We start from the raw sequence: 45341 nt of genomic DNA, 5'->3' as shown, positions 1-45341 counted from the left end.
GGGGCACCACGACGGATGTCGTGGTGCCCCGCTTCGGATTCCGTGGGCCGCACGGCCCGGGACCCGGTCCTGCCTAGACGTCGCCGCCGAGGTAGGCGGCCTTGACGGCCGGGTCGTCGGCGAGGTCCTTGCCCGTGCCCTCCCGGACGATCTCGCCCGTCTCGAGGATGTAGGCGCGGTGCGACCGCTTGAGCGCCTGGGCGGCGTTCTGCTCGACGAGCAGGACCGTGGTGCCCTGGCTGTTGATCTCCGTGACGATGTCGAAGATCTGCTGGATCAGCTTGGGCGCGAGACCCATCGACGGCTCGTCGAGGAGCAGCAGCTTCGGCTTGGCCATGAGGGCACGCCCCATCGCCAGCATCTGCTGCTCACCGCCCGACATCGAGCCGGCCGCCTGGTTGCTGCGCTCCTTGAGCCGGGGGAAGAGCTCGAAGACCCGCTCGAGGTCGTCCTTGACGGCCTTGCTCTTGCGGTCCGGGCGCGCGTACGTGCCCATGTCGAGGTTCTCCATGACCGTCATGCCGACGAAGCACCCGCGGCCCTCGGGCGACTGCGAGATGCCGAGGACCGGCCGCTCGTGCGACGGCAGGTGCGTGATGTCCTGACCGTTGAAGACGACCGACCCGGCCCGCACCGGGCGCAGGCCCGAGACGGTCTTCATCGTCGTCGTCTTGCCCGCGCCGTTGGCGCCGATGAGGGTGACGATCTCACCCTCCTCGACGGTGAAGCTGATGTCGCGGATGGCCTCGATGCGCCCGTAGTTGACGCACAGGCCCTTGACCTCAAGAAGCATCTTCCTCATCAACTCCCAGATAGGCGGCGATGACCGCCGGGTTGTCGCGGATCTCCGCGGGTGAGCCCTCGGCGATCTTGCGGCCGAACTCGAGCACGACGATCCGGTCGGTCACGCCCATGACGAGCTTCATGTCGTGCTCGATGAGCAGGACCGTGTAGCCCTGGTCGCGGATGGTGCGGATCAGCTCCATGAGCTTGACCTTCTCGGCCGGGTTGAAGCCGGCCGCCGGCTCGTCGAGACAGAGCAGCTGGGGGCTCGTGGCCAGGGCCCGCGCGATCTCCAGACGACGCTGGTCGCCGTACGGGAGGTTGCGGGCGAGCTCGTTCGCCTTGCCGTCGAGACCCATGAACGTCAACAGCTCCATGGCCCGGGCGAAACCCTGGGCCTCCTCCCGGCGGTGCTTCGGGAGCCGGAACATCGCCGAGACGACCCCGGTCGAGTGGTGCGCGTCCACCCCGACGAGGACGTTCTCGAGGGCGGTCATGTTGGCGAAGAGGCGGATGTTCTGGAACGTGCGCGCGATGCCCAGCTTGGTGATCTGGAACTTCTTGCGCTTGCCGAGGGGCTTGCCGAGGTAGCGCACGGCTCCCGACGTGGGCTGGTAGACGCCGGTCATGACGTTGAAGCACGTCGTCTTGCCCGCGCCGTTCGGGCCGATGAGACCGAGGATCTCCCCCTTGTTGATGTGGAAGCTCACCTCGTTGAGGGCCACGACACCACCGAAGCGGAGGGTGACCTCGTCGACCTCGAGCAGCTTCTCGCCCTCGGCGACGTCGGGCACGCCGATGTCGACGGGAGCGATGTCGGCGTCCGGGTTGATCTCGGTGACCTCGTCGCCGGTGGTGGGCTGAGTCGGCTCAGGCACTGGCTTCTCCTTCCTCGAGAACGGCCTGTCTGTCGTCGGCCCGCTTGGCCCGGACGGTGCGTCGCGGCGGCAGCAGGCCCTGGGGACGGAAGATCGCGAGCAGCATCAGCGCGAGCCCGAAGACGAGCACGCGGAAGTCCGCGAAGTCGCGGAAGCGCTCCGGGAAGTAGCCGACGACGATCGCACCGACGATGACGCCCCAGCGGTTGCCGGCGCCACCGACGACGACGGCCGCGAGGAACAGGATCGAGAGCAGCAGCTGGAAGCTATCGGGCGAGATGAAGCCCGCCTTGGTCGCGAAGAGCGCGCCGGAGAGACCGCCGATGGCGGCGCCGAGCGCGAAGGCGAGGAGCTTGAACCGGAAGGTCGGCACACCCATGAGCTCGGCGGCGTCCTCGTCCTCGCGCGTGGCCTCCCAGGCGCGACCGACGCGGCTGCTCTTGACGAGGATGTCGAAGAGCAGGACGAGACCGATGATGCCGAGGGCGAGCCAGTAGTACGGGACGAAGTCGTTGATCCCGAACTTGAGGAACGTCGACGTCGTGCTGAGGTCGACGACGGGCACCCCGGCGCTCCAGTCGAGGCTGGGCACCTTGAACAGCTCGACGCCGGGAGGCTTCGGGATGTCGCTGATGCCCTGGGCGCCACCGAGCCACTGCGAGTTGACCAGCGTCAGGCGCACGATCTCGCCGAACCCGAGGGTCACGATGGCGAGGTAGTCACCGCGCACGCGCAGCGTCGGGGCGCCGAGGATGACACCGGAGACCATGGCGACGACGATCGCGATCGGCACGACGAGGACCCACGAGAGGTGGGCGTGCTCGGAGGTCAGGACACCCACGGTGTAGGCGCCCACGGCATAGAACCCGACGTAGCCGAGGTCGAGCAGACCGGCGTAGCCGACGACGATGTTGAGGCCGAGGGCGACGAGCACGTAGGTGGCGACCGTGAAGAGGACGCCGCCGAAGTCCGAGCCCTCCGTCGTGATGAACGGGATGTTGAGCAGGGGCAGCAGGAACAGGAAGACGGCGAACACGACCCAGAGGACGATCTTGACCGCCCGGGGCATGGTGTCGACGCGTTCCTTGAAGCTGCGCGACGACGGCTTGCGACCCGCGGGGGCCGACGTGGTGGTGCTCATGCGCGCGCCTTTCCGAGGGACTCACCGAGCAGGCCGGTGGGTCGGAAGAGCAGGATGAGGACGAGGAGCACGAAGGCCACGACGTCCTTCCACTGCGAGCCGACGACCGCGGAGCCGTAGTTCTCGGCGAGGCCGAGGACGAAGCCGCCGAGGAGCGCGCCGCGCAGGTTGCCGATGCCGCCGAGGACGGCTGCCGTGAAGGCCTTGACGCCGAGGATGAAGCCGGCGTCGTAGCGGGTGATGCCGATCTTGAGCATGTAGAAGACCGCTGCCGCACCGGCCATGACGCCGCCGACGAGGAAGGTCACCTGGATGACCCGGTCGCGGTTGACGCCCATGAGGGCCGCCGCCTCCGGGTCCATCGCGACGGCGCGGATGCCACGGCCGAGGCGCGAGCGCTTCACGAACTGGTCGAGGATCACCATGATGACGATCGCCCCGACGATGACGAAGATGTCGACGTTCGTGACGTGGTAGCCGCCGATGGTGAAGATCGGCTGGGGCTGGATGATCGTCGGCAGGCCGGCGTTGTTGCGGGAGTTGCGCACGTAGTCGCGCAGGGTGTCGTCGAGACCCACCCAGCCGACGATGCGGCTGCGCAGGCCCATGATCTCCGCGAGGACGAACGAGGCGCCGATGGCGGAGATGAGCGCGATGAGCGGTGGGGCGTTGCGCTTGCGCAACGGCCGGTACGCGACCCGCTCGAGCAGCACCGCGATGAGGCCCGACATGGCCATGGCCGCCACGAACATCATGGCGACCCAGAAGATGACCTGCCCGACACCGGCACCGGGGTGCCCGCCGAGGATCATGACGACCCACAGCGCCGCGAAGGTGCCGTACATGAACACCTCGGAGTGGGCGAAGTTGATGAGGCGCAGCACGCCGTAGACGAGCGTGTAACCGAGCGCGATGAGCGCGTAGACCGCGCCGATCGTCAGGCCGGTGATGGTGTACGAGAAGAAGTTGTCGATCAGGTTCTGCATCCAAGACCTCCTGGGCCGGGTGCGATGGGCTGGATCAGAAGTCGGACGTCAACCGAACGAGGGCGGTCGGAGCGTACTGCCCCGACCGCCCCCCTTCGTTGACGTTCGCGTTACTTGATCTCGCCGACGGAGACGATCTTGCCGTTCTCGACCTTGTAGGCGAAGACCTTGATGTCGGCCGACTCGCCCTTGGCGTCGAACTTCAGCTGCTTCGTGACGCCCTTCTTGTCGTAGGCCTTGACGAAGTCGACCATGCTCGCGCGGTCCTTGCCGGCGGCGATGCCGTCGAGCAGGATCGTGGCGGAGTCGTAGCCCTCACCGGAGTAGGTGTTGGGGTCCTCGTTGTACTTCGCCTTGTAGGCCGCCTGGAAGGCCGGGGCCACGTCCGGCGGGACGCACGGGCAGGTGATGATGGTGCCCTCGGCGGCTTCCTTGGCGTTGTCGATGAAGGACTGGTCCTTCACGCCGTCGGCCACGACGAACGTGCCCTTCCAGCCGGCGTCGCGCAGCTGCTTGATCATCGGGGCCGCCTCGGGCGAGTAGCCACCGAAGAAGAGCGCGTCGGCACCCGAGCTCGTCACCTTGGTGACGGAGGCGCTGAAGTCGGTCTGCTTCTGCTGGATGGTGTCGTTACCGACGACCTGGGAGCCGAGGTCCTGACGGACGATGTCGGCCAGGCCCTTGCCGTACTCGGACGCGTCGTCGATGACGAAGGTCTTCGTCGACTTGAGGGTGTCCTTGATGTACTTGGCGGCCGCGGGGCCCTGTGTCGCGTCGTTGCCGAGGGCGCGGAAGAAGGTCTTCCAGCCGTTGTCGGCGAGCTTCGGGTTGGTCGCGGAGGGCGTGATGGTGACGAGGCCGGCCTCGTTGAACGCCGGGTCGGCGGCCTTGGACTCACCGGAGAACGCGGGGCCGACGATGCCGACGACCTTCTTGTCGTCGATGGCCTTCTTGGCCAGGGCCGGCGCCTGCGTCGGGTCGCCCTGCGAGTCGTAGTTCTCGAGGGTGACCTTGCAGTCGGCGTGCTTCTTGTTGTAGTCGTCCAGGGCCAGGTTGACACCGTTCTGGATGTAGATGCCCAGGTTGGCGTTGGGCCCGGTCAGGGCACCGAACATGCCGATCTTGTAGTTGCCGCAGGCCGCGGCGCCACCGCTGGCGGCCGGGGTCGTGGTGTCGCCGCCCTTGGTGCCACACGCACCGAGGGCAAGCGCCGCAACCGCGAGCGGCACGGCGAACTTGAGGGTGGAACGCACGGGTGTCCTCCTGATGTCACACGTCCCTCAGTCGAGGGCTGTGACGGGAGACTAAGCCGTAACTCCCACTGCGGTCATCAGAAACCGGTGATCGGTGACCGTGTCGTGACCTGCGCGGGTGGTGGTCGCCGCAGGATCTGCGGCGACTCCCGCGTCAGGCCGCGGGGAAGCCGTTGATGACGGCCTCGGCGACCTCTTTCATCCCGAGGCGGCGGTCCATCGCGGTCTTCTGGATCCAGCGGAACGCGTCGGACTCGCTCAGCTTCAGCTGCGTCATGAGCACGCCCTTGGCGCGGTCGACGAGCTTGCGGGTCTCGAGGCGCTCACCGAGGTCGGCGATCTCGGCCTCGAGGGCCTTGAGCTCCTGCCAGCGGGAGGTGGCGATGTCGATGGCGGGGCGCAGGTCGTCGGCCGTGAAGGGCTTGACGATGTAGGCCATGACGCCGGCGTCGCGGGCCCGCTCGACGAGCTCGGTCTGCGAGAACGCCGTCAGCATGATGACGGGGCAGAGCTTCGCCTCGTGCAGCTGCTCCGCGGCTGACAGCCCGTCGAGGATCGGCATCTTGACGTCCATGATGACGAGGTCGGGCTTGACCTCCTTGGCGAGCTCGACGGCCTGCTCACCGTTGCTCGCCTGGCCGACGACGTCGTAGCCCTGCTCGCCGAGCATCTCGACGAGGTCGAGGCGGATGAGCGCCTCGTCCTCGGCGACGAGGATCCGGGTCGCGCCCTGGGCCGCGCCGCTGTCGGACGCCGGGGCCGAGCCGGACAGCTCCGTCGGCGTGGCCGCCTCGGTGGCCGCAACGCCGTCGGCGCCCTCGGTGGGGGCGGTGCCGGTCGCAGGGGTCGGCTTGGGCGTCGTGCTCTCGTCGGTGCTCACGGGCAAATCCTATCGGGGGCCAGGTTTCGGGCGCGTTTCGGGACCGTCACGCCATTCCCCCCAGCGCGACGTCGCTCGAGGCGTCGCCGGGACGGCGCGGCGTCGTCGGTGCCGAGGGCGGGACTCGAACCCGCACGGCCTTGCGGCCAGAGCATTTTGAGTGCCCCGTGTCTGCCATTCCACCACCCCGGCCGGAGTGCCGCGCCAGCATACCCGTGACGGCAGGGCGGCCGCGGCCCGCGCCGTCCGGGGCTCCCCACCCTGCACGCCCCGTCGTGGACGTCGTGAGCCGCGTCCGCCCCGAGACGCACGTATGCCGCCGGGTGGGCCCGACGGCATACGTGGTCACTTCAGGGGTGCCGGGGACACCTCGGAGCGTGCGGTCAGCTGGTGACCTCTTCGGGCCGGTAGGCCGGGGCTGCCCGGTTGACGGCGTCGCCGACCCGGTGGACGCGCAGCGCGTTGGTCGAGCCGGGGATGCCGGGAGGCGAGCCGGCGACGATGACGACCCGGTCACCCTCGGCCACCCGGCCCTCGGGGATGAGCTTGAGGTCGACCTGCATCGCGAACTGGTCGGTGTGGTGCATGCGCGGCACGAGGTAGGTCTCGATGCCCCAGACGAGGGCCAGCCGTGACCGGACGCGCGGCTCGGAGGTGAAGGCGAGCATGGGCTGACGGGGCCGGAGGCGGGCCATCCGGGTCGCGGAGCCGCCGGTCTCGGTGAAGACGATGAGGAACTTTGACCCGACGACCTCGCCGATCTCGACGGCGGCCTTGGTCACCGCGCCGCCGACCGTCTTGGGGTTGGTCGGCATGCGGACGATCTTGTCGAAGCCGTTCTCCTCGGTCGACTCGATGATGCGGGCCATGGTGCGCACCGAGTCGATGGGCCACGCGCCGACCGAGGTCTCACCGGAGAGCATGAGCGCGTCGGCGCCGTCGAGCACCGCGTTGGCGGCGTCGGAGGCCTCGGCGCGGGTCGGGCGGGGGTTCTCGATCATCGACTCGAGCACCTGCGTCGCGACGATGACGGGCTTGGCCTCGCGGCGGGCCAGCTCGATGGCGCGCTTCTGCACGAGCGGCACGTCCTCGAGGGGCATCTCGACGCCGAGGTCACCGCGGGCGACCATGATGCCGTCGAACGCCGCGACGATGCCCTCGAGGTTCTCGACGGCCTGCGGCTTCTCGATCTTGGCGATGACGGGGATGCGGTCGCCGAACTCGTCCATGATGGCGTGGACGTCGACGATGTCCTCGGCCGAGCGCACGAACGACAGGGCGATCATGTCGGCACCGAGGCGCATGGCGAACCGGAGGTCCTCGCGGTCCTTGTCGGACAGGGCGGGCACGCTGACCGCGACGCCGGGCAGGTTGATGCCCTTGTTGTTGCTGACCTGGCCGCCGATGACGGTCTCGGTGAGCACGTCGGTGTCGGTGACCTCCACGGCACGCAGCATGACCTTGCCGTCGTCGATGAGCAGCACGTCGCCGGGCCGCACGTCGCCCGGGAGCCCGGCGTAGGTCGTGCCGACGATGGAGTCGTCACCGTCGACCTCGCGGGTGGTGATGGTGAAGCGCTGGCCGGGGCTCAGCGTCACCGGGCCGCCGGAGAACCGGCCGGTGCGGATCTTCGGGCCCTGCAGGTCCACGAGGACCGCGACGGCGCGGCCGGAGGAGTCACCCGCGGCGCGGACGTCCCGGTAGACCTGCTCGTGCACGGAGTGGTCGCCGTGGGAGAGGTTGAGCCGGGCGACGTCCATGCCGGCGTCGACGAGGGCGCGCAGCTGGGAGGGCGATGAGGTCTTGGGGCCGATGGTGCAGACGATCTTGGCGCGACGCATGCTTCAACCTTAGGGGTGCTGTGACGTGGGTCACCGGGCGGGTTCGATCCGTGGGACGAACGCGGCCGGTGCGGGGCGTGAGCTGCCCTGCCACACCTGACGATCGTGGTCGTATGCCGTGTCGCCGAGGTGGCGACACGGCATACGTCGGGGTGTCCCCGGGTGACGAGCGGGCCCTCAGGCCGTGAGCGGCCGGTCGGTCGGCGCGATGGGTCGGGGCAGCGAGCTCGACCCGGTGAGCCAGGCGTCGACGCCGGCTGCGGCGGCACGGCCCTCGGCGATGGCCCACACGATGAGCGACTGCCCGCGACCGGCGTCGCCGGCCACGAACACGCCCGGGACCGAGCTCATGAAGTTCTTGTCCCGGCGGACGTTGCTGCGCTCGTCGAGCTCGACACCGAGCTGCTCGAGCACCCCGCTGCCCTGCGGCCCGAGGAAGCCCATGGCGAACAGGACGAGCTGCGCGGGGATCTCGCGCTCCGTGCCCGGCTTGGACGTGGGACGACCGTCGACGAACTCCACCTCGGTCAGGCGCAGCGCCGCGACGTTGCCCTCGTCGTCGCCGACGAACTCGGTCGTGCTGACGGCGTAGATGCGGTCGCCACCCTCCTCGTGCGCGCTGGCGACGCGGTAGAGCATCGGGTAGGTGGGCCAGGGCTGGCTGCCCGGACGGTCCTCCCCCGGCTGCGGCATGATCTCGAGGCTCGTCACCGAGGCCGCCCCTTGGCGGTGCGAGGTGCCGATGCAGTCGGCGCCGGTGTCACCGCCGCCGATGACGACGACGTGCTTGCCCGTGGCGAGGATCTGGCCCTCGACGTGCTCTCCGAGAGCCGCGCGGTTGCCCTGCGGGAGGAACTCCATGGCCTGGTGGATGCCACCGAGCTGACGCCCGGGGGCGTCGAGGTCGCGTGGCACCGTGGCACCGAGCGCGAGCACGACGGCGTCGTAGCGGTCGCGCAGCTGACGCCCGGTGATGTCGACCCCGACGTCCATGCCGTTGCGGAAGCGGGTGCCCTCGGCGGTCATCTGGTCGAGCCGGCGGTCGAGCACCGACTTCTCCATCTTGAACTCCGGGATGCCGTAGCGCAGCAGGCCGCCCGGCTTGTCGGCCCGCTCGAAGACCGCCACCGTGTGGCCCGCCCGCGTCAGCTGCTGGGCCGCGGCCAGCCCGGCAGGCCCCGAGCCGACGACGGCCACGGTCTTGCCCGACAGCCGCTCCGGCGGGAGCGGTGTCACGAGGCCCTCGTCGAAGGCCCGCTCGATCGTGGTGACCTCGACCTGCTTGATCGTCACGGCCGGCTGGTTGATGCCGAGCACGCAGGCGGTCTCGCACGGCGCCGGGCAGAGGCGACCGGTGAACTCCGGGAAGTTGTTCGTCGCGTGGAGGCGCTCGATGGCGTCGGCCCAGTCGCCCTTCCAGGCGAAGTTGTTCCACTCCGGGATGAGGTTGCCCAGCGGGCAGCCGGAGTGGCAGAACGGGATGCCGCAGTCCATGCAGCGGCCGGCCTGTCGCTGGAGCTGCCCGAGCTCCTGCTCCTCGTAGACCTCCTTCCAGTCCCGGATGCGCACCGGGACGGGACGGCGGGCCGGGAGCTCACGCTCGCGGGTGGTGAGAAAGCCTTGGGGGTCAGCCACGGGAAGCCTCCATGATCCGGTTCCACACTTCGGGTCCGTCAAGGTCGAGGCCCTGTTGCTCGGCCTCGGCGCGCACGTCGAGGACCCGCTGGTAGTCGCGCGGCAGGACGAGGGTGAAGCGCTCGCGCGCCGCCACCCAGTCGTCGAGCAGCGCTTGTGCGACGGGCGACTCGGTCCACCTCACGTGGGCCTCGAGCAGCTCGCGCAGCGGTGCGTCGTCCTCGTCGCGCAGCGGCAGCAGGTCGACCATCTCGCGGTTGACGAGGTCGGCGTCGAGGTCGAGGACGTAGGCGACGCCGCCCGACATGCCGGCCGCGAAGTTGCGGCCCGTCTGCCCGAGCACGACAGCAGCACCACCGGTCATGTACTCACAGCCGTGGTCGCCGACGCCCTCGACGACGGCGTGGGCGCCGGAGTTGCGGACGCAGAAGCGTTCACCGACGATGCCGCGCAGGAAGAGCTGCCCGGTCGTGGCGCCGTAGCCGATGACGTTGCCACCGATGACGTTCTCCTCGGCGACGAGCGCCGCGTCGCGGTGGGGTCGCACGACGACCCGTCCGCCCGAGAGCCCCTTGCCGACGTAGTCGTTGGCGTCGCCGAAGAGCTGCATCGTGACACCGGCCGGGAGGAAGGCTCCGAAGGACTGGCCGCCCGAGCCGGTCATCGTCAGCTCGATGGTGTTGTCGGCGAGGCCGTGCGGGTGCGCCTTGGTCACGTGGTGACCGAGCATGGTGCCGACGGTCCGGTTGACGTTGCGCACGGCGATCTCGGTGCGCACCGGCTCGCCCGACTCGATGGCCGACAGGGCCCGGCTCAGCAGCTCGTTGTCGAGCGCCTTGTCGAGTCCGTGGTCCTGGGGTGCCGACTGGTGGAGCGTGCCGCCGGTGGGGTTGTCGGCGACCGCGAGGATCGGGCTGAGGTCGAGTCCCGAGGCCTTCCAGTGCGCGATGGCCTTGTCGAGGTCGAGGCTGCCGACCTGCCCGACGGCCTCCTGGATCGAGCGGAAGCCCAGCGACGCCAGGTGCTCGCGCACCTGCTCGGCGATGTATTCGAAGAAGGTCTCGACGAACTCGGGCTTGCCGGAGAAGCGCGAGCGGAGCTCGGGGTTCTGCGTCGCGATGCCGACGGGGCACGTGTCGAGGTGGCAGACGCGCATCATGACGCACCCCGACACGACGAGCGGCGCCGTCGCGAAGCCGAACTCCTCGGCACCGAGCAGGGCCGCCACGACGACGTCCCGACCGGTCTTGAGCTGGCCGTCGACCTGGACGACGATGCGGTCGCGCAGGCCGTTGAGCACCAGGGTCTGCTGGGCCTCGGCCAGGCCGAGCTCCCACGGCGCACCGGCGTGCTTGAGGGAGGTCAGCGGCGACGCGCCCGTGCCACCGTCGTGGCCCGAGATGAGCACGACGTCGGCGTGCGCCTTGGAGACGCCCGCGGCCACCGTGCCGACGCCGATCTCGGAGACGAGCTTGACGTGGATGCGGGCGGTCGGGTTGGCGTTCTTGAGGTCGTGGATCAGCTGGGCCAGGTCCTCGATGGAGTAGATGTCGTGGTGCGGCGGCGGGGAGATGAGGCCCACGCCCGGCGTCGAGTGACGGGTCTTGGCCACCCACGGGTAGACCTTGTGGCCGGGCAGCTGACCGCCCTCACCGGGCTTGGCGCCCTGGGCCATCTTGATCTGGATGTCGTCGGCGTGTGTGAGGTAGAGGCTCGTCACGCCGAACCGGCCCGAGGCGACCTGCTTGACGGCAGAACGGCGCTCGGGGTCGAGCAGGCGGTCCACGTCCTCGCCGCCCTCGCCGGTGTTGGAGCGACCACCGAGGTGGTTCATCGCGACGGCGAGGGTCTCGTGCGCCTCCTTGGAGATCGAGCCGTAGCTCATGGCGCCGGTGTTGAAGCGCTTGACGATCTCGCTCACCGGCTCGACCTCGTCGATCGGCACCGGCAGGCGGCCGGTCACCCCGGTCGGCCGGAAGCCCATGAGCCCGCGCAGCGTCATGAGGCGCGAGGTCTGGTCGTCGACGCGGTCGGTGTACTGCTTGAAGACGTCGTAGCGGCGCTGGCGCGTCGAGTGCTGGAGGCGGAAGACCGTCTCGGGGTCGAAGAGGTGCGGCTCGCCCTCGCGCCGCCACTGGTACTCGCCGCCGACCTCGAGGGTGCGGTGCGGCTGGTGGACGCCGTCCGGGGGGTAGGCGCGGGCGTGGCGCTCGGCGGTCTCGCGGGCGATGACGTCGAGGCCGACGCCACCGAGCTGGCTGACGGTGCCGGTGAAGTAGCGCTCGACGAGGGCCTGCGACAGGCCGATGGCCTCGAAGACCTGCGCGCCCCGGTAGGACGCAACGGTCGAGATGCCCATCTTCGACATGACCTTGAGGACACCCTTGCCCAGCGCCTTGATGAGGTTCGCGACGGCCTTCTCGGGGGTGACGCCCTCGATCTCGCCGGCGCGCACGAGGTCCTCGACGGTCTCCATCGCGAGGTAGGGGTTGACCGCCGCGGCGCCGAAGCCGATGAGCAGGGCCACGTGGTGGACCTCGCGCACGTCACCGGCCTCGACGAGCAGGCCCACCTGGGTGCGGGTCTTCTCGCGGATGAGGTGGTGGTGCACGGCAGCGGTGAGCAGCAGCGACGGGATGGGCGCGAGGTCGCGCCCGGAGTCGCGGTCCGAGAGGACGACGAAGCGCGCTCCGCGCGTGATCGCCTGGGACACCTCGGCGAAGATCTCCTCGAGGCGGTCGCGCATGGCGGCCGCTCCCCCGGTGACGTCGTAGAGACCACGCACCACGTGGGTCGCGTAGCCCGGCAGGTCGCCGTCGGCGTTGATGTGCACGATCTTGGCGAGCTCGTCGTTGTCGATGACCGGGAAGTCGAGGACGAGCTGGCGGGCGTGCGACGGAGACGCGGACAGGGCGTTGCCCTCGGGCCCCATGTAGGTGCCGAGCGAGGTGACGAGCTCCTCGCGGATCGCGTCGAGCGGCGGGTTGGTCACCTGGGCGAACAGCTGGGTGAAGTAGTCGAAGAGCAGGCGCGGCCGCGACGACAGGACGGCGATGGGCGTGTCGGTGCCCATCGACCCGAGCGCCTCGCCGCCGGTGCGGGCCATCGGCGTCAGGAGGATGCGCAGCTCCTCGGCGGTGTAGCCGAACGTCTGCTGGCGCCGGGCCACGGACGCCGCCGTGTGGACGATGTGCTCGCGCTCCGGCAGGTCCTCGAGACGGATGAGACCGGCGTGCAGCCACTCGGCGTACGGCTTGGCGGCGGCGAGCTGGGACTTGATCTCCTCGTCACCGACGATCCGGCCGTGCTCGGTGTCGACGAGGAACATCTTGCCGGGCTGGAGGCGCCCACGCTGGACGATGCTCGCGGGGTCGAGCTCGAGCACACCCGACTCGGAGGCCAGCACGACGAGACCGTCGTCGGTGACGGTGTAGCGCCCCGGTCGCAGGCCGTTGCGATCGAGGACCGCGCCGACGAGCGTGCCGTCGCTGAAGCAGACGTTGGCGGGGCCGTCCCACGGCTCCATGAACGTCGAGTGAAACTCGTAGAACGCCTTGCGCGCCGGGTCCATGGTGGCGTGGTTCTCCCACGCCTCGGGGATCATCATGAGCACCGCGTGGGGCAGCGAGCGGCCGCCGAGGTGGAGCAGCTCGAGCACCTCGTCGAAGCTCGCCGAGTCCGACGCGTCCGGCGTGCAGATCGGGAAGACCCGCTCGAGGTCGCCGGGGATGATGTCGGAGGTCAGCAGGCTCTCGCGGGCGTGCATCCAGTTGCGGTTGCCCTTGACGGTGTTGATCTCACCGTTGTGCGCGATGAAGCGGTAGGGGTGCGCGAGCGGCCACGACGGGAACGTGTTGGTCGAGAAGCGCGAGTGCACGAGGGCCAGCTCGCTGGCGAAGCGCGGGTCGGACAGGTCGGGGAAGAACGGCTCGAGCTGGCCGGTGGTCAGCATGCCCTTGTAGACGATGGTGCGCGAGCTGAGCGAGGCGAAGTAGACGTCGACCTCGTGCTCGGCGCGCTTGCGCAGGCAGAACGCGAGGCGGTCCAGGCCCAGCGCGACCTGTCGTCCGATCGAGCTGCTGACGAAGAGCTGCTCGAAGAACGGCATGCAGTCGCGTGCCACGGTGCCGACGAGGTCGGCCTCGACGGGCACCTCGCGCCAGCCGAGCACCTTGAGGTTCTCGGCGACCGCGATCTCCTCGATGCGGGCCTTGGCGGCGGCGCGCTCTATGGGGTTGCGCGGCAGGAAGGCGATGCCCGCGGCATACGCCCCGGTGTTCGGGAGCGTGAACGGCACGCTCGCGCGGAAGAACTCGTCGGGGATCTGCGTCAGGATGCCCGCCCCGTCGCCGACGAGCGGGTCGGCGCCCGTGGCGCCGCGGTGGTCGAGGTTGCGCAGCGCCGTGAGGGCGTGGTCGACGATGTCGTGGCCCGCCGTCCCCCGCATCGTCGCGATGAGGGCGACACCGCAGGCGTCGTGCTCGTGCTCGCGTCGGTAGAGACCGGAGTTCTCCGGATGTGCGCTGAACAGGGCACGGGTGGGGGTGTGCGGCGGCATCTTCACCGTCCTTCTGCTGGGTCCCGGGCGACGATCGCGCCGGGCCACGCGACATGACTGAGGGCATGTGGACGGCACTGGCCACAGGCGTTGCTGACGACGATATCGGAGGGACCGCTCGTCCTACCTGTTGATACGGCGGATTCCGCATCCTGAGACGCCGTGCTCACGCCCGTGACCGGGACGGGACCGCAGGGGATCAGGACGGGGTGGGACGGTCCGCCTCCGTCGCGCTGCCGGAGGCGGCGTTCGGCCGGTCGGAGGGGGCCTCCGCCGAAGGATCTTCAGGGGCCGTGACCTCGCCCACGTCGCCGTCCGGTGACGGCTCGACCCCGTCGGGTCCGAGGGATCCGTTCAGGCCGTCGGCACCCTCGGCGGGAGCATCGGCGCGAGCATCGGCGGGGGCTGGGGCCGTCGGCTGCTCCAGGCGCGCGAAGCGGCGCCACAGCACGATGCCGAGGACGAAGACGAGGATCGAGACCCACGTGTTGACCCGCTGGCCGAGGATGAGGTTGGCCGAGTCGCTGCGCATGTTCTCGATGACGATGCGCCCCACGGGGTAGCCCATGACGTACGCGGCGAAGACCTGGCCGGCCTTGAGCGGGCGGCGGCGACCGAGCCAGATGAGGAAGGCCGCGAGCAGCAGGCACCAGATGGCCTCGTAGAGGAAGGTCGGCTGGAAGTAGCCCTTGATGATCGGGTTGCCCTGCGCGTCGACGACCGCGCGGCCGGCAGAGGTGTCCCACTCGTAGATGCGCAGCCGCCACGGCAGGTCGGTCGGAGCGCCGTAGATCTCGTTGTTGAACCAGTTGCCGAAGCGGCCCATCGCCTGGGCGATGGCGAGGCCCGGAGCCGCGGCGTCGACGAAGTCGCGGAACGCGACGCCGTTCTTGCGGCAGCCGATCCAGGCCCCGACGGCGCCGAGCGCGACGGCACCCCAGATGCCCAGCCCACCCTCGTAGATGGCGAAGGCCTTCCACGGGTGGCCGTTCTCCCCGAAGTACGGCTGCGGCGTCGTGATGAGGTGGTAGAGGCGTCCGCCGACGATGCCGAACGGCACGGCCCACGCGGAGATGTCGATGGCGACGCCCTTGCGGTGACCGCGGGCCTCGAGGCGCTTCTGGGTCAGCCACACCGCGACGACGATGCCGGCGAGGATGCACATGGCATACCCCCGGATCGGCAGCGGACCGAGGTGCCAGACCCCGACGCTCGGCGACGGGATCTCGGCCGGCAGGGCGGCACCGAGCACGGCCGGGACGCCAGCGAGCAGGCTCATGACCGGCTCCGTCGGACGCCGTCGGCGAGCTCGCGGGCCAGGGCGCCGAGCGCCTCGAGTCCCTGCGCCTCGGACTGCGCCTCGGTGAGGCAGCGCACCAGCGCCGAGCCGACGATGACGCCGTCGGCGTAGCGACCGACCTCGGCCGCCTGGTCGCCGGTGGAGACCCCGACCCCGACGCACACGGGCAGGTCGGTGTGCTCCCGGGTGCGCGACACGAGCGCGTCGGCAGCCTCACCGACGGTGGCCCGCGCCCCGGTGACGCCCATGACGGCGGTGGCGTAGACGAAGCCGCGGCACTGGGCCGTCACGGCCTCGAGGCGCTCCGGCGTCGAGCTGGGTGCGACGAGGAAGACCTTGTCGAGGTCGTGGGCGTCGGCGGCCGCGATCCAGTCGCGGCCCTCGTCGGGGATGAGGTCGGGCGTGATGAGCCCGGAACCGCCTGCGGCGGCGAGGTCGGCGGCGAACCGCTCGACGCCGTAGCGCAGGACGGGGTTCCAGTACGTCATGACGAGAGCGCCCGCACCGGCCGCGGAGACCTCGCGGGCCGCCGTGAAGATGTCGGTGAGGTGCACGCCGGCGGCGAGGGCGCGCACGGCGGCGTCCTGGATGACGGGCCCGTCCATGACGGGGTCGCTGTAGGGCACGCCGATCTCGACGATGTCGACGCCGGACTCGACGAGGACCTTCATCGCGGCGATCGAGCCCTCGACCGACGGGAAGCCGACCGGGAGGTAGCCGATGAGGGCGGCGCGGTTGTCGGCGCGGCACTTCTCGATGATCGTGGCGACGCTCACTGCTGCTCCCCCATGCCCTTGGCGCCGTCGTCGTCGGGCAGGCGGGGCGACCCGTCGTCGCCGATGAGCCCGAACCACTCGGCCGCCGTGTGGACGTCCTTGTCGCCGCGACCCGAGAGGTTGACGAGCAGGACCGCGTCGCGACCGAGCTCGCGGCCGACCTTCATCGCGCCGGCCAGGGCGTGCGCGCTCTCGATGGCCGGCAGGATGCCCTCGGTGCGGGACAGGAGCGAGAAGGCCTCCATCGCCTCGTCGTCGGTGACCGGGCGGTACTCCGCCCGCCCGGACTCGAGCAGGTGGGCGTGCTCGGGGCCGACACTCGGGTAGTCGAGACCCGCCGAGACGCTGTGCGACTCGACGGTCTGACCGTCGTCGTCCTGCATGACGTAGGTGAAGGCGCCGTGCAGCACGCCGGGGATGCCGGCCGAGAAGCGTGCGGCGTGCTTGCCGGAGGCCACGCCCTCACCGCCGGCCTCGAAGCCGATGAGCCGCACCGACCGGTCGTCGATGAACCGGTGGAAGATGCCGATGGCGTTCGAGCCACCACCGACGCACGCGAGCACGGCGTCGGGCAGACGGCCGACGAGGTCGAGCACCTGCTGGCGCGCCTCGACCCCGATGATGCGGTGGAAGTCGCGGACCATCTCGGGGAACGGGTGCGGCCCCGTGACGGTGCCGAGGACGTAGTGGGTCGTCGCGACGTTGGCCACCCAGTCGCGGAACGCCTCGTTGACGGCGTCCTTGAGGGTCTTGCTGCCGTTGTCGACGGGGACGACGGTGGCGCCGAGCAGGCGCATGCGCGCCACGTTCAGGGCCTGCCGCTCGGTGTCCTTCCGGCCCATGTAGACGACGCACTCGAGCCCGAGCAGGGCGGCCGCGGTGGCCGTCGCGACGCCGTGCTGGCCGGCGCCGGTCTCGGCGATGACGCGGGTCTTGCCCATGCGCTTGGTCAGCAGGGCCTGCCCGAGGACGTTGTTGATCTTGTGCGAGCCGGTGTGGTTGAGGTCCTCGCGCTTGAGGATGACGCGCGCGCCACCGCAGTGCTCGGCGAAGCGCGGCACCTCGGTGATGATGCTGGGCCGACCGGTGTAGGTCCGGTGCAGCCGGTCGAGCTCGCCGACGAACTCGGGGTCGACGACCGCCTTGCGCCAGACCTCCTCGAGCTGCTCGAGCGCGGGGATGAGGGCTTCGGGGACGTAACGCCCACCGAACCCGCCGAAACGGCCGTATGCCGGCACGCTGGATGTCGTGGTCATGCTCACTCTCCTGCCGCGCCGGCCCGGAGCGTGGCCCGGGCGGCGTTCGCGGCGTCGATGAAGCCGCGGATCGCGGCCTCGGGGGCGCCGTCCTTGACGAGGGCCTCCCCGACGAGGACCGCGCCGGCTCCGGCGCGGACGTAGTCGGCCACGTCGGCCGGCCCGCTGACGCCGGACTCGGCGACGCCCACGACGCCGGCAGGGACGCGTGGCAGCAGGGCGGTGACGGTACCGGGGTCGACCTCGAGGGTCTTGAGGTTGCGGGCGTTGACGCCGACGAGGACGGGGTCGAGCGCGAGGGCCCGGTCGAGCTCGGCCGCGTCGTGCACCTCGATGAGCGCCGTCATGCCGAGGTCGCGCGCCTGGTCGTGCAGGTCGCGCAGCAGGACGTCGTCCAGGGCTGCGACGATGAGCAGGATGAGGTCCGCGCCGTGCGCGCGGGCCTCGGTGACCTGGTAGGCGTCGACCATGAAGTCCTTGCGCAGCAAGGGAGTCCGGACGGCTGCACGCACCTCGTCGAGGTCAGCGAGGCTGCCTGAGAAGCGACGCTCCTCGGTGAGGACGCTGATGACGCTCGCGCCGCCGGCGGCATACGACCTCGCCAGCAGCCCGGGCTCGGGGATGTCGGCGAGCGCGCCCTTGCTCGGGCTCGACCGCTTGACCTCCGCGATGACGGCGACGCCGTCGGCGGATCGGATGCCCGGCATCGGGTCCAGGGCGGCCGCCACGGAGCCGAGCCGGTCCTCGAGCTCGGCCGGCGGCAGGGCGGCACGACGGCGTCCGAGATCCTCGCGGACGCCGCTGATGATCCCGTCGAGAACCGTCGCCACCGCGCTCAGCTCTTGCCGATGGTCTCGACGCCCAGCTCGTCGGGGGCGTCGACGATGGAGCCACCCTGCGCGTGGTGCCCGTCGCTGCCGTAGCCGGCCATCGACAGGAGCTTGCCCGCGACGATGCCCGCGACGATGACGACGGCGCCGATGATGCCGAGCACCAGGCTGGGGACGACGACCGCGACCGATGCGATGGCGGTGCCGAGCAGGATGATCCCGACCCCGGTCCAGGCCGCGGTGCTGTGACCGTGGTCCTCGTGCTGCTCTTCCATGGCGTCCTCTCTCGTCCGATCGGCACCACGCCCGTGCGGGCCGACGGCGTCCATTCTGTCAGGTCTCCTCGGGGGCGTCGCGCAGGGTCGGGTCCCGCCCCTCGGACAGCTCGTCCCACGGGGTGCGCACCTGTCCCCGGGGTCCGCCCGCCGGCTTGTCCCCGCGTTCGTAGCGTCCGGAGAGACCGGCCCAGGAGCGGCTCGAGACGGCCGTCAGCACCGCACCGACGGCGAGGAGCGCGGCGGCGACCACCGCCAGCCACACCCACACGGTGCTCGAGCCGGTGGCCGCGGGTGCGGTGGTGCGGGCCAGCTGCCGGGCCACGGCCTCGGCCACGGTGGCGACCGGCCGCAGCGCGACGAGCAGCGTCATGGCCAGCGCGCCGAGCGAGGCCAGCACGATGACGGCGGCCGAGACGGCGCGGATGACCCGTCCACCGGTCATGAGCCCGAGCAGTGCGACGGCGCAGACGGCGAGGAGCCCGACCACTCCCGGCGCCGCAGCGCCACCGGTCACCTCGGTGAACGCCTGGCTGAGGACGTCGCGGGACTCCCCGCTCGCCCACGGGCGCGTCGTGAGGCCGAGCAGCAGGGCGGCCGGCACGAGGACGACGAGGGCCGCGCGCTTCTTGTCGAGGACGCGGGAGGGACGGGTCGGCACGGTCGACGTCATGCGCGGTGCTCCCCCAGCGGTCGCAGGCCGGCGGCCGCGGCGACGGCCCGCAGGGCGGCTGCGGCCTTGTTGACCGTCTCCTCGTACTCCAGGTGCGGCACGGAGTCGGCGACGATGCCGGCGCCCGCCTGGACGTGGGCCAGGCCGTCCTTGAGCAGGGCCGTGCGGATCGCGATGGCCATGTCGAGGTCGCCCGCGAAGTCGAGGTAGCCGACGACGCCGCCGTAGAGGCCGCGGCGCAGGCCCTCGTAGCCGTCGATGAGCGCCATGGCGCGCGGCTTGGGGGCGCCGCTCAGCGTGCCGGCGGGAAAGGTCGCGACGAGGGCGTCGTAGGCGCTCCGGTCGTCGCGGAGGTCACCGACGACCGTCGACTCGATGTGCATGATGTGGCTGTAGCGCCGGATCGACATGAAGTCGACGGTGTCGACGGTGCCGGCGCGGCAGATGCGCTGGAGGTCGTTGCGCGCCAGGTCGACGAGCATGAGGTGCTCGGCCCGCTCCTTGGCGTCGCCCAGCAGCTCCTCGGCGAGGTGGGCGTCGTGGTCGGGGCTCTTGCCGCGCGGTCGCGATCCGGCGATCGGGTGGGTGATGGCCTGGCGCCCCGTCACCTTGATGAGGGCCTCGGGGCTCGACCCGACGATGTCGTAGGCGGTGCCGTCGGGGTGCGGCAGGCGCAGGAGGTACATGTAGGGGCTCGGGTTGCTGACCCGGAGTGCGCGGTAGACGTCGAGGGCGTCGGCCCGGCAGGGCACCGTGAAGCGCTGGCTGACGACGATCTGGAAGGCCTCGCCGGCCCGGATCGCCTCCTTGGCCTCCTCGACCATCTCCTCGAACTCCGGCTGGGTGTGGCTGCTCGTCGGTTGGCTCTCGATCGGCTCGATCGTGGCGACGGTGCTCGGGGCCGGGGCCGCGAGCTCGTCGGTCATCCGGTCGAGCCGGCTCACGGCATCGGCCCAGGCGTCCTCGATGCGCTCGTCGGTGGCGTCGTGGTTGACGGCGTTGGCGATGAGCAGCAGGGAGCCGTCGCTGTGGTCGAAGACGGCGAGGTCGGTGGCGAGCATCATCGCCACCTCGGGGAGGTCGAGCTCGTCGCGCCCGCTGTCGGGCACGCTCTCCCAGCGGCGCACGGCGTCGTAGGTGATGGCCCCGACGAGGCCGCCGGTCAGGGGCGGGAGTCCGGGTGTGCGGGGCGTCGCGAGGGCGGCGACGGTGTCACGCACGGCGACCGTCGGGTCGCCGCCGGTCGGCAGCCCCACCGGGGGGTCGCCGATCCAGTGGGCGTGGCCGTCCTTCTCCGTCAGCGTCGCCGCGCTGCGGGCGCCGACGATCGAGTAGCGCGACCACACTCCCCCGTGCTCGGCGGACTCGAGCAGGAAGGTGCCGGGCGCGTCCTTGGCGAGCTTTCGGTAGACGCCCACGGGGGTCTCCGCGTCGGCCAGCACGCGGCGTACGACCGGGATGACGCGACGGTGCTCGAGCGCGAGCTCGGTGAAGACCTCGAGGCTCGGCCACGTGCGGCCCCACGCGAGGTCGGCGTGTGGCGCGGGCGCGGCGGCGAGCGAGGTGTTCGAGTCGGGCACCGGCCCATTCTGGCGCACGCGTCGCAGCCGCTGTCCTGCACCTCACCCACCGGACGCCGCCGGGACGGTGTCCCGACGGCGTCCGGTGGGTCGACGAGGGTCGTCAGTGGTGGTGTCCACCCGTGTGGGTGGCGGATGCCGTGCTCGAGCCGCAGCCTTCGGTGGGGGCGAGCTCGTGCACGGCGGCACGGGGGGCCCACCCCGTGGTCTCCCCGCCGACGACCTGCACCCGGACCTGCCGCGCCTTGACGTCCAGGACGACGGCCTGCTGTCCGGCCGGGAGGGAGTGGCCGTCCAGCGCCGACCGGCAACCGGGCGGGGCACCGACCAGGTGGATCTCCCTCCGAAGGTAGAAGTCGTCCACCCACCCCTGCACGGGCGGGCCCTCCAGGGTCCTGACCTGCAGCCACGTGCCCTGGATCGCCACCACGCGCGCCAGCGTGCCGTCCGGGACGTCCCCGGTCACGGTCGCGCTGCCGGCCTCGGGGTGCACGGCGACGACGGCCGAGGCCAGCTCGCCGTGGTCGTCCCGCCCGCTGACGAGCACGACCGGCCCCGGTGCCGGTGGCCGGACGACGGCGACCGGTCGCGGCGGGGCGGGGGTGCCTGCCGCGTCGCTGCCTGGGGCGGGAACGGCGCCCACGCCGCCGGACGCCGAGGCGGTCGTCACGGCGAGGCCGCCGCCCACCACGAGCAGCACCCCGGCGAGGCCCGTGGCCAGTCGGCGCCTCATGGGCACGTGGCGGGGTTGGCGGTGCCCTTGGTGACGTTCGCCGAGATCGTGGAGCACCAGGCCCCGCCGTCGGACGTCCGGTGGAAGACCTTGTCGTACTGCGTCGACCCGAGCGAGTAGGTGTACGAGTCGTACACGGTCTCGACGCCACCGGCGATCTTGAGGAACCGCACCGACTCCGAGCCGGTGTTGTTGAGGTAGCCCGTACCGACGTCCATCACCCACCGACCACCCGCGGGGATCGTGGTCCCGGCAGGGACCGCCTTGGGTGCGCCGCCACCACCGGCGACGTCGTCGACGTAGTAGCCGCCGATGTCGACGGGGCTCGTCGTGGGGTTGTAGAGCTCGACCCATTCCGTCCCCGTGCCCGAGGGGGCCATGAGGAACTCGTTGACCTCGACCTTGGAGGGGTCGCCGGTCGAGCCGCCGCCGCTGCCGGCGGTTCTCGTGGCGTACGTCTTCGTCCCGCCGTCGTAGTCGACGGTGAAGCCTGCACCGGCCCCGGTCGTCGCGAGGTGGACCGTGCCGTTGTGGTTGAAGGTGCCCGTGTAGTCGATGGGTGCGCCGCTCGGGTCGGTCGTGTCGCACGGGTCGTTGGCCAGGAAGATGTCGGCCCCGACGGCGCGGAAGGCGTTGAGCGTGCGGTTGCCCGGGTGGCCGAAGGAGTTGGCCCCGCAGGAGATGAACCCGACCTGCGGCCTCGTGGCGTTGAGGTAGGCGTCGGACGAGGAGTGGCCCGAGCCGTGGTGGTTGGCCCGGAGGGCGTTGAGGGCGCCCATCTTCGTGCTGAGCAGGGCCTCGATGTTGTTGTACGTGTAGCTGTTGGCACTCGTCGCGTACTCGCCGTCGCTGTCGCCGGCCGTGCCGTAGACGAAGGGGCCGAAGGTGGTGCGCAGCCCGATGGAGTAGTCGTTCTCGCTGGGCGGGAGCGCGTCGGCGCTGTGGTCACCACTGACCGGCGTGACCCCGTCGGCCTCCTTGACGTCCTTGCCGTTGGCCTCCACGACCGCCGACGTGACCCCGGTGCCGAGGTCCAGCGTGGGCCAGGCCGCCGTGTTGGTCACCCGCAGCACCTTGCCGTCGATGTCGGCCCGGTCGGCCTGGCCGCTCGGACCGTAGAGCCAGCAGATCCACCGCTTGGACGTCTGGGAGGTCGTGCCGACGTTGTGCCAGGCGGTCTCGGTGCTGGGGGCGGCCGTCGTGCCCACGTCGCAGTCCTTGTCGCCGTTGCTGTCGGTCCAGATGCCGCCGTCGTGGTCGAGGACCTGTCCGACGGTGAAGCCCAGCCCTCCGACCGCGGGTGGGGTCAGCAGCTGGTAGAGGCCGTTGCCGTATGCCGTCGGCGCGTCGTTGGGATTGCCGGGGTAGCCGATGTGGTCGAGGTGGTGGTGGGAGGCCATGACGTAGTCGAGGTGGACAGGTCCCGAGGCGACACCGCAGATGCTGCGGATCTGGGCGGCCACGGACGTGGCCTCGGTGCTCGATCCCGTCGAGTTCCAGGCGGTCTCGCCGAGGTCGATGAGCAGCGTCTTGCCGGTCGGGCCGACGACGAGCTGGGAGTCGCCCTGCTCGACGTCGAACCAGTAGACGTTGAGCTCGCCCTGGCGCCACGTGCCGGACGTCGAGCAGTGCGGCGCGTCGGCCACGGCGGCGACCGCGGGGGTGGGGGTGATGAGGGTGGCGGGCGCCGCGAGGGCGGCGCCGATGAGCAGTAGCGCGGCAAGACGGGGTCGGTGCACGAGCGGTCCTCCGGGGTGCGTCATCCATCGCGCGGGGATCCGCGCGGGGAGGAACGTAGCGCCGGTGACGTGTCCGACAGGGAATAGGAAATGTCCGATTTGGGTGGGTTCAGGTAAAGGTCGGGTGCCGGTGTCCCGGCGGGACGCCGACCGCGGTTGTGCCTTCCTCCAATTCCGCATTCCCGTCCGTCGTGCCCCGCCGTCGTCGGGCCCGGGCGCTCAGTCCGCGGAGACGGGCTCGCCGACCGTGGCGGGCAGCACGCGGGCGTCGAAGCAGGTGCGGTCCCCCGTGTGGCAGGCGGCCCCGACCTGGTCGACGCTCACGAGCAGGGCGTCGCCGTCGCAGTCGAGACGCACGGCCTTGACCCACTGCGCGTGCCCGCTCGTGTCGCCCTTGCGCCAGTACTCCTGGCGGCTGCGCGACCAGAACGTGACCCGCCCCTCGGTCAGGGTGCGGCGCAGCGCCTCGTCGTCCATCCACCCGACCATGAGGACGTCACCGCTGTCGTGCTGCTGCACGACGGCCGCGACGAGGCCCTGGTCGTCGCGCTTGAGCAGCGCGGCGATCTGCGGGTCGAGGGTCGTCGGGTCGGGCACCTGGTCGTTGGCGTCGGTCACCCGGACATTCTGCCGGGCGGCGACCCGGGATCACACCGGCCCGGCTCGGCCGCCGCGGCCGCCGGCCGCCGGGGCCGGGGCCGGGGCGACCGAGTCGGACGTCAGACGGCCTGCTGCTGGGCGACCCACGACTCGTGCAGCTTCGAGTAGACGCCGCCGAGACGGACGAGCTCGGAGTGGTGGCCTCGCTCGACGATGCGGCCCGCGTCGACGACGATCACCTCGTCGGCCGCCTGCGCCGTGGACAGCCGGTGCGCGATGGCGATGGACGTGCGGCCCCGGGTGAGCGAGTCGAGCGCCCGCTGCAGGCGCACCTCGGTGCTGGGGTCGACGGCCGAGGTGGCCTCGTCGAGGACGAGCAGGTCGGGGTCGGCCAGGTAGGCGCGGGCCAGGGCGACGAGCTGCCGCTCCCCCGCGGAGAGCGACTCGCCGCGCTGGCCGACGTCGGTGCCGAGCCCGAGCGGCAGCGTGGCGACCCACGCGTCGAGGCCCAGCTCGGTGAGGGTGAGACGGACGTCGTCATCGCTCGCCTCGGGCCGTCCGAAGCGGATGTTGTCGAGCAGCGTGCCGTCGAAGAGGAAGCCCTCCTGCGGCACGAGCACGACGCGCGAGCGGAGCGAGGAGAACCGGATGGTGCGCAGGTCGACGCCGTCGAGCAGCACCTGCCCGCTGCTCGAGTCCATGAGCCTGGTGAGCAGCTTCGCCAGGGTCGACTTGCCGGACCCGGTCTCGCCGACGATGGCCACGCGGCTGCGGGGCGCGATCGTCAGGTCGATGTCGTGGAGCACCGGCGCGCCTCCGGGATAGGCGAACCCGACCCCGTCGAACTGCACGGTGATCGGGCCACGCGGCAGCGTCACACCGGACTCGCCCGGGTCGGACACGTCGGCCGGGGTGTCGATGATGCCGATGACGCGACGCCAGCCGGCGACGGCGTTCTGCATCTCGTTGAGGATCTCCGTGGCCTGCTGCACCGGCTGCGTGAAGAGGTTGACGAGGAAGAGGAACGCGAGCAGCTCGCCGAGGGTCAGGCTCCCGCGGGCGGCGAGGATCGTGCCGACGACGAGGACCACCGCGGTGGTGAGCCCCGAGACGAGCTGGCCCGACGTGAAGGCGACGACCGAGCGCGCCTGGGCCCCGTTGGCCGCCTTGCGATGGGCCTCCACGGCGGCGTCGATGCGCTCGGCCGTGCGGTCCTCGACCCCGTAGGCCCGGATCGCCTGGGCCCCGACGACGGCCTCGGAGATGGCGCCCAGCATGTCGCCGACGCGCTCGCGCACCTGCGTGTAGGCGCGACCGACGATGCCCTGGAACTTGCGGATGATGACGAAGAGCGGCACGAAGCAGAGCCACACGACGAGCGCGAGCAGCGGGCTGTAGACGACCATGAGCACCGTCGCGAGCGAGATCTGCGCGATGTTGATGAGCAGCATGAGCCCGCCGAACTGCACGAACATCGAGATCGTGTCGACGTCGGAGGTCACGCGCGAGACCAGCGACCCACGACGCTCGGTGTTCTGCGTCAGCATGGCGAGGTCGTGGATGTGGCGGAAAGCCTTGAGACGCAGGGTCGCCAGGCCGTTCTCCGACGAGCGGAAGAGCCGGATGTTGACGAAGTAGGCCGAGAACGCCGTGACGACGACGCCGACGAGGGCGATCCCGATGTAGCGGGCCACGACCGCCGTGTCGGGACCGCCTGCGGCAAGGATCCCGTCGTCGGTGATCCGCTGCACGACGAACGGCACGAGCACCCGCCCGAGCGTCGAGAGCACGGCGAGGAGCACCGTGACCCAGATGCCCTTGCGCAGCTCGGGTGAGAGCTCGACACCACGACGCAGCGTCTGCCACGTCGTCATCTCCCTGCCCGTCGCGACACCGTGGTGCTCGACGAGGACCTGGGACCGCATGCTCATCGGGAGACCTCCTCGTCGGCGGCGATCGCCTCTCGCTCGGCGGCTTCGCGGGCGTATGCCGTGACGAGCCGTTCGTAGCCCACGCACCGGCCGAGGAGCTGCTCGTGGGAGCCGTGGTCCACGACGTGGCCGGCCTCCATGTAGACGACCTCGTCGGCGAGCAGGATCGTGGCCATGCGGTAGGCGACGACGAGGACCGTGGTCCCCGAGCTCGCCTCGCGCAGCCGCGCGAGGATGGCCTGCTCGACGCTCGGGTCGACGGCCGAGGTGGCGTCGTCGAGGATGAGCAGCTGCGGCTGGCGGATCACCGCGCGGGCCAGGGCGATCCGTTGCCGTTGCCCACCGGAGAGGCTGGCTCCGCGTTCGCCGACGTGGGTGTCGAGGCCGTCAGGCAGCTTCTCGACGAAGGTCGTGGCCTGCGCCACGTGCAGCGCCTGCCAGACGCTGTCGTCGTCGTGCGCGGCACCGAGCGTGATGTTGCCCCGGACGCTGTCGTCGAACATGAACGTCTGCTGCGCGACGAGGGCCGCCACCTCGCTGATGCCGCCGCGGCGCACCTCGCGCAGGTCGATGCCGTCGACGAGGACGGCACCGCTGTCGGGGTCCACGAGACGCATGACGAGGTTGGTCAGGGTCGACTTGCCGCTGCCGGTGGGTCCGACGAGCGCGACCGTGGCACCGGGGGCGACGTCGAGGCTGACGTCGACGACCGCGGGGTTGCGGTCGGCCTCACCGGCCTCGGACTGGATCCCGTAGGCGTACGCGAGGCGCTCGGTCTGCAGGTGGCTGGCCCGGCCCGACGGCAGGGCGCGCTCGCCGTAGGTCATGCTGCCCGTCGCGTCGAGCACGGCCGACACGCGGCTCCAGCCCACGACGGCGCGTGGCAGCTCGGCGAGGACCCAGCCGAGGGCGCGGACCGGGAAGGCGAGGATGGAGAAGAGGTAGGCGATCTGGACGACCTCGGCAGCGGTGAGCAGCCCGCTGCTCACGCGCAGGGTCCCGACGAAGAGGACCGCCAGCGTCCCGACCGTCGGGATGGCCTCGATGGCGGGGTCGAACCGTCCGCGGGTGCGGCCGACCTCGATGTTGGCGTCGCGCAGCTCGTGCGTGACCGCACGGAAGCGGTCGGCCTCGTGGTCCTCACGGCCGAGCGACTTGACGATGAGGGCGGCTTCGAAGCTCTCGTGCGCGACCTCGGAGACGTCGGCGCGCAGCTGCTGGGCGCGCGTGACGCGCGGGGACATGGCGCGCTGGAAGGCGACGTTGGCGAGGAAGAGCATCGGGAAGACCGTGAGGCCGACGAGCGCGAGCCAGGGGTCGACGACGACCATCTGGATGATGCCGAAGACGAGCATGACGACGACGCCGAGAGCCATCGGCAGCGGCGCGAAGATGTTCCACGTCGCCTCGACGTCGGCGTTGGCGTTGGAGAGCAGCTGGCCGGACGGGTGGCGGTGGTGCCAGCTGAGCGGCAGGCGGAGGTACTGCCGGGTGACCCGCCGGCGGTACATCGCAACGAGGTTGTACATCGCGACGCCACCGGCGACGCGGCGTCCGATGACCCCGACGATGGTCGTCAGGACGACGGCGGCCATGACGCCGCCGATGAACCACAGCTGAGCCGCGGTGACGTGACGGGCCGCGATCGCCGGGGCGACCGCCTGCTTGACGACGTAGCCGATGGCCGCGGCGGTCAGGCTCGTCATGACGCCGTAGACGACGCTGCCGAGCACGGCGAGGGCGAACCAACGGGGTTGGCCCTTGATGCCCCGGCCGATGACGGCGAGACCCTCCCGAAGGGTCGAGGTGGGCGGGACGTTCACGGTGTGCTGCTCCCCTGGTGGTCTGCGTGCTGGCGTGCTCTCCGGACGACCCCCCAGCCTCTCACGGCTCGCCGACACCGTCGGCAGCAGCACCACTGGCCCAGAACCACTCGGCACGGGCGTCCGCTCCGGGCTCCTCGACCCGCCGGAAGCCGAGGCGCGCCAGGACCCGGTGGCTCGCGAGGTTGTCGGGCTCGGTGTGGGCCACGACGCGGAGCCCGGACGCCTCGAGCGAGCGCACCATCGCCGACAGCACGTCGGTCATGAGGCCGCCGCCCCGAGCGGCCGGCACGAGGCCGTAACCGACCTCGACGACGCCGTCCTGAGGCGGCCCGAAGCAGCCGATCGACCCGACGGCGAGCCCGTCGGAGCGGCGGACGACGTGTCGCGGCGACCAGGCGTCCGGCGCGGAGGTCATCATCCCGATCGCGTCGAGGTCGTCCTCGCGGGGGTAGCCCTCGGCCCAGCCGGGTCGGGACTCCCCGGCCCTCATCGCCGCGGCCTCCTCCGCCGTGATGGGGACGAGCCGGGCCTCGCGGCCCTCGACGGGTCCCGGGCCGATCGGCTCCGCCGGTGCGCCGGTCCGGATCCAGTGGCGCAGCACCCCGTCCCGCTCGTCCTCGAGCACGCCGCCGCACGACGTGATCGTCCTCGCGGACGCGGTGTTGTCCACGTCGCACGTGACGAGGACGGGATCGATGCCGCGAGCCGCCGCAAGGCGCAGCGCCTGGCCGAGCGCCGCGCGGGCGACCCCCTGGCGGCGCGCACCCGGCGCGACGGCATACCCGATGTGACCGCCCTCGGCGAGGAGGGACGGGGTGAGGGCGTGACGCACCGCGACCGTGCCGACGACACGGCCGTCGCGGACGATCCACCGGTTCGAGGACGGCACCCGCCCGACGGGGAGGGCCTCGTCGGACCGCTCCATCCGGCCGAGCCAGTCGACCCACTCCTCGAAGGCCGCCGGGTCCCGCAGGACGTCGCGGTCGCTCGGTCGGTAGCCGGAACCGTGGATGGTCGCGCCGGCGAAGTCGTCGACCATCTCCCACCACGAGCCGGACAGGTCGACGGTGGGGCGCACGAGCTCGATCACGCCCTGACCCTAGGTGTATCCGGTCAGGACGTTGGTGACAGCCGGCTGGCTGGCGGGTGCCCGTCGAGTGCGGTGTGGCGTCGTCGAGTGTTGTAGTGCTCAAGCCAGGGTGCAAGGGCTGTGGTGCGTTCGTTGTTGCTGGTGAACACCTGCCGGTAGGCCCACTCGCTGGCCAGGGTGCGGTTGAACCGTTCGACCTTCCCGTTCTGCCAAGGGCAGTGGGGCTTGATGAACTTCTGCCGGCCGCCGGTCGCGGCCACGACCTCACGGAAGGCTCGTCCGTGGCGGTAGGCGAACGCGTTGTCGGTCATGACCCGCTCGATGCGGGTGATGCCGTGCTCGGCGAAGTAGGCGATGGCTCGGGTCAGGAACGCGGCGCAGGTCGTGGCGGTCTCGTCCGGGTGGATCTCGCTGTAGGCGAGGCGGCTGTGATCATCGACCATCGAGTGGACGAAGTCGTAGCCGATCCGGGGTCGTTTGCGTTTCGCGGCCTGGGTCGCGGCGCGGCCGCGGGCCTTCCACCCGCCGCCGTCCGGGATCCGTCCGATCTTCTTGACGTCGACGTGGACCAGCTCCCCGGGACGGTCGCGTTCGTAGCGGACCGCGGTGGCCTTGCTCGAGCGGATCACCTCGCCGGTGAGCGGGTCACAGTCGCGCAGGTAGGGCGTCCGGTGTCGGCGCAGGACCCGCCCCGCGGTCCGCGGCGCCAGGCCGAGCTCGGGCCCGAGCCAGTCCTGCCCGCGGCGATGCCTGACCCGGGCCGCGATGAGCGCGGCCTCGACCGAGGCCGGCGTGCGGGCGGGGCTGGTGTGCGGCCGTGAGGACCGGTCGGCCAGCCCGGCCTCGCCCTCGGCGTCGAACCGGGCCACCCACCGGTGCGCGCACTGCCGGGAGATGCCCATCGCCTTCGCGGCGTGCGCGACCGGCCACCCTTGGCGGCGGACCCGGTCCACGAGCAGTCGGCGGCCATGGATGTTCAGACGGGCGTTAGCGTGGGACACGAGAACCTCCGGGCGGTGCGGGACGTAGACACTCCTCACCTCACCCGGAGGTTCTCCTCGTCGTCAACGCCTACGTGTCACCAACGTCCTGACCGAGTACACCTAGGCAGCGCAGGGCCGTCAGGGCCACTGGATTCGGACGGTCGCCCGTGCTGAGAGGATGGGGCCATGACCCGCCACGCCCAGTCCGAACGCCTCCAGCTCTGCGACGAGCTCGACCGGCTCGGGCCCGACCAGCCGACCCTGTGCGAGGGCTGGGACACCCGCGACCTCGCGGCTCACCTCGTCATCCGCGAGGGGCGCCCCGACCTCGCCGTCGGGGCCGTCCTGCCCTTCCTCGCCGGCCGACTCGAGCGCGAGCGGCGGCGCATGGCGCTCGGCGACTACGCCGCGCTCGTCGCGCGGGTGCGGCAGGGCGCCCCCGCGTGGAACCCCATGTCGCACCCCAGGGTCGACGAGCTGACCAACCTCGTCGAGTACTTCGTGCACCTCGAGGACGTGCGTCGGGCGCAGCTGCACTGGGAGCCGCGCGACCTCGCCCCGGCGCTGCAGGGCAAGCTCTGGTCGGCGCTCAAGCGCTCGTCGCGGCTGATGTTCCGCAAGTCCGCCACCGGTATCGTGCTCATCGGCGAGGGCCAGGGCCGGCACGCCGCCAAGCTGCCGGACGAGCACGGCGCGGTCGTGCTCCGTGGCACCCCGGCCGAGCTCGTGCTCTATGCCTACGGCCGCAAGGACGTCGCACGGGTCGAGCTCGAGGGCGACGCCGACGACATCGCGGCGCTGCAGCAGGCCGAGCTCGGGATCAGCTGAGCCGGCCCGGAGGGCTCAGCGGACCGTGACGCCTGCCGCGCGCAGGGCGTCCTTGACCTGTCCGACCGTGAGCTCGCGGAAGTGGAAGACGCTCGCCGCGAGCACCGCGTCGGCGCCCGCCTCGACGGCCGGGGCGAAGTGCTCGACCCGACCCGCTCCCCCGCTCGCGATGACCGGGACCGACACGGCGGCCCGCACCCGGCGGATGAGCTCGAGGTCGAACCCGTCCTTCGTGCCGTCGGCGTCCATCGAGTTGAGGAGGATCTCGCCGGCGCCGAGCTCGGCGGCGCGGGCGCACCACTCGATCGCATCGAGGTCGACCGGGGTGCGACCGCCGTGCGTCGTCATGACGAAGTCGTCGGTCGGCCGCCCGTCGTCGCCGAGGCGGCGGCGGACGTCGGCCGACAGGACGAGCACCTGCGCCCCGAAGCGACTCGCGATCTCGGCGATGAGCTCCGGCCGGGCGATCGCCGCGGTGTTGACGCCGACCTTGTCGGCCCCTGCGCGCAGCAGACGGTCGACGTCGTCGACGGTGCGCACCCCGCCACCGACCGTGAGCGGGATGAAGACCTGCTCGGCGGTGCGGCGCACGACGTCGTAGGTGGTCTCCCGGTCGCCGCTGCTCGCCGTCACGTCGAGGAAGGTCAGCTCGTCGACGCCCTGCGCGTCGTAGAGCTCGGCGAGCTCGACGGGGTCACCGGCGTCGCGGAGGTTCTCGAAGTTGACGCCCTTGACGACCCGGCCCGCGTCGACGTCCAGGCAGGCGATGACTCTCGTGGCGACCGGCATACGACAAATCTAGGGCAGGCCGCACGAGGGCCCCGGGTGGGTAGTGTCGCGCCCATGTGGGACGAGGTGACGCGGGCGCCGCGCGAGGAGCACGTCCGCGCCGTCGTGTCGCTCGCCCTGTCGGCGGTGCCCCGGTGCGGCGACGTCGTCGTCGTGGCCCTCGACGGCCCGAGCGGTGCCGGCAAGACGACGCTCGCGAGCGGCGTGCAGCTCGCCCTGTCCGCGACGGCTGCGACCGCTGTCGTGCACATGGACCACCTCTACCCGGGCTGGGACGGCCTGGCCGAGGCGCCGGGCCTGCTCACGACGGAGGTGCTCGAGCCGCTCGCGCGGGGAGATCGCGCGGCCTACCGCGTCTGGAGCTGGGTGCGGGAGGAGTGGGCCGGCACGCGCGAGGTGCCGGCCTGCCGCTTCCTCGTCGTGGAGGGGTGCGGTTCCAGCGTGCAGCCGGCCGGGGCGTATGCCGCGGTGTCCGTGTTCGTCGACGCGGACGTCGCGCTGCGGATGCGCCGCGGCATCGAGCGCGACGGGGAGGCCTACCGGCCGCAGTGGCTGCGGTGGGCCGACCAGGAGGCGACCCTCTTCACGGCCGATGCCACGAGGGAGCGCGCGGACCTCGTGCTCGACACATCTAGTCTCTGACGGTGCGCACCCGTTCCCGAGCGATCCGTCCCCTCCCGGCCGTGTGGGTCATGGCCGTCGCCCTCGTGGCCGTCGCCGCCAACCTGCGGATCGCCATCACGAGCATCCCTCCGTTGCTCGACACGATCTCCGGTGACCTCGGCCTGAGCCACGCTGCGGCCGGCGCCCTGACGACGCTGCCGGTGCTCTGCATGGGCGTCTTCGCGCCGGTCGCCAGCCGCATCGCCCACCGAACCGGGGCTGCGGGCGCGGTACTCGGGGCGGTCCTCGCCATCCTCGCCGGCACCGCCAGCCGCTTCGCGGGCGACCACGTCGTGGTGCTCTACGCGGGAACGTTCCTCTGCGGGGTCGGCATCGCCGTCGCCGGCACGCTCCTGCCCCGGCTCGTCAAGACCTACTTCCCTCCCGAGCGCGTCGGACTCGTCACGGGTCTCTACATGCTCGCCATGATGGGCGGCGCGGCCGCCAGCTCGGCGATCGCCGTCCCGCTCGCCGACCGGCTCGGCAGCTGGCAGGCGTCCCTCGGCTCCTGGTCGGTCGTCGCGCTCGTCGGCGCCCTGGCCTGGGCGCCGTTCACCGTGCGAGCCAACCCGCACCACACCCCCGACGAGGAGGGCCCCGGCCGGCTCCCCTGGCGCCACCCCACTGCATGGCTCGTCGCCGCCTACCTCGCGCTGCAGTCCTGGTGCTTCTACTCCGCCGTCACGTGGCTGGCGCCGACGTACGTCGAGCACGGCTGGTCCCGGGCGTCGGCCGGCTACCTCGCCGCGGCGTTCAGCGGCGCGCAGATCGTCTCCGGGCTCCTGGGTCCCGTCCTCAGCGACCGCACGAGCGACATGCGCCGGCTCCTGCTGCCGGCAGCGGGGCTCGGGGTCGCCGGGTCGCTCGGCATCTGGCTCGCACCGCTCGCCGCTCCCTGGGTGTGGGCGGTCGTCACCGGGCTCGGGCAGGGCGCGGCCTTCTCCCTGGCGCTCGTCCTGCTCGTGCGCTACGCCCGCACGCCCGAGGCCAGCGGACGGCTCACCGGCATGGCCTTCCTCATCTCCTACGGCATCGCCTCGATCGGCCCCCTCGCGATGGGGCTGCTGCGCGACGTCACCGGTGGCCTGTCGGTCGTCTGGACGGTGCTCGCGGCGATCGGCGTCGCCCAGGGGCTCGTCGTCCTGCGCCTCCGGCCCGACCTGCGACGCGTGGACTGACGGAGCCGCCCCGCCCACATCTGGGGCTGGTGGGGCGCTTGTTGTCCCCCAATTAGGTCCAAACCGCATACAACGGACGAAATGCCTGTGCAGAATGCTCGCCGGACGTGCTGACTGCAAGGAGACCGACGTATGTTGCCTGGGCCCCACCCGCGAACACACCGAGACGGTCCCGCCGACTCCTCCTCGCTGCGGCGCATCGTGTCGCTGCTCGTGGCGCTCGGCCTGCTCGCCGGGGTGCCCGGACTGGCCGGAGCGATGCCTGCGACGGCCGCGCCGGTCGCAGCGGCCTCGGCCCCCACGTCCCCGACATCCCCGACCGCCGCGACTCCCGTCGCCGTCTCCACGGCCGTCAGCCTCTCGGTCGTGGCCGGTCCCGTCCGTGGAGGCACGACCGTCGAGCTCTCGGGCGCCGGCGTGGGCGCCACGACCGCGGTCTGGTTCGGCACCGTCCGCGTCACCGCCGTCACGCACGTGTCGAGCACCGTGGTCCGGGTGGTCACCCCGGCCCACCCCGCCGGCGCCGTCGACGTCCGCGTCACCACCCCGTCGGGCCCCTCGGCCGTGTCGCCGGGCGCGACGTTCTCCTTCGACGCCGTCCCCACGGTCTCGGACCTGTCCACGCACAGCGGGACGACGCGTGGCGGCAGGACCGTCGTCGTCAGCGGCACGAACCTGCAGCGGGTCAGCGCGGTGCGCTTCGGCACCACGCTCGCGACCGGTCTGACCCGCGTCTCCGACACGCAGGTCCGCGTCACTGCTCCGGCGCGGGCCGCGGGGACCGTCGACGTGACGGTCACGACCCCGGGCGGCACCTCGGCCGTCATCGCGGCCGACCGGTTCACGTATGCCGCGGTGCCCGTGCCGTCAGTGCCCTCGGCACCGACCGTGACGGCCCTCTCGGTGACGGCCGGACCGGTGCGTGGCGGCACCGTGGTCCTCGTGACCGGTACCGGCTTCCGGGGATCCGCCATCGTCACCGTCGGCGGGACGGCCCTGCGTCCCACCGTGCTGTCGAGCACCCAGCTGCGGATCACGACGCCGGCCAGGGCGGCCGGGCCGGCTCCGGTCCAGGTGCGCACGACGTCCGGCACGTCGCGCACGTCGGCCGCGAGCACGTACTCCTACGAGGCCGTCCCGACCGTCACCGGCGCCACGCCCCCCGCGGGGCCCACGGCCGGCGGCTCCACGGTCACGCTGACCGGCACCGCCCTCGGCACCGCGACGGCCGTGCAGTTCGGCGCCGCGAGCACCACGAACGTCGTCCGCGTCTCACCGACGACGCTGCGAGTCACGACTCCCGCCGCGGCGATGGGCACCGTCGACGTACGCGTCACGACGCCGGGTGGCACCTCGGCAGCCACCTCGGTCGCGCGATTCACCTACCAGGCCCCGCCGGCCGTGACCGCGCTGTCGACCGTGGCCGGGCCCGTCCGCGGCGGCACCGCCGTGTCGATCACGGGACTCCACCTGACCGGCGCGACCCGGGTGACCTTCGGGGGCGCACCGGCGACCTTCACCGTGGTCTCGCCCACGACGATCACGGCCACGACGCCGGCCCACGCGGCCGGCATCGTCGGTGTCGTCGTCACGACCCCCTGGGGCACCTCGCCGCAGAGCGCCGTGACGACGTTCGCCTTCGACCCCGTGCCGACCCTCACCGCCCTCTCCCCCCAGATCGGGCCGCCGGCCGGCGGCACCGTCGTCACCCTGACCGGCACCGGCCTGACCCGCGCCACGGCCGTGCGCTTCGGCGCCGCGGCCGCGACGAACCTCGTGCGCGTCTCCGACACGAGCCTGCGCGTCACCACCCCCGCCCACGTCCCCGAGCAGGTCGACGTCGTGGTCACGACGCCGGGTGGCACGTCGACGCCAGGGGCCCGCACGCGCTTCGCCTACGGCTTCCCGCCCTCACTCACCTCTCTCTCCGCGACGGCCGGTCCCCTCCAGGGCGGCACCGTCGTGACGATCACCGGTACGCACCTCGCAGCGACCACCGCCGTGACCTTCGGCTCCGTGCCGGGCACCGGACTCGTCCGGGTCTCCGACACGACGCTGCGCGTGACCTCCCCGGCACAGGCCGAGGGCGCCGTGCCGGTGCGGGTCGTCAACGTCAACGGGACGAGCCCCGACAGCGACCGCAGCGTCTTCACGTACGTCGGTGTCCCCGCCGTCACGGCCCTGTCGGTCCCCGCCGGCCCGCTCGGTGGCGGCGTCACCGTGGTCGTCACGGGCACCCGGCTCGGCCTCGCCACGGGCGTGGACTTCGGGGGTTCGCCAGGCACGTCCGTCGTCCGCGTCTCCGACACCCAGCTCCAGGTCACCGCCCCGGCCCGGCCCGTCGGCACGGTGAACCTCCGGGTCACCACGCCCGGAGGGGTCTCCCCCGTCGTCGAGGCGGGCCAGTTCACCTACCAGGCCGTCCCGACCGTCTCCTCGGTCTCCCCCGCCCTGGCCCCCACCAAGGGGGGCGATGCCATCACCCTGACCGGGACGGCATACGACCGGGTCTCGTCGGTGACCTTCGGTGGCGTGGCCGCGACGGGCGTGACCCGGCTCTCCGCGACCCAGCTGCGCGTCACTCTCCCGCCCCACGCCGAGGGGGACGTCGACGTGCGCGTCGTCACTCCCGGTGGCACCTCCCCCGTCGTGACGGGCAGCCGGTTCACCTACCAGAACCCGCCCGTCGTCACCTCGGTGTCACCCGCGTCGGGCCCGTTGGCCGGCGGCACGGTGGTCACCCTGCGCGGCACCTCCTTCACCGACGTGAGCGCCGTGCAGATCGGCAACGTCGCGGCGACGTCCTGGAAGCGGATCTCGGCGACCTCGCTGACCGCCGTCGTCCCCGGCCGGCTCTCGACCGGGACGGCCGCGGTCCGTGTCACGACCCGGGCCGGGACCGTCGTGCGGGCCGACGGCTTCACGTACTCCGCCGGGGCCACCCTCGGGTCCGGCCAGGTGCTCTCGTCCACCACCGCGCTCCGGTCCCCGTCCGGGGCGTACGTCGCCACGATGCAGGCCGACGGCAACCTCGTCGTCGCGACCTCAGGGGGCTCCCGCCGCTGGTCGAGCGCGACCCCCGGCGCCGGCAACCGCCTGGGCATGCGGACCGACGGCAACGCCGTCCTGACCCGCCCCGACGGTAGCGTCGCCTGGTCCAGCGGCACGAACGGCTGGACCGGAGGGGTGCTCACCCTCACCGACTCCGGGCTGCTGCAGGTGCGCCAGGGCACCACCACGGTCTGGGACCACCGGGGCATCCGCTACGACCGGATGCTCGCCGGGCAGGTCCTGCGACCGGGTGAGTCGATCGTCTCGGCGAGCTCGGCGTGGAGCCTGCTCATGCGCACCGACGGCAACCTCGTGCTCAACTCGGCCGGCGGCGTGCGCCAGTGGTCGGCCTTCACGAGCGGTGCCGGCAACGTGGCGACGATGCAGACCGACGGCAACTTCGTCGTGCGCAACAGCCGCGGCGTGACCCAGTGGGCGACCCAGACGAGCGGCGCCGGCTCCTTCGTGCGCGTGCTGGGCACGGCGAACGTCGCCGTCTTCCAGGGATCGTCGATGACGTGGGCCATCACCGGCGGACCCGCACCGGCCGGCTGGACGTGCTACTCCCGGGCGACCCAGAACTGCATCGAGCGCTTCGGCTACTACGGCCAGCGCGCCTGGGGCTACCCCGTCGACGCCTGGGGCAACAACTGCACGAACTTCTCCGCCTACCGGCTCGCGCGGGACGGCGTGAGCAACCCGGGCAACCTCGGCAACGCCATGGACTGGGACACGAGCGCCCGCGCCAAGGGTTTCGCCGTCGACCAACGGCCCCGCGTCGGCGACATCGCGCAGTGGAACTCCAACCACGTCGCCTACGTCGACTGGGTCAGCGCCGACGGCAACACGGTCGCGATCTCCGAGAGCGGCTACGGCGGCACCGTCCTCGGGGCGACGTACACCTCGATGAGCGGTCGGCGCATCCTGACCCGAGGCACCTACTCCTGGCCGTCGAACTTCATCCACTTCCGCTGAGGCCTGCGCCGGACCAGGTTCGACGGGGCCGACCCGGGACGTCGCGGGTCGGCCCCGGGGTCTTGTCCGCGACGGCCGCCGGTGGGAGCCTGCGACGGTGGCATCGACCATCTACGACGCCGTCGGCGGCCTGCCCGCCCTCGTGCGACTCGCCCACGCCTGGCACGAGCGGAGCCTGTCGGACCCCGTCGTGGCGCACGCGTTCTCGCACGGCTACCACCCGGACCACACCCGGCGCCTGGCGGCGTACTGGGCCGAGGCGTTGGGCGGCCCGGCGCTCTACACCGCGTCGGTGACGACCGAGTCGCACGTCGTGCGCCTGCACTCGGGCAACGGCGAGCACCGCGAGATGGACGAGCGGGCCGTCGCGTGCTTCGAGTCGGCCCTGGACGACGTGGGCCTCGACGCCGAGCCCGACCTGCGCGAGGCGCTCGTGCGCTACTTCACCTGGGCGACGGCCTACATGGCCACCTACCACGGGTCTGCCGACGAGGTGCCCGACGGGCTCACGGTGCCGAAGTGGTCGTGGGACGGTCTCGTCGGCGGCACCGACTCGCGCCCCGGCCGCCCTCAGCCCCAGTAGTCGTCCATCGCCTCGGGCGAGTCCCCCACGGTCTCGTCCGAAGCCGACGACGTGCGGCGCTCGGTGACGGTCAGCCGGCCGCGGTAGAAGAGCATCGGTCGTCCGGACTCGCCGTCCTCGAGGTCGAGCACCCGGCCCACGACGACGTCGTGGTCGCCTGCGACGTGCACCTGCTCGACCGAGCAGTGCACGCGCACGAGGACGCCGGGCAGGCTGGGACCACCGCGCTCCGACGGGGTCCAGTCGAGGCCGTCGAAGCGGGCCCCGTCGGCCGACCCGAACCGGGCGATGAGGTCGCGCTGGTCGTGACCGAGCACGTTGACGGTGAAGCGACCCTGCCCCCGCATGCGTGGCCAGGACCTGCCGCGATGGTCGGCGCAGAAGAGCACGAGCGGCGGGTGCAGCGAGACCGACGCGAAGGACTGGCAGGCGAAGCCCACCGGCGTCCCGTCGTCGGCGAGGCCTGTCACGATCGTCACGCCGGTCGCGAAGTGACCCAGCGCGTGCCGCATCCGGTCGGGCGTCGGCTCCACGGTCATGCGGGTCCCTGCGGCCGGTCGGGCTCGCGGGCCTCGCCGAAGGCCTGGACGAGGGCAGCGAGGCGTGAGGCCTCCCGGCCCGACACCGCGCCGTCGGCCTTCTGGATGGCCATGACCGCGACGGAGTCGCCGTCCTCGAGGTCGAGCGTGACCCACGGCTCACCACCACCGAACTGGATGCCGACGACCTCGGGCCAGACGAGGGTGCGGGTCAGCACGAGGTTGCGCACGACGAGGCCGGAACGGCTGGGGACGGCGACGATCGAGGCGTAGCGCCAGGCGATGAGGGCGACGGCGACACCGATGCCGAAGAACATCAGCCGGTCGCCGAGCCCCCAACGGCCGTCGACCTGGGTCGGCATGACGACCGCGATGAGGCCGAAGACGACGAGTGAGGCCCACACGACACCGAGCGCCACCGTGCGGCCACGCCGGGGGCGGAACGGCGCGAAGGCGTCCGAGCCCGGATCGGTCCGGGCGTGCGCACCGGGCTCCGGCGTCATGCCATCCCCCTGGCCCGTCACAGCCGGCAGGCTGCGATGTCGGTGACGAGGATGGCCCGCGCCCCGAGGTCGTAGAGCTCGTCCATGAGCCGGTTGCGGCCCAGACGCGGCACCATCGCCCGCACGGCCACCCACGCGTCGTCCTGCAGCGAGGAGACCGTCGGGGACTCGAGTCCCGGCGTCAGCTCGCAGGCCCGGTCGACGAGGTCCTTGGGGCAGTCGTAGTCGAGCATGACGTAGGTGCGCGCCGTGATGACCCCCGCGATGCGGCGCTGGAGCACCTCGATGGCCTGGTCCTCGCCGGGACGGTCGCCCCGGATGAGCACGGCCTCGGACCGCAGGATCGGCTCACCGAAGACCTCGAGGCCCTGTTGGCGCAGGGTGGTACCCGTCTCGACGACGTCGGCGATGCAGTCGGCCACGCCCAGCGTGATCGCGGTCTCGACGGCGCCGTCGAGGCGCACGACCTCGGCCGTCAGGCCACGGGCCGCGAGGTCCGAGCGGACGAGGCCGGCATACGAGGTCGCGACGCGCTTGCCCTCGATGTCCTCGACGGTGGCGACCTGACCCGGCTTGCCGGCATACCGGAAGGTCGAGGCGCCGAAACCGAGCTGCATGACCTCGACGGCCCCGGAGCCCGAGTCGAGGAGGAGGTCGCGACCGGTGACCCCCGCGTCGACCGTGCCGGAGCCGACGTAGACGGCGATGTCACGCGGACGCAGGTAGAAGAACTCGACGTCGTTCTCGGCGTCCGAGACGACGAGCTCCTTGCTGTCACGTCGCGTGCGGTAGCCCGCCTCGCGCAGCAGGTCGACGGTCGCGTCGGACAGGGAGCCCTTGTTGGGCACGGCGATTCGCAGCATGGCGGTCGAGGTCCTCAGAGGTGGGAGTAGACGTCGTCGAGCGAGATGCCCTTGGCGAGCATGAGGACCTGCAGATGGTAGAGGAGCTGGCTGATCTCCTCGGCGGCCTCGTCGGTCGACTGGTACTCGGCGGCCATCCAGACCTCGGCCGCCTCCTCGACGATCTTCTTGCCGATCGCGTGGACGCCGGCGTCGAGCTGCGCGACGGTGCCCGAACCCTCGGGTCGCGTCTGCGCCTTCTCGGCCAGCTCGGCATACAGCTGCTCAAAGCTCTTCACGGTGCCCCAGCCTACGGGCCGGGCGGCACCTGTCCTGACGGTGCTCACGACGTGGCGAGGCCGCGCAGGGCGACGACGGTCGCGACGGCGGCCGTCGCGGCCTCGTGGCCCTTGTCCTCCGCCGAACCCGGCAGTCCCGCACGGTCGATCGCCTGGGCCTCGTCGTCGCACGTCAGGACTCCGAAGCCGACCGGCGTGGCCGCGCGGACGGAGACCTCGGTGATGCCGACCGCCGCCGCCTGGCAGACGTAGTCGAAGTGCGGGGTGCCGCCCCGGATGACGACGCCGAGGGCGACGAGCGCGTCGTAGCGGCTCGCGAGGCTGGCGCACGCGACCGGCAGCTCGAACGTGCCGGGCACCCGGACGACGTCGACCTCGGTCACGCCTGCGTCGGCGAGCCCGCGCCGCGCGCCGTCGAGCAGTCCCTCCATGACCTGCTCGTGCCAGCTCGCGGCGACGACCGCGACCCGCAGGCCGCTCCCGTCGGTGGTGAGGGTGGGGGCGCCGTGCTTCATGCCGTCTCCTTGCCGCTGCGCCGGTCGCTCGTGACCGGGATGTCGTGACCGAGGCGCTCGCGCTTGGTCGTGAGGTACTGCTCGTTGTCCTCGCCGACCGGTCCGTGCAGCCGCTCGACCGCGACGACGTCGAGACCGAGGTGACGCAGGGCCGAGACCTTGTCGGGGTTGTTCGTCAGGAGCACGACCTGGCTCGCGCCGAGGTCGTGCAGGATCGCGGCCCCGGCGGCGTACTCGCGCGCGTCGACGGGCAGCCCGAGGGCGGTCTGGGCATCGACGGTGTCCGCGCCGCGGTCCTGCTGGGAGTAGGCGCGCAACTTGTCGACGAGGCCGACGCCACGGCCCTCGTGGCCGCCGAGGTAGACGACGACACCACCGTCGCGGCCGACGCGGGCGAGTGACGCCTGCAGCTGGGGCCCGCAGTCGCAGCGCAGCGATCCGAACGCGTCGCCGGTCAGGCACTCGGAGTGCAGCCGGGTCAGGACCGGACCGGTCCCGCCCCGCCCCTGCAGGCCGCGCGGGCTGACGAGGGCGACGTGCTCGTCGCCGGTCAGGGTGTCGCGGTAGGCGTGGGCGGTGAACGTGCCGTGGACCGTCGGGATGCGGGTCGTCGCGAGACGCTCGACCCGGTCGAGGCGCTGGCGGTGGTCGACGAGCTGCTCGATGGTGATGACCGGAAGGCCGAACTCGCGCCCGAGCGCGACGACCGCGTCGAAGCGCATCATCGTCCCGTCGTCGTGGACGAGCTCACCGATGACGCCGACGGGTGACAGGCCGGCCAGGCGGGTCAGGTCGACGGCGGCCTCGGTGTGACCGGGGCGGGTCAGCACCCCTCCGGCGCGGGCACGCAGCGGCAGGACGTGCCCGGGGCGGATGAGGTCGGCCGGCGTGGAGTCGACGTCGGCGAGCACCTGGACGGTGCGCAGGCGGTCAGCGGCACTGATGCCGGTCGTGACTCCCGTGGCCGCGTCGACCGACACGGTGTATGCCGTGCGCAGCGGGTCGCGGTTCTCGGCGACCATGAGCGGCAGCGCGAGCCGGTCGGCGACCTCGTCGGGCATCGGCGCGCAGAGGTAGCCGGACGAGTGGCGGACCGTCCACGCCATCCAGTCCTCGGTGGCGGTCTCGGCGGCGAGGACGAGGTCGCCCTCGTTCTCACGCTGCTCGTCGTCGAGGACGAGCACGGGGCGACCGGCCTGGAGTGCCTCCAGGGCGGCCTCCACGGTCGAGAGGGTGGTCATGACGTGACCTCCTGCCGGTGGGTGAGCAGACGCTCCACGTACTTGGCGATGACGTCGACCTCGAGGTTGACGACATCGCCGACTCCCTTGTGCCCCAAGGTCGTCAGGTCGAGGGTGGTGGGGATCAGCGAGACGCCGAACGCGTCGTCGCCGACGTGGGCAACGGTGAGGGAGACACCGTCGACGGTGATCGAGCCCTTCTCGACGACGTATGCCGCGAGGCCGGCCGGGAGCGTGAAGTCGACCGTCTCCCAATGGTCCCCGGGCGTACGAGCCGTGATGGTGGCGGTTCCGTCGACGTGACCTTGGACGACGTGTCCGCCGAACCGCCCGTCGGCCGGCATCGCGCGTTCGAGGTTGACGCGGTCGCCGGGCGCGAGCGCGCCCAGGCTGCTCCGGGCGAGCGTCTCGGCCATGACGTCGACGGTGAAGCCCGAGGCGTCGTGCTCGGTGACGGTGAGGCAGACGCCGTTGACGGAGATCGAGGCGCCGTGCGTGGCATCGCTGACGACGAGGGGCCCCTCGATGCGCAGCACGGCCGACTCGGCCCCGAGCTCGACGCGCGCGACCGTGCCCAGCTCCTCGACGATTCCGGTGAACATGTCTGTCTCCTCAGGGTTGTGCGGGTGCGTGGAGGTCGGTGGTCGTGACGTCGGCGTCGTGCCGGACGGTCGCCGCCGTCGCGACGGGTCCGGCCGCCGCGACCGCATGGATGCGCACGTCTCCCCCGACGACGGCCACGTCGACGAGCTCAAGACGGCGGACGTCCGAGATGGACCGGATGCCCAGGTCGGCGACCGCCGCCCGGCCCGCACCGAGCAGCGCGGGTGCGACATAGGCGTAGACGTCGTCGACGAGCCCGGCGCGCAGAAAGGCCCCGGCGAGCGTCGGTCCGCCTTCGAGCCACACGTCGCGAACGCCCTTGCGCCACAACAGCTCCAGGGCCTCTCGAGGCTCGCGTGTCTCGAGGTGCACGACGGCGCCGGGCGCGTCGTGGAGACGAGCCGCCGACGGGACCTCGCGCAACCCCATCACGGCGCGGAGGGGCTGGTCCGGCGCGAGCGCGCCGTCCGGCATACGCACCGTCAGGCGGGGGTCGTCGTCGAGGACGGTGCCGGTGCCGACGAGGACGGCGTCACGGGTGGCCCGAAGCAGGTGGACGTCGGCGCGAGCGGCCTCGCCGGTGATCCACTGGCTGCTGCCGTCGGCGGCGGCGCTCCGACCGTCGAGGGTGGTCGCGAGCTTCCACGTCACCAGGGGGCGGCCGAGGTCGACGGTCCGCGCCCAACGTTCGTTGAGCGCCGCAGCCTCGTCGGCCAGCACGCCCCCGGTGACGTGCACCCCCGCGGCATGCAACCGCTCGGCCCCACCCGCGGCGTCCGGGTTGGGGTCGGACTGCGCGAACACCACGCGGGCGACACCCGCGTCGGCCAAGGCGTCCGCGCACGGCCCGGTGCGGCCCGTGTGCGAGCAGGGCTCGAGCGTGACGTAGGCGGTCGCCCCACGTGCGGCGTCACCCGCCTCACGCAACGCCTCGACCTCCGCGTGCGGCGTCCCGGCGCCATGGTGGAAGCCCTCCCCGACGACGGTGCCGTCGGGCGCGACGACGACGCACCCGACCCGCGGGTTCGGGTCGGGCCACGGGCCGGCTGCGGCGAGCTGGAGAGCTCGTCGCATCCAGGCGGGGGCTGCCGTGGCACCCACGGGTCAGCTCGACGTGCCGGTGAGCTGGGGCTCGACGTCGGGCACGCTCGCCCGCGAGATCTTGACCCACTGGGTGAAGCCGTAGAGGACGAAGAGGCCGTAGAACGTGTAGAGCACCCCCGTCGGGACGTAGTCGGTCGCGAAGGCGAACGGCACGCCGACGAGGTCGACGGCGATCCAAGCGAGCCAGAACTCGTTCCAGCCGCGCGCCATGGCGTAGGTCGCGACGATGGAGCCGACGAAGATCCACGCGTCGCACCAGTAGAACCACCACTGCGGCGTGAAGTACGGGTTCGGCGAGAGGTTCCACAGCCACACGAAGACCTGGTGGACGACGACCGTGCCGACCAGCCAGAAGACGACGACGGCGACGCGCTCACGGCTCGTGGCCCACCGCGGCGTGATCGCGACACCGCTCGAGTCGCCCGCATGGTTGAGCCGGCGCACCTGCGACCAGCGCCACCAGCCGTACACGCTCGTGACGATGAAGAAGACCTGGCGGCCGGCCTGCCCGAAGAGCGGGATGCGCTCGTCGGCACCGAAGACGGCGCCGAGGTAGACGAAGAACAGCATGATGTTGGCGAGGATCCCCACGGGCCACGCCCAGACCCAGCGGCGCATGCCGAGGTAGGCGGAGGCGAGCCCGATGAGGACACCGATGAGCTCGAGCCAGTGCAGCTGGTAGGAGCCGATGGGGATCGTGGCGTCGATGGCCTGCTGGAAGACGTTCTTCGTCTGGTCGGCCAGAGCTAGAGCCTGCATGTGGTGTTCGTCCTTGGTCGTTCGTCGTTGCGCGGACGAACTCCGGGGTGTCTCCACACGCCCACGTGGTCAGGGCCGGGCGGACGACGCCGACGGCCCAGGCCACGACGGCCTGTTTCGTGCTGCCTCCCATCCGGACTTTCACCGTCGGTCCCGGAGTTTCACCAGGTCAACCGGCCGCTGGATGCGGTCGGGTCGCGGACTGTCACCGCCGGCTCGGAATTACACCGACCCCGGAGCACGTACGGCCAGTATGCACCCGGGGCACACCCGCTGGCACACTCCGACCGCGTGACGGCCACCACGGGCCGACCGCGTGACCACAGCCCGACCTCGCGACGGACGGGTGGGTCCCGGCAGCCCTCCGGCCTAGCCCTCCCGGGGCAGGACCGCCTCGCGCACCCGCTGGTCGCGGGCGATGCGGAGGAGGTCGCGCCGGTACCTCTCGGCGGCGACCGCTCGCAGGACGGTCTCCGGGTGGTGTCCCGGTGGCGGCAGCGGAGCCACCGACACGAGCACCCGTTCGAGCAGCTGACGGCCGTGTGCCTCACGGGCCACGGGCGCGAAGGTGGCCGCACGCGGGATGAACTGGCGCAGCGCGGCCGAGAGGTCCGGGGCGAGCGGCGCGATGTCGGCACGGGCCGCCCACTCCTCCAGCTCGACCGGCATCTCAGGCGGCGGTGCCAGCTTGAGACGACTGCGCTCGGAGACGACGTACGTCCCGGCCGCCTGGTCGCCGAGGCGCTTGACGCGTGAGCTCGAGAGCGCCGCGATGACGGCCACCATCCCGGAGGACAGGTAGATCTCGGGCCACCCGACCAGTGCCCGGGTCAGCGTGTGCCGTGACGACACCGGTCCCCCGTCGTCACGCACGACCCGCAGGCCCATGACGAGCTTGCCGAGGGTACGACCGCGCGTCAGGGCCTCGAGGGTGGCCGGCACCCCGACGAGCACCCCGACGACGACGACGATGAGCGCCGTGCGCCTCACGGCATCCGACGACTGCTCGGTGAGGCTCGCTGCCAGCTCGACGAGGCCCCAGGTGGTGAGCCCGTAGACGACGAGGTCGACCGACCCCGAGACGAGGCGGGATCCGAGGTTGGCGACCGGGAGCTCGAGGGCCACACCCTCACCCGTCACCGACTCCTGCGCCGCGTACCCGCGGTAGGGGGCGGGGGTGCTGCGCGCGTTCGCCGTCACAGGTGGCAGGCTAACCGCTCCGCGACGTCCGACGTGGCCTCGACGTGGCCTCGACGTGGCCTCGACGTGGCCTCGACGTGGCCTCGACGTGGCCTCGACGTGGCCTCGACGTGGCCTCGACG

At 71.8% G+C, this 45341-nt stretch carries 39 protein-coding genes, 1 tRNA gene and 1 riboswitch; of the genes, 5 read left to right on the top strand and 35 right to left on the bottom strand.

Annotated features, from left to right (window positions below):
• Positions 1 to 73 precede the first annotated feature (73 nt).
• The 24 genes from TAE01_RS18195 to TAE01_RS18080 all read right to left on the bottom strand — a co-directional run bounded on the left by TAE01_RS18195 (position 74) and on the right by TAE01_RS18080 (position 29565).
• Positions 74 to 793 (bottom strand): ABC transporter ATP-binding protein, encoded by a 720-nt coding sequence (locus tag TAE01_RS18195; RefSeq protein ID WP_147068234.1) that lies wholly within the window; start codon positions 791 to 793, stop codon positions 74 to 76.
• A complete protein-coding gene (locus TAE01_RS18190) occupies positions 783 to 1661 on the bottom strand; it encodes an ABC transporter ATP-binding protein (RefSeq protein ID WP_371860861.1) in 879 nt (292 codons plus the stop codon). Before TAE01_RS18190 ends, TAE01_RS18195 begins: the two co-directional genes overlap by 11 nt.
• The gene (locus tag TAE01_RS18185; protein WP_147068228.1) at positions 1654 to 2802 is read right to left on the bottom strand and encodes a branched-chain amino acid ABC transporter permease; all 1149 of its coding nucleotides are present in this window, start codon (positions 2800 to 2802) and stop codon (positions 1654 to 1656) included. Before TAE01_RS18185 ends, TAE01_RS18190 begins: the two co-directional genes overlap by 8 nt.
• Positions 2799 to 3788 carry a branched-chain amino acid ABC transporter permease gene (locus TAE01_RS18180; RefSeq protein ID WP_147068227.1) on the bottom strand — a complete coding sequence of 330 codons (990 nt, stop codon included), beginning with the start codon at positions 3786 to 3788 and terminating at the stop codon, positions 2799 to 2801. Before TAE01_RS18180 ends, TAE01_RS18185 begins: the two co-directional genes overlap by 4 nt.
• Before the next feature lie 110 nt (positions 3789 to 3898).
• On the bottom strand, positions 3899 to 5041 hold the full coding sequence (locus TAE01_RS18175; RefSeq protein WP_246111445.1) for a branched-chain amino acid ABC transporter substrate-binding protein: 1143 nt from the start codon (positions 5039 to 5041) through the stop codon (positions 3899 to 3901).
• 154 nt (positions 5042 to 5195) lie between these two features.
• Positions 5196 to 5921: an ANTAR domain-containing response regulator gene (locus TAE01_RS18170; RefSeq protein WP_371860860.1), complete on the bottom strand. Its 726-nt coding sequence runs from the start codon at positions 5919 to 5921 to the stop codon at positions 5196 to 5198.
• A gap of 109 nt (positions 5922 to 6030) precedes the next feature.
• Positions 6031 to 6113, bottom strand: a tRNA-Leu gene (locus TAE01_RS18165).
• Positions 6114 to 6304: 191 nt separating this feature from the next.
• Positions 6305 to 7762, bottom strand: a complete 1458-nt coding sequence (gene pyk / locus TAE01_RS18160; RefSeq protein ID WP_147068226.1) for a pyruvate kinase — start codon at positions 7760 to 7762, stop codon at positions 6305 to 6307.
• A 177-nt stretch (positions 7763 to 7939) separates the two neighbouring features.
• On the bottom strand, positions 7940 to 9397 hold the full coding sequence (locus TAE01_RS18155) for a glutamate synthase subunit beta (protein ID WP_147068225.1): 1458 nt from the start codon (positions 9395 to 9397) through the stop codon (positions 7940 to 7942).
• Positions 9390 to 13955: a glutamate synthase large subunit gene (gene gltB, locus TAE01_RS18150; RefSeq protein WP_147068224.1), complete on the bottom strand. Its 4566-nt coding sequence runs from the start codon at positions 13953 to 13955 to the stop codon at positions 9390 to 9392. Before gltB ends, TAE01_RS18155 begins: the two co-directional genes overlap by 8 nt.
• Positions 13956 to 14154: 199 nt before the next feature.
• Positions 14155 to 15234 carry a prolipoprotein diacylglyceryl transferase gene (gene lgt / locus TAE01_RS18145; protein WP_147068223.1) on the bottom strand — a complete coding sequence of 360 codons (1080 nt, stop codon included), beginning with the start codon at positions 15232 to 15234 and terminating at the stop codon, positions 14155 to 14157.
• The gene (gene trpA, locus TAE01_RS18140) at positions 15231 to 16031 is read right to left on the bottom strand and encodes a tryptophan synthase subunit alpha (RefSeq protein WP_147068222.1); all 801 of its coding nucleotides are present in this window, start codon (positions 16029 to 16031) and stop codon (positions 15231 to 15233) included. The genes lgt and trpA overlap by 4 nt, the downstream gene beginning before the upstream one ends.
• On the bottom strand, positions 16028 to 17287 hold the full coding sequence (trpB, locus tag TAE01_RS18135; RefSeq protein ID WP_147068221.1) for a tryptophan synthase subunit beta: 1260 nt from the start codon (positions 17285 to 17287) through the stop codon (positions 16028 to 16030). The genes trpA and trpB overlap by 4 nt, the downstream gene beginning before the upstream one ends.
• Positions 17288 to 17289: 2 nt before the next feature.
• Positions 17290 to 18117 carry an indole-3-glycerol phosphate synthase TrpC gene (gene trpC, locus TAE01_RS18130; RefSeq protein ID WP_147068220.1) on the bottom strand — a complete coding sequence of 276 codons (828 nt, stop codon included), beginning with the start codon at positions 18115 to 18117 and terminating at the stop codon, positions 17290 to 17292.
• A gap of 5 nt (positions 18118 to 18122) precedes the next feature.
• Positions 18123 to 18392, bottom strand: a complete 270-nt coding sequence (locus tag TAE01_RS18125) for an HGxxPAAW family protein (protein ID WP_246111444.1) — start codon at positions 18390 to 18392, stop codon at positions 18123 to 18125.
• Between the two features lie 58 nt (positions 18393 to 18450).
• Entirely contained in the window at positions 18451 to 19065 is a 615-nt protein-coding gene (locus TAE01_RS18120) for a Trp biosynthesis-associated membrane protein (protein WP_147068218.1), read from the bottom strand.
• A complete protein-coding gene (locus TAE01_RS18115) occupies positions 19062 to 20645 on the bottom strand; it encodes an anthranilate synthase component I (protein ID WP_147068217.1) in 1584 nt (527 codons plus the stop codon). The genes TAE01_RS18120 and TAE01_RS18115 overlap by 4 nt, the downstream gene beginning before the upstream one ends.
• 103 nt (positions 20646 to 20748) lie before the next feature.
• A complete protein-coding gene (locus TAE01_RS18110; RefSeq protein ID WP_147068216.1) occupies positions 20749 to 21378 on the bottom strand; it encodes an SH3 domain-containing protein in 630 nt (209 codons plus the stop codon).
• Positions 21375 to 23117, bottom strand: a complete 1743-nt coding sequence (locus TAE01_RS18105; protein ID WP_147068215.1) for a lamin tail domain-containing protein — start codon at positions 23115 to 23117, stop codon at positions 21375 to 21377. The genes TAE01_RS18110 and TAE01_RS18105 overlap by 4 nt, the downstream gene beginning before the upstream one ends.
• 219 nt (positions 23118 to 23336) lie before the next feature.
• Positions 23337 to 23735 carry a phosphoribosyl-AMP cyclohydrolase gene (gene hisI / locus TAE01_RS18100; RefSeq protein WP_246111443.1) on the bottom strand — a complete coding sequence of 133 codons (399 nt, stop codon included), beginning with the start codon at positions 23733 to 23735 and terminating at the stop codon, positions 23337 to 23339.
• A gap of 101 nt (positions 23736 to 23836) precedes the next feature.
• Positions 23837 to 25648 (bottom strand): ABC transporter ATP-binding protein, encoded by a 1812-nt coding sequence (locus TAE01_RS18095; RefSeq protein WP_147068214.1) that lies wholly within the window; start codon positions 25646 to 25648, stop codon positions 23837 to 23839.
• A complete protein-coding gene (locus TAE01_RS18090; RefSeq protein ID WP_147068213.1) occupies positions 25645 to 27471 on the bottom strand; it encodes an ABC transporter ATP-binding protein in 1827 nt (608 codons plus the stop codon). The genes TAE01_RS18095 and TAE01_RS18090 overlap by 4 nt, the downstream gene beginning before the upstream one ends.
• 61 nt (positions 27472 to 27532) lie before the next feature.
• Entirely contained in the window at positions 27533 to 28564 is a 1032-nt protein-coding gene (locus TAE01_RS18085) for a GNAT family N-acetyltransferase (RefSeq protein ID WP_147068212.1), read from the bottom strand.
• Positions 28565 to 28587: 23 nt separating this feature from the next.
• The gene (locus TAE01_RS18080; RefSeq protein WP_147068211.1) at positions 28588 to 29565 is read right to left on the bottom strand and encodes an IS481 family transposase; all 978 of its coding nucleotides are present in this window, start codon (positions 29563 to 29565) and stop codon (positions 28588 to 28590) included.
• Between the two features lie 168 nt (positions 29566 to 29733).
• Here TAE01_RS18080 and TAE01_RS18075 point away from each other — a divergent pair, with 168 nt between their 5' ends.
• Complete coding sequence (locus TAE01_RS18075; protein WP_147068210.1) at positions 29734 to 30375, top strand: TIGR03085 family metal-binding protein; 642 nt, start codon at positions 29734 to 29736, stop codon at positions 30373 to 30375.
• 15 nt (positions 30376 to 30390) lie between these two features.
• On the opposite strand, the gene hisF is transcribed toward TAE01_RS18075, so the two are convergent.
• Positions 30391 to 31164, bottom strand: coding sequence for an imidazole glycerol phosphate synthase subunit HisF (gene hisF, locus TAE01_RS18070; protein WP_147068209.1), 774 nt, complete (start codon positions 31162 to 31164; stop codon positions 30391 to 30393).
• 54 nt (positions 31165 to 31218) lie between these two features.
• On the opposite strand from hisF, the gene TAE01_RS18065 reads away from it, so the two are divergent.
• The 4 genes from TAE01_RS18065 (at position 31219) to TAE01_RS18050 (ending at position 37614) form a co-directional block, all read left to right on the top strand.
• A complete protein-coding gene (locus TAE01_RS18065) occupies positions 31219 to 31806 on the top strand; it encodes a nucleoside/nucleotide kinase family protein (protein WP_147068208.1) in 588 nt (195 codons plus the stop codon).
• A gap of 2 nt (positions 31807 to 31808) precedes the next feature.
• Positions 31809 to 33005, top strand: coding sequence for an MFS transporter (locus TAE01_RS18060; RefSeq protein ID WP_246111442.1), 1197 nt, complete (start codon positions 31809 to 31811; stop codon positions 33003 to 33005).
• A gap of 132 nt (positions 33006 to 33137) precedes the next feature.
• A complete protein-coding gene (locus TAE01_RS18055; RefSeq protein ID WP_147068207.1) occupies positions 33138 to 37031 on the top strand; it encodes an IPT/TIG domain-containing protein in 3894 nt (1297 codons plus the stop codon).
• A 97-nt stretch (positions 37032 to 37128) separates the two neighbouring features.
• Positions 37129 to 37614, top strand: coding sequence for a group II truncated hemoglobin (locus TAE01_RS18050; RefSeq protein ID WP_147068206.1), 486 nt, complete (start codon positions 37129 to 37131; stop codon positions 37612 to 37614).
• Here the strand turns inward: TAE01_RS18050 and TAE01_RS18045 are convergent.
• From TAE01_RS18045 to TAE01_RS18000, 10 genes are all read right to left on the bottom strand, one after another.
• Positions 37602 to 38153 carry a flavin reductase family protein gene (locus TAE01_RS18045; protein WP_147068205.1) on the bottom strand — a complete coding sequence of 184 codons (552 nt, stop codon included), beginning with the start codon at positions 38151 to 38153 and terminating at the stop codon, positions 37602 to 37604. The two genes, TAE01_RS18050 and TAE01_RS18045, sit on opposite strands and share 13 nt — an antisense overlap.
• The gene (locus TAE01_RS18040; RefSeq protein ID WP_147068204.1) at positions 38150 to 38656 is read right to left on the bottom strand and encodes a PH domain-containing protein; all 507 of its coding nucleotides are present in this window, start codon (positions 38654 to 38656) and stop codon (positions 38150 to 38152) included. The genes TAE01_RS18045 and TAE01_RS18040 overlap by 4 nt, the downstream gene beginning before the upstream one ends.
• Positions 38657 to 38673: 17 nt before the next feature.
• A complete protein-coding gene (gene hisG / locus TAE01_RS18035; RefSeq protein ID WP_147068203.1) occupies positions 38674 to 39519 on the bottom strand; it encodes an ATP phosphoribosyltransferase in 846 nt (281 codons plus the stop codon).
• 14 nt (positions 39520 to 39533) lie between these two features.
• Entirely contained in the window at positions 39534 to 39797 is a 264-nt protein-coding gene (locus TAE01_RS18030; protein WP_147068202.1) for a phosphoribosyl-ATP diphosphatase, read from the bottom strand.
• A 44-nt stretch (positions 39798 to 39841) separates the two neighbouring features.
• Positions 39842 to 40312: a 6,7-dimethyl-8-ribityllumazine synthase gene (ribH, locus tag TAE01_RS18025; protein ID WP_147068201.1), complete on the bottom strand. Its 471-nt coding sequence runs from the start codon at positions 40310 to 40312 to the stop codon at positions 39842 to 39844.
• Positions 40309 to 41553, bottom strand: a complete 1245-nt coding sequence (gene ribB / locus TAE01_RS18020) for a 3,4-dihydroxy-2-butanone-4-phosphate synthase (protein WP_147068200.1) — start codon at positions 41551 to 41553, stop codon at positions 40309 to 40311. The genes ribH and ribB overlap by 4 nt, the downstream gene beginning before the upstream one ends.
• On the bottom strand, positions 41550 to 42155 hold the full coding sequence (locus TAE01_RS18015; RefSeq protein WP_147068199.1) for a riboflavin synthase: 606 nt from the start codon (positions 42153 to 42155) through the stop codon (positions 41550 to 41552). Before TAE01_RS18015 ends, ribB begins: the two co-directional genes overlap by 4 nt.
• Before the next feature lie 10 nt (positions 42156 to 42165).
• Positions 42166 to 43230 carry a bifunctional diaminohydroxyphosphoribosylaminopyrimidine deaminase/5-amino-6-(5-phosphoribosylamino)uracil reductase RibD gene (gene ribD, locus TAE01_RS18010; protein WP_147068198.1) on the bottom strand — a complete coding sequence of 355 codons (1065 nt, stop codon included), beginning with the start codon at positions 43228 to 43230 and terminating at the stop codon, positions 42166 to 42168.
• A gap of 30 nt (positions 43231 to 43260) precedes the next feature.
• Positions 43261 to 44019: a nicotinamide riboside transporter PnuC gene (pnuC, locus tag TAE01_RS18005; RefSeq protein WP_147068197.1), complete on the bottom strand. Its 759-nt coding sequence runs from the start codon at positions 44017 to 44019 to the stop codon at positions 43261 to 43263.
• A gap of 116 nt (positions 44020 to 44135) precedes the next feature.
• Positions 44136 to 44264: riboswitch (FMN riboswitch) on the bottom strand.
• Between the two features lie 124 nt (positions 44265 to 44388).
• Positions 44389 to 45219 (bottom strand): RDD family protein, encoded by an 831-nt coding sequence (locus TAE01_RS18000; protein WP_246111441.1) that lies wholly within the window; start codon positions 45217 to 45219, stop codon positions 44389 to 44391.
• Positions 45220 to 45341: the final 122 nt, after the last annotated feature.

Source organism: Terrabacter aerolatus (genome assembly GCF_007991735.1).
GTDB lineage: Bacteria > Actinomycetota > Actinomycetes > Actinomycetales > Dermatophilaceae > Terrabacter > Terrabacter aerolatus.
The sequence above is the reverse complement of the archived record's forward strand: the minus strand, read 5'-3'. Positions and strand labels throughout refer to the sequence as shown.

Coding starts and splice junctions, on each gene's coding strand:
- TAE01_RS18195 (WP_147068234.1), bottom strand. CDS start 793: ATGCTTCTTGAGGTCAAGGGCCTGTGCGTCAACTACGGGCGCATCGAG.
- gltB (WP_147068224.1), bottom strand. CDS start 13,955: ATGCCGCCGCACACCCCCACCCGTGCCCTGTTCAGCGCACATCCGGAG.
- pnuC (WP_147068197.1), bottom strand. CDS start 44,019: ATGCAGGCTCTAGCTCTGGCCGACCAGACGAAGAACGTCTTCCAGCAG.
- TAE01_RS18075 (WP_147068210.1), top strand. CDS start 29,734: ATGACCCGCCACGCCCAGTCCGAACGCCTCCAGCTCTGCGACGAGCTC.
- TAE01_RS18095 (WP_147068214.1), bottom strand. CDS start 25,648: ATGAGCATGCGGTCCCAGGTCCTCGTCGAGCACCACGGTGTCGCGACG.
- ribD (WP_147068198.1), bottom strand. CDS start 43,230: ATGCGACGAGCTCTCCAGCTCGCCGCAGCCGGCCCGTGGCCCGACCCG.
- TAE01_RS18180 (WP_147068227.1), bottom strand. CDS start 3,788: ATGCAGAACCTGATCGACAACTTCTTCTCGTACACCATCACCGGCCTG.
- trpB (WP_147068221.1), bottom strand. CDS start 17,287: ATGACCACGACATCCAGCGTGCCGGCATACGGCCGTTTCGGCGGGTTC.
- TAE01_RS18015 (WP_147068199.1), bottom strand. CDS start 42,155: ATGTTCACCGGAATCGTCGAGGAGCTGGGCACGGTCGCGCGCGTCGAG.
- TAE01_RS18125 (WP_246111444.1), bottom strand. CDS start 18,392: ATGGAAGAGCAGCACGAGGACCACGGTCACAGCACCGCGGCCTGGACC.
- TAE01_RS18110 (WP_147068216.1), bottom strand. CDS start 21,378: ATGAGGCGCCGACTGGCCACGGGCCTCGCCGGGGTGCTGCTCGTGGTG.
- ribB (WP_147068200.1), bottom strand. CDS start 41,553: ATGACCACCCTCTCGACCGTGGAGGCCGCCCTGGAGGCACTCCAGGCC.
- hisG (WP_147068203.1), bottom strand. CDS start 39,519: ATGCTGCGAATCGCCGTGCCCAACAAGGGCTCCCTGTCCGACGCGACC.
- TAE01_RS18040 (WP_147068204.1), bottom strand. CDS start 38,656: ATGACGCCGGAGCCCGGTGCGCACGCCCGGACCGATCCGGGCTCGGAC.
- TAE01_RS18055 (WP_147068207.1), top strand. CDS start 33,138: ATGTTGCCTGGGCCCCACCCGCGAACACACCGAGACGGTCCCGCCGAC.
- pyk (WP_147068226.1), bottom strand. CDS start 7,762: ATGCGTCGCGCCAAGATCGTCTGCACCATCGGCCCCAAGACCTCATCG.
- TAE01_RS18120 (WP_147068218.1), bottom strand. CDS start 19,065: ATGACGTCGACCGTGCCGACCCGTCCCTCCCGCGTCCTCGACAAGAAG.
- lgt (WP_147068223.1), bottom strand. CDS start 15,234: ATGAGCCTGCTCGCTGGCGTCCCGGCCGTGCTCGGTGCCGCCCTGCCG.
- TAE01_RS18065 (WP_147068208.1), top strand. CDS start 31,219: ATGTGGGACGAGGTGACGCGGGCGCCGCGCGAGGAGCACGTCCGCGCC.
- hisF (WP_147068209.1), bottom strand. CDS start 31,164: ATGCCGGTCGCCACGAGAGTCATCGCCTGCCTGGACGTCGACGCGGGC.
- TAE01_RS18045 (WP_147068205.1), bottom strand. CDS start 38,153: ATGACCGTGGAGCCGACGCCCGACCGGATGCGGCACGCGCTGGGTCAC.
- ribH (WP_147068201.1), bottom strand. CDS start 40,312: ATGAAGCACGGCGCCCCCACCCTCACCACCGACGGGAGCGGCCTGCGG.
- TAE01_RS18185 (WP_147068228.1), bottom strand. CDS start 2,802: ATGAGCACCACCACGTCGGCCCCCGCGGGTCGCAAGCCGTCGTCGCGC.